Below are 53,320 nucleotides of genomic sequence, written 5' to 3'. Positions count from 1 at the left end.
GAATGCAGCTTGGGCCTTCGGCCTCGTGACGTACGCCGCCGACAACTCTGTTCTGGACGTGTGGTTCCCCGCGCCGCAGCTGGGCGACAAGCCCGCCGACGCGACCGCGCCGGCCGAGCTGACCGCGCTCGAGGGCACCGACGAGGTGCGTCAGGTGACCACGAAGGTCACGCTCGTCGAGGTCAAGGACCTCGACACCGCGCCCGTGACCACCGAGGACGTCTGGCTGCGACTCCACCTCCTCTCCCACCGCCTCGTGCAGCCGCACGGGCAGAACCTCGACGGCATCTTCGGCCTGCTCACCAACGTGGTGTGGACCAGCGCCGGCCCGTGCGCCGTCGAGGGCTTCGAGCTCACCCGCGCCCGGCTGCGCGCAGCGGGCCAGCACGTCACCGTCTACGGCGTGGACAAGTTCCCGCGGATGGTCGACTACGTCGTGCCTTCGGGGATCCGCATCGGCGACGCCGACCGCGTCCGCCTCGGCGCCCACCTGGCCGCCGGCACCACCGTGATGCACGAGGGCTTCGTCAACTTCAACGCCGGCACCCTCGGCGCCTCGATGGTCGAGGGCCGGATCTCCGGCGGTGTCGTCGTCGGCGACGGCTCCGACGTCGGTGGCGGCGCCTCGATCATGGGCACCCTCTCCGGCGGCGGCAAGGCCGTCATCTCCATCGGCCAGCGCTGCCTGCTCGGTGCCAACTCGGGCATCGGCATCTCCCTGGGTGACGACGCGGTCGTCGAGGCAGGGTGCTACGTCACCTTCGGGACCAAGGTGACGCTCCCCGACGGCACCGTGACGAAGGCCGGCGAGCTCTCCGGCGCCTCCAACATCCTCTTCCGTCGCAACTCGGTCAGCGGCGCCATCGAGGCCGTTCCGTGGAAGGGCGAGGGCATCGAGCTCAACGCCGCCCTCCACGCGAACTGACTCTCGCCGAAGAGCAGAGTGCCGAGTTGAAGAAGCTTCTCACCGCCCTGGTGGTGCTCAGCGTGGTCGCCGGCGGCATCTACTGGGTCGTCCAGGCCGCGACGGACAAGCTGGACTCGATCCTGCCCGACCTCCAGCAGTGCACGGCGGTCGCGGGCGAGTACGAGGCGCGCTTCGACCCCGAGCAGATGGGCAACGCCGCCGTGATCACGGCGCTCGGGCTCAAGCGCGGCCTGCCCGCACGGGCGGCCACGATCGCGATCGCGACCGCGATCCAGGAGTCGAAGCTCTACAACATCAGCCACGGTGACCGGGACTCGCTCGGCCTCTTCCAGCAGCGTCCATCGATGGGCTGGGGCACCGAGGAGCAGGTCCAGGACCCCGTCTACGCCACCAACAAGTTCTACGACGCGCTCGTGAAGATCGAGGGCTACGAGGACATGGTGGTCACCGAGGCGGCGCAGGAGGTGCAGCGCTCGGCCTACCCCGAGGCGTACGCCGACCACGAGGGCGAGGGCCGCGCGATCGCCTCCGCGATCAGCGGCTACTCCCCCGCCGCGCTGACCTGCCGGATCGACGAGCCCGAGGCCGGCTCCGGCAAGCCGCAGGCGACCAAGACCGAGGTCAACCAGCTGCTCGGCCAGATGGTCGGCCGCGCCCGGGTCGACGGCAGCACCGTGGTCATCCCCGTCGACGCCGGCGAGACCGGCCAGCGCAACGGCTGGGCAGTCGCCCACTACGTACTCGCCCGGGCCAGCGAGTTCGGCGCCTCCGCCATCGCCTACGACGGCCGCACCTGGTCCGCAGGCAAGGACGAGGAGTGGGCCGACACCCCCGACGCCTCCGGCGACCAGATCCTCGTCACCCTCGCCTGAGACCCCCTGTCGAGGCGTCACCTACGTCGGCCGAGGCGTCACGCACGTCGGCCGAGTTGGCAACCATGTGCCAACTCGGCCGACGTAAGTGACGCCTCGCCATGCTTACCGAGCCGTCGCTCGCACCGATCGAGGCGTCAGGTACGTCGTGCGAGATGGCAATCGATTGCTGACTCGGCCGACGTACCTGACGTCTCGGCCGACCTGCCTGACGTCTCGGCTTAGTCGGCTACGTCGACGTGGACGTGGTCGCGGTGCTCGAGGATGGCCTGGTCGCCGCCGCGGGGTGGGACGTCGTAGTCGCGCCAGCCGGCGGCGGAGCGGCGCTTGGTCCAGATGCGGTCGTCGAAAATGACGGTCTCGATGTCGAGACGGTCGGCGTTGGCGACGAGGTACTGCGCCAGGGACCAGCCCCTGATGTTGTTGCGGGCGTTGATGGGTCGGAAGAAGTAGTCGACGGCGCGGCCCTCGTAGTGGGCAGAGCCGACCATGTGGCCGGTGGTCACCCCGCCGGGCTGGAAACCGCCGTCGGGAACGTCCCCGAAAGCCGTGCGTACGTCACCACGCACCGTCTCCGCACGCGAGGTGAGCCCGGCCGCACTGAGCTGGTCCGAGACCTCGTCGGCACCGCCCTTGACCACGCACGAGAACGCCTCGGGGGTGTTCCCGGTCAGCGCCGAGGCGAGGGCCCGTGCCTCGGGCTCGGCGTCGCGGTAGCCGTCGCGCGAGCCGTCGCTGATCTGCTGGGCGACGCCGGGTACGGACTGCTGGCGGTAGTCGGGGACCCCGGAGAGCCGGTCGTAGAGGCCGGCCGCCTTCGCCGCATCCCGCTCGAGCGAGTGGTCGGCGATCTCGACAGCGAGCACGACCGAGGCGGCGCGGGCCGGGAGCCCGCGGCGTACGGCGATGGCGGCGATCGCCGAGGCCTGCTCGGCCTCGTCGATGGAGAGGTCGTAGGTCGTGTCCTCGGCCGTGACGGTGCAGGCCTCACGGGAGAGGACCGGGATGCCGCTGACCCCGACACCGAGGAGCCGGAGGCCGGCGAAGACCAGGGCGACGGCGATGACGACACCGAGGACGATGAGGTGCTTGCGCACCGGACGCAGCTGCTTGCGGGCCTCCCGTGCCGACTTCCGCAGTGCCTCACGCGCCGGCTCCGGGAGCCTCGGCCCCGGAGGTCCCGGAGGACTCGGAGGCGGGATGGTCGGCGGGCCCGTCGGGGTCCCCGGCTGTGCGCTCACTCCACCAATCTTCACGTATAGGGCAAACCCCGGCCGGCTACGCCGTGAGGCGGGCGACGGCCGCGTCGACGCGCTCGTCGGTGGCGGTGAAGGCGATGCGTACGTGCTGGCTGCCGGCGCGGCCGTAGAAGGCGCCGGGAGCGGCCAGGATGCCGCGCTCGGCGAGCCACTCGACGGTGGCCCAGCAGTCCTCGTCACGAGTGGACCACAGATACAACGAAGCCTCGGAGTGGTCGATGCGGAAGCCGGCCGACTCCAGCGCCGCCTTGAGCTTGGCGCGCCGAGCGGCGTAGCGGGAGTGCTGCTCCTTGGCGTGCTGGTCGTCGGCGAGCGCCGTCACCATGGCGACCTGCTGCGGGCCGGGCATCATCAGGCCGAGGTTCTTGCGGACCGCGAGGAGCTCGGCGAGGACCGAGGCGTCACCGGCGACGAAGGCCTCGCGGTAGCCCGCGAGGTTGGAGCGCTTCGAGAGCGAGTGGACGGCGAGGATGCCGTCGTAGGAGCCGTCACAGACGTCAGGGTGCAGGATCGAGACCGGCGAGGCCTCCCAGGCGCACTCGATGTAGCACTCGTCGGAGATCAGCAGCGTGCCGCGCTCGCGCGCCCACTCCACCGTCTTGCGCAGGTGCTCCACCGGAAGCACGCGACCCGAGGGGTTGGAGGGCGAATTGATCCACAGGATCTTCGGCGCCTTCGGCCCCAGCGCGACCAGCGAGTCGGTGGCGACGGTGTCGGCGCCGACGAGCGCCGCGGAGACCTCGTAGGTCGGGTAGGCGAGCTCCGGGTAGGCGATCAGGTCACCCTGGCCGATGCCCAGGTGCAGCGGCAGCGAGCCGATCAGCTCCTTGGAGCCGATCACGGGCAGCACGTTGTCCAAGCCCAGACCCGAGACCCCGTGGTTGCGCGCGAGCCAGTCGATCGCGGCCTGACGCACCGCCGGCGTACCGATCGTGGTCGGGTATCCGGGTGAGTCGGCCGCCTCGGCGAGCGCCTTCTGGATCACCGCCGGCGTCGGGTCGACCGGGGTGCCGATCGAGAGGTCGACCAGACCGCCGGCGTGCGCGGACGCCTTCTCCTTGAACGGGGCGAGCTTGTCCCAGGGGAAGTCAGGCAGCCTCTGCGAGACCGGGATCGAGGCGGGCATCGGGGCCGGCATCAGTCCTGGTTCTGCGGGGGCAGCGCGGCGACGAACGGGTGGTCCTTGTCGATCTCACCCATGCGGGCGGCACCACCGGGCGAACCGAGGTCGTCGAAGAACTTGACGTTGGCGTCGTAGTACTCCTTCCACTCCTCCGGGGTGTCGTCCTCGTAGAAGATCGCCTCGGGCGGGCACACCGGCTCGCAGGCGCCGCAGTCGACACACTCGTCGGGGTGGATGTAGAGCATCCGCTTGCCCTCGTAGATGCAGTCCACCGGACATTCGTCGACGCAAGCCTTGTCCTTCACGTCAACACAGGGCTGGGCGATGACGTACGTCATTCGGGGCTCCTCCAAGCGGGGTATCACTAAAGTCAGAGGGGCACTGCTGGCCCTTCAGGGGACAGCCTAGTATCCCCACGTGCCTGCTCATCTCCTGGGACCACATGTCGTCGGCCAGCGGATCGTCATCCGCCGCCTCGTCCCCGGTGAGACCGGCCCCACCGGCGGCCCGGCCTTCACCGACATCCTCGGAGTCTGTACGTCCTGGGCCGGCGGAACCGCGGTCATCGAGCGTGAGTCCGGGGAGCGGGTCAGCGTGCCCGTCGCCGAGATCGTCTCCGGCAAACCGGTGCCGCCGCGGCCCAACGTACGCCTGCGTATCGGGGTACGCGAGGCCGAGCTGCTCAGCGCCGCGATCTTCCCCGGCACCACCTCGGAGCCGTTGGGCGAGTGGGTGCTCTTCGACCACGAGGTCTCGATGCGGCGCCGGCCCAACTCGGCGCTGGCGATCGGCGACCCGGGGGTCGGGCTCGAGGAGGCGATCGACAAGGTCGAGAGCTACTACCGGAGCCGCCACAAGCGCCCGCGGGTGAAGATCGAGGTCGGCTCCGCGGCCGAGGAGGCCGTGGTCGCGCGCGGCTGGTTCGAGGACGTGACCGTCGGGTTCCAGCTCGCCGGGCTCGCCACCACCCGCCGCATCCTGCCTCCGCCCGTCGAGGACGCCCGCGTCGAGGTCCAGACGAACACGGCACAGGTGCTGATCACCCTCGGCGACACCGCCCGGATCATGGGCACGATGGAACGCGACTGGCTGGCCATCCACGACCTCGAGGTCGCCGAGTCACACCGCCGCCAGGGGCTCGCCACCAAGGCACTCGCCACCCTGCTCGAGTGGGGCGCCGAGCGCGGCGCCCGCGCCGCCTGGCTGCACGTCGAGACCACCAACGGCCCCGGCCTCGCCCTCTACGAGGGCCTCGGCTTCACCGAGCACCACCGCTGCCGCTACTACGCCTCGCCCACGCCGTAGAGAATCAGTCCGCCAGCAGGTCCCACAGGTTGCCGAACGGGTCCCTGAAGACCTGGAGGGTGCCGTAGGGCTCCTCGCGCACCGGCCCGACGAGCTCGATCCCCGCACAGACCAGCCTCTCGTACGCCGCCGCGAAGTCGTCCACCCGCAGGAAGAACGTGACTCGGCCGCCGGTCTGGTCGCCCACCCTCGCGGCCTGTGCCGGGCCGTCGGCCCGGGCGAGCAGGAAGCCGGTGCCACCGCCGGGCGGACGTACGACCACCCAGCGCTTCGGGCGGCCGTCGTTCGTGGTCGACGGGGAATCCTCGGCGACCTCGAAGCCGAGGACGTCGCGGAAGAACCCCACCGCCTCGTCGTAGTCGGGAACGACGATCGTGACCAGGTCCAGGTGCATGGGTGAACGGTAGTCGGGCCCCCAGGGCGGTCAGCAGGTCTTCAGACCCGGGGAGGCGGGGCCTTCGTGGGTGAGCGCGTCGAGGGTGAGAGCGATGGCGGAGGCGCTCATCGGGATGAGCAGGTGCTCGGAGAGGTCGAGGGCGCAGGCGTCCTGGATGCGTACGTTGGTGGTGTTCGGGCCTTCGGCGAGGAAGCCCGAGGTGGAAGGGACGACGACCTCGTCGGTGGCAGAGATGATCTGGGTGTAGGAGACGTCGCCCGGGGTCTCGTCACCGGCGTTCAGGTCGGCGAGGAACTGTGAGCCGGCGGCCTGCTGGGCACAGGACATGCAGAGTCCGGTGGCCTCGGTGGCGCCCTCGTCCGGGATGATCGAGGTGCCGTGGTTGGACGGGGCGAGGCCGACGAGGTCCTCGACGTAGGCGGCGCCTCCGAGGTTCTTGATGTAGTAGCGCGGCATCATGCCGCCCTGGGAGTGACCGACGAGAGACACCTTGTCGGCGTCGGTGACCTCGCGTACGCGCTCGATGAACTCACCCAGGTGGGCCGCCGAGTCCCGGATGTCGCCGGTCGCGCGGTTGCCGTAGTCGAGCGAGTAGACGCAGAAGCCGGCTCGCTTCATGGCAAGCGAGATCGGGTCCAGCAGCGAGCGGCGGTCGCCGAAGGTGCCGTGCACCAGGATCACCGGCGTCGGGCGCGCTGCCGACGGCGCGCACGCCCAGTCGTTGGACCCGGCGGGGTCACCGTAGGGCGACCCCGGCAGCGGGATCCCGGTCCGGCCCTCCCCTGCCGCGGCGGGGGCGGAGATCGGGGCGAGGACGAGTGCGACAGCAGCGAGAAGACTCAGCAGGAACGGGCGCATGCCCGCTTCAACGAACGGTTGTGATCCACGTCACGGCCATATCGCCGAGTCGGCGCGTCGTGACGCGCCGACTCGGCGAAGGATGGTGTCAGAACCGGCCGACTCGGCTCAGTTGGGGTCGGCGGGCGGCGGCGGCTTCTCCGACTCGTCGGTGCACTCGACCTCGTCCTGCGGGATGTAGGTGGTCTTGAAGGTCTCGGTGTCGACCTTCGAGCCCGATCCGGCGTTGTAGAAGTCGCGCCAGACGTTGATCGAGAAGCCCTGGGCGCCGACGGTGTTCTCACAGTTGCCGTCGGTGATCTTCTGCTTGCCGGGCGACTTGAAGTCGTAGCGATCGCCGGTGCGGGCCTTGATGTCGTAGATCTTGGTGGACCACATCTCGACGGTCACCGAACCCTGGCTGCTGCCGCTGGCGGGGTTGACCCAGGAGCGGATGAGGACGCCGTACTTGGTGTTGTTCTTGAACTTCAGGTCCAGCGAGGGCCAGGCGACGGTCGCCTCCCGACCGATCGGGTAGCGGTCGATGTAGAGCGAGTGCGCCTTGTGCTCGACGTCCTGGAGACCCGCGAAGAACATCGCGTTGAACGTGGTCGTCGCCATCTGCGAGACACCGCCGCCGTAGTCCTCACGGAAGACGCCGTTCTGGATCATCCAGCCCTTGGTGAACCCGTTGGCGGCCGTACGCTCCCCGACGATGCCGTTCATCGAGAAGGTGTCCCCCGGCGCGAGCACGGTGCCGTTGACCAGCTCGGCGGCGCGGCCGATGTTGACGTTGCGGTATTCGGCGTAGGGGAAGTTGGTGGTGAAGGTGGAGACCTTCTCCTTCACACCCCAGGCCTTGGCCTCCTCGGTGGTGACCTTGGGCTTGGCGACCTTCGACTTCACCTCGACGGTGCGCTCGCCCTGCGGTGCGGTGACGACGTCGAGGAAGACCGCCTCAAGGTCCTTCTGGTTGAAGGTGACACCCGGCTTGGCGGGAATGACCTTCGGGGCGCCGTTGACCATCTTGATGGTCGCGTCGACCGGCTTGGCGGCGTCGTCGGCGAGGGCCTTCTTGAGCACCTTCTTGAGCTTGCTGGGCGCGACCGAGGCCTGCAGCTCGCCGTCCTTGGGGTCGAACCGGATCGCGTCGCCGAACTCCTTCGGGGACAGCTCCACCGGGGTCTTCTCGAACTTCAGCGTGATCGGCCCGGAGACCGCGGGGGTGGCGACCTTGTCGACCGCCTCCTGGACGTCGGCCTCGTCGACGTCGGGGGTGAGCTCCGCGAGCGGTACGTCGGCCTTGCGGTCGCCCTCGACGAGGAGCTGACCGGCGAGCGCCGTCCGGAGCGCATCGTCGCTGACGCCCTCGCCGGCGACCGGCTGGGTGGTCTTGACCTTCCCCTTCTTGATGACGACGTCGCCGTCCTTGAAGGGGGTGCCGGCGCGCTTGTTGACCTTGGCCGCGACCTTGGCGATCAGCTTGTCGTCGGCCTTGACGACGGGCTCGATCTCGCCACCGCCGGTGAAGTGCTTCCACAGCTTGACCGGGCTCCAGCTGCGTACGGCATTCGCCTTCTCGATCGTCGCCTCGGCGTCGAAGCTCAGGCCGGCGTCGGCCGGGTTGACCTCGGTCGTGCTGTCTCCGGCGGTCACGTTGATCGGCTGGCTGTGGGCGGGAGCGAACTTCTGGTCCAGCAGCGGCGTCGCCTCGGCGGCCGTCATGCCGCCGATGTCCACGCCCGCGACCGTGGTGCCCTCGGGGATCTTCTCCCCGGCGACGGCGTACGCCGCAGCCCAGCCGACGAAGGCCAGGACGGCGACCCCGCCGGCGACCGCGACCGCGACCTTGGCGCCGGTGCCGAGCGGCTTGCGCTCAGCCGCGACCGGCTGGGCGTAGTCGGGCTGCTCGAACGCGGTCTCGAAGGGAGACGGCTCGGTTGTGGCCTGCTCGTTCACGACGAACGGCCCGACGCCCATGACGGTCGCCTCGAGAGGCTCGTCGTCGAAGTCAGGGACGTCTTGGACCTGACGGTCGAAGGCGACCTCGGTCGCCGCGTCGTCAGCCAGGTCGGGGGCGGCGTCGACCGCGTCCGGCTCCGGGGCGAACTTCCGGTTCTTCGAGACGAACAGGAAGTTGTCCTCCTCGGGCAGCTCCGCACGCTTCGGCAGCTCCGAGCGCAGCATCGTGCTGCGCATCAGGGTCTCCTCGGCCAGATCCTCGTCGAAGTCGCCGGCAGGGACCACCCGGGTCGCACCGTCGGGCTCGGCGTCGTTCGGAACCGGCTTGGCACCCGTGGACTCGGCAACACGGGCGTCGATCTCGATCTGAGGAATCATGATCGTCTCGATGGCAGCATCGTCCGCGCCAGCTTGGCTGGCGTTGGACCCGGCCGCGTGAGTTTGCTTCGCGGGCTCGGGGGCCTTGAAGGCCTCGGGCTCAGTGGACATGCGGGAGAGCCTAGGACCTATACCCCCCTAGGCCGAACCCGTAGCCCATCTTGGGACGTTCGTCACTTCCCGGGGAGGTCCTGATCAGCACGGGAAGCGACCCGCGACACGGTCGCGGTGGCCACGACGATCATCAGCACCGCCCAGAAGATCATCAGGTATCCCGCCACGTCGCCGGCGACGGCATACCCGCCCGTCGGTCTCGGCGTCGCGGCCAGCGCGATCACGATCGCCCAGGCGGCGGCGTACGCGATCCTCGAGGCTCCCCGCGGCAGCACGATCAGCATCGCCGAGGACGCGGCCACGGCGAGCAGCAGACCCCACCACCAGGGGTGGACGGCGACCGCCGCGACCCCGACGAGGAGGCCGAGGAGAAGACCGGCCCCACCACGACCCAGGCCGCTGCCGAGCAGCCTCACAACCCGGCGAAGAGATCGGTCAGGGTGGTCGCCTCGACGTCTCCCTGGGCGATCCGGAAGTGCTCGTGGGACCACGCGGTCGTGCCGAGGCTGTTGGTCATCGCGAACATGCCCTGCTCCATGTCCATCTGGGTGGGGTAGGCGCGCATCGCGGCGACCTTCTGGTCGGCGTAGGCGGTGCCGTCGATCGCGGCGGCGATGTCGACGTCGGGCGTGGCCATCGGCAGCGGGCCCTCGGGGTCCATCCCGCCGAGCGCGTCCTCGTCGCCGGCCGCGCGGGCCGCCCGGAGCCCGTCGCGGATCCAGCTCTCCGCGATCGCGGTCCAGAAGATCCGGTCGATCTCGTGGGCCTCGCCGAGCTCCTTCTTGTAGGTCGGCACGGCGGCGAGATGAGCGGCGTACGTCGCGACCCGGTGGGCCTGGATGTGGTCGGGGTGGCCGTAGTTGCCGAACTCGTCGTAGGTGACCAGCACCTGCGGGCGCACCTCACGGATGATCGTGACGAGGTGGTCGGCAGCCTCGTTGAGGTCGGCGTACCAGAAGGCGTTCTCGCGAGCGTCAGGGTCAGGCAGCGCGTGGGTGCGGTCCTCGCTCCAGGTCATCCCGGAGTCGCGGTAGTTGCCGAATCCGCCCAGCCAGCGGTGGTCGACCTCGCTGCCGTCGGGCGCCTTCAGGGCCGCCATCGCGTCCTCGATCTCGCCGCGGCGGTGCTCACCCAGGGCGTCGTCCTGGTCTGCGGCGAGGTGGGCCAGGCCGGGGACCAGGATCTCGCCCATCTCCCCTGCCGTGCAGGTCACCAGGGTGACGCGGGCGCCCTCGGCGAGATATCTCGCCATCGTCGCTCCCGTCGCGATCGTCTCGTCGTCGGGGTGGGCGTGCACGAGCAGCAGGCTCTTCTGAGAAGTCACGAACTCGATCCTAGGTCGGGGCGCTTTATCCGCTTCGGGTTGTCGGGGAGGTCGACGGGCTCGGGGGCGATCGAGTCGTCCGGTGCGTCCTCGGGGATGTCGAGCCAGCCGTCGTACTGGTCCACCAGCAGCTCCAGGACCATCTCCGGAGCGTCCGTCTCCACCGACCACGGGTGGTCCTCGTCGTCGTCCTCGCCCTGGTAGCGCTCCCGGCTGACCCGGGCCGTCCAGCCCTCGCGCTCCAGAGTCGCCGCCGCCGACCTGGCGTACTCCTCCTCGAAGAAGATGCCGCGCAGGGTCGATCCTTCAGGCACGCCGAGTACGTGGCGGAGCGCGTCGAGGAACGGACGGTCGGGCTCCAGCCAGTCGACCGAGTCGAGGTCCTCGGCGGCCAGCCAGAGGACCTGGTCGTGCTCGCGCGGCCTCGGCTCCCCCGCGACCACCCGGGCGGTCGCGGCGACCAACCTGGCCTCGTCCCCGATGGGCGACTCCCCCTGCATCCAGTCGAGCACCTCGATCAGGCAGCCGAGCTCCTCACCGATCTCCCGGACGAGCGCCGCCTCGGGCGTCTCCCCCTCCTCGACCTTGCCACCGGGGAGCTCCCAGCGTCCGGCGGCCTCGGGCGGGGACGTACGCCTCGCGGCCAGCACCTGCTTGCCGTCGGCGCTGAGGATCGCCGCGGCTACTACGGTCTTGGGGCTGTTCACGTGTGAGATTGTTCCCTAGACACCCGGAAAGTGGTGTCTCTTGGGTACGCTCCAACGCCGTGCCCCGCCGTCTTCTGCTCATCGCCTGCCTGCCCCCGTCCGGGGCCCGATCATGAGCGATCAGCAGTGGCCCCCGCGGCGCCCCGGCGAGCCTCGCCCGCCCTACCAGGGTCAGCAGCCCTTCCCCGGGCCGCGGCAGCCCCAACGACCACCGGCGCCGCCGGGACGGCCGCAGCAGCCCCACCCCGGGCAGCAGCGGCCTCATCCGGGCCAGCAACAGCCCTACCCGGGCGGGCAGCGCTACCCCGATCGGCGGCCTTATCCGGCTCAGCAGCAGCCGTACCCACCGGCGCAGCAGCCCTATCCGCCTGAGCAGCCGCCGTACGGCCAGCAGCCCTACCCGGAGCAGCCGTACCCGGACCAGCAGCCGTACCCGGAGCAGCCCTACCCCGACCAGCCCTACCCCGACCAGCCCTACCCCGACCAGCCGTACGCGGGGCAGCCGCCCCCGGCGTACCCACAGGGTTTCGGGCCCGGCCGGTTCGGGCCCGAGCCGCCGAAGAAGCGGCGGTGGCCGAAGGTGCTCGCGGGGCTGCTGGTGCTCGCGCTCGTCGGGGTCGGCGGCTACGGGGCGTACGACTTCTACGACCAGATGCAGAAGTGGGAGCAGACCACGACCGATGACCTCAACGGCGTCGGCAGCGACCTGTCGGTGGCCATCGCGTCGCTGCGCAGCGTCGGCTGGGAGGTCACCGCCGCAGACATCGGCACCTGGCTGGAGCAGCCGGGCGCCTACGGCGACGGCCTGAGGCTGCGTACGCTGCAGGCCGATCCTGCCGGCAACAGCTTCTCGGTGGCGGGCTACCGGACCTGGCAGGACACCTACGCCAAGCGCGACCACACCACGGTCGTGTGCGCGAACATCACCCTCGCGGCCGGAACCCAGAAGCCCCTGGGCGAGACGATCGCGACCTGCCCCGAGGACGTCCCGAAGACGGCACCGGACGCCGGCCAGACCGACCCCGACGCGAACGCAGGCGGGGTCACCGGTCACCTCGCCGACCTCGCCGTGGAGGCCTCCGAACAGCGCGCCGCCGGCGCCACCGAGGGCAAGCTCCTCGGGGTCGCGGCGCCGACGAAGCCGGTCGGCGACGTACGCGCCGACTCGACCGCGCTCGTCTGCTCGCCGGGGACGAAGGACCTCGGCGAGGGCGAGGGGTATGACGAGGGCAAGCTGATCCCGGTGCGGCTCTGCGCAGTCGAAGGCCTGCCCAACACCGGCACCGAGAGCACCAAGGGCGACCCCTACTACATCGACGGCTCCGACGGCCTGACCGTCGTCAACGCCCGCATCTCCGGAGCCGCGGCGGCGCTGGTCAAGAAGGCCTCGAAGCAGGGGGTCGACCTGGTCGTGGGCAGCTCGTTCCGGACGATGAAGAAGCAGAAGGCGCTGTGCCAGACGGACGTCACCGGCGGCTGCCCGGCCGGCGACTACACGCTCACCGCGCAGCCCGGCCACTCCTCCCACCAGCTCGGCATCGCGATCGACTTCGAGGAGCCGAGCGCGACCGGCGGCAAGACCTGCGCGACGCGGGCCTCGGAGCCGGCCAGCGCGGTGTGGCGGTTCCTGAACAAGACCGCGCTGAGTGTCGGCCTGAAGCAGTACTCGGCCGAGGCGTGGCACTGGGACGCGTACGGCGGGAAGGACCGCTGCGCCCCGATGTGAACATCGTGGCGCCGAGTCGGCGGATCTGACCCCGTGCCGACCCCCTCAGGCGCGCGGCAAGCGAGCAAGCTGACGCGCCTGCGCGACCAGCTTGCCCTCGGAGTCCCAGACCTCGCAGTCCTCCTCGAACATGCCGCCGGAGAGGTTGCGTGAGAAGTGGGTGACCTTGAGCCAGCCCGGCGCCGGCTTGTGGCGGATGTGGCAGGTGAGCTCGAGCGTCGGCGCCCAGCCCGGCAGCTCGAGCCCGAAGGTCACAGGCGGGAGCGCGTCGAGCACCTGCAGCAGCGAGAGCGGGTCGGGCTCGCGGTCGTGGTGTCGGAACCAGCCGGTGAAGACGGCCTCGCCGGTCGGTGCCGCGCCACCCCAGACGAACTGCTCCTTCGGCACGCAGAGCTCGTAGCGGTCCAGCATCGGCACGAACTTCTTCATCTCCTCGGGTGCCGTGGTCGAGGAGAGGCACTCATCGAGCGGCGGCAGCTCGGGCTCGGTCGCGGTGACCCGCTCGAAACCACTGCTCTTGGCGTGGAGACCATCGAGGTCCGCGTACGTCGCCGTCGTGGTGATCCGCAGCTCCTCGCCCTGCCACAGCTCGGCGGTCGCGATGGCCAGCGAGCCCTTGTCGCGCTTGGTCTCGATGCGGACCTCCGCCGGCCCCGGGGTGCTCGCGCCCGCGTAGAACGCACTCAGCACGATCGGGTCCGGGTGGTTCGGCAGGTGCGCCCGCAGGGCGTTGGCGATGACCGCGAGCAGGTAGCCGCCGTTGACGCCGCCGCCGACCACCCAGCCGGGGGCCAGGTCGGCTGCGTATGTCTTCTCATCGATCCGGCGGACCGCGATGTCGCGATCGAACTCTGCCTGTTCGCTATTACCCATGGGTAATAATCTAGATCGGCACCCGATGTGGTGGACGATGGGGGCATGACCGACCCCCGACACCCGCACTGGGTCTACGACCACGGCTCCGAGCCGGATCCCCGGTTCACGCTGGCCAACGAGCGTACGTTCCTGGCCTGGGCCCGCACCGTGCTCGGCCTGCTCGCCGGTGCGGTCGCGCTGCACTCGTTCCAGGTGCCCACCGCGGAGGGCGTACGCATCGGGGTGATCGCCCTGCTGGTGCTCACCGCGATCCTGTGCACGGTCCTCGCGATGGTCCGGTGGGCACGGGTCGAGCGTGCGATGCGGGAGCGGCGCCCGCTGCCGGCCTTCGCCACCGGGTTCATCCTCGCCGGGGCCCTGCTGCTCATCGCGGTGCTGCTCGGCGTCGCGCTGGTCTTCTGAACCACCGGCTGATCCGCTCGTCACGAGCCTGAAACATCCGTTCCATACGGTTCGGCCATGACTGCCCCCACCGTGTCGGCACTGCAGCCGGGAACCGGACCGATCAGCTCCACGACCTACCTTCCGGCCGAGGTCGACAACGTGCTGTGGGGGCGGCTGCCGTGCGCGACGGACTCCCCCGTGCTGAGCATCGCGCCGGGGACCTCGGTGACCGTGGACACGATCTCCCACGAGGGCATCCTCGAGGACCAGGGGCGGAACCCGGAGAAGTTCTTCGCCGCGCACGGGGTCGAGGAGGTCCTCTCCGACGCGGTCGCCCTGGCTGCCTCCGGCTATGAGCGGACCTTCGGCGTCGACGGCCCGCATGTCGTCTCGCGGCCGATCGAGGTCGAGGGTGCCGAGGTCGGCGATCTGCTCGCGATCACGGTGCTGGAGACGCTGCCACGGGTGCCCTACGGGGTCGTGTCGAACCGGCACGGGCGGGGCGCGCTGCCGGGCGAGTTCCCGCGCGGCGACGAGCCGGTGCACAGCGTCTTCACGCCCGTCGTCGACGGGCGCGGGGTGATCGGGCCGGCGTCGTTCGCCCTCGACCCGTTCCTCGGGATCATGGGGGTCGCGGTGCCGGGGTCCGAGCGGCCGCACTCGGTGCCGCCCGGCTCGCACGGCGGCAACATCGACATCCGGCTGCTCACGACCGGGGCGACCCTCTACCTGCCCGTCCAGGTCGCCGGCGCGTTGGCGTACGTCGGCGACCCGCACTTCGCGCAGGGTGACGGCGAGGTCTCGCTGACCGCGTTGGAGGCCTCGCTGCGGGCGACGCTCCGTTTCGACCTCGTCGCTCGCGAGGAGGCGGCCGCGCGGTTCGGCGAGCTCGCCGGGCCGTTGGCGGAGACGTCGGAATTTCTCATCCCCACCGGGCTCGACGAGTCCCTCGACGTGGCCACGCAGAACTGTGTCCGCGCCGCGATCGCCCTGCTCAGCGCGCGGTTCGGGATGACGCCGGAGGACGCCTACGCCTATCTCTCGGCGGCCACCGACTTCCGGATCTCTCAGGTGGTCGACGTCGTCAAAGGCGTACACGCCACGATCCGCAAGGCAGACTTCGCCCTATGACTGAGCTCAAGCCTGTCCCGCACGGGCTGCTGCAGGCCTTCCGGGCGTACGAGAGCGCGCTGATGTCCGACGACATCGCCGCCCTGGACGCACTCTTCGCCGACTCCCCGACGACCTTGCGTGGCGATGCCGCCGGGCTGCTGGTCGGACACGAGCAGATCGCTGCTTTCCGGGGCGCGCGCGGTGGCGCGCCGAAGCGGCGCATCGTGCAGACCCACGTACAGGTGATCGACGAGGACCACGCGCTCATCGTGGCCGTGACCGAGCTCGACCGCGGCGGGCGCGGGCTGCAGACGCAGCTGTGGGCGCGGGACCCGGTGCGGATCGAGTACGGCGGCTGGCAGGTCACCGCGGCCCACGTCTCGGTGCCGGCGCCGGCCTTCGACACCCGGATCTGGCGGGTCGTCGGCGACCCGCTGGTCTCCTCGCACACCGCCGACGGCGCCCTGTCGGGCGAGACCGTCGCGGTCAAGGACCTCTTCGCGGTCGCCGGCTTCGCGGTCGGCGCCGGGAGCCCGGCATGGCTGGAGCAGGCGCCGGTGGCAACGTCGCACGCCGCCGCCGTCGCCGCCCTGCTCGACGCCGGGGCCTCGGTGCGTGGGATCGCGCGCACCGAGGAGTTCGCCTACTCCCTCTCGGGGCTCAACGCCCACTACGGGGCACCGCCGAACCCTCGCGCACCCGGCCGGATTCCTGGGGGCTCCTCATCCGGCTCGGCGACCGCGGTCGCCCTCGGCCACGCCTCGATCGGGCTCGGCACCGACACCGGTGGCTCGATCCGGGTCCCGTCCGCCTACCAGGGCCTCTACGGGATCCGTACGTCCCACGGGGCCGTCTCGCGCGAGGGGCTGCTTCCGCTCGCCAAGGCCTTCGACACCGTCGGGTGGATGACGCGTTCGGCGTTCCTGCTGCAGGCGGTGGGTGACGTACTGCTGCCGGAGGCTCCCGGATCATCGACTGTGTCGCTGGACGAGATCCACCTGGTGCCGGCGCTGGTCGGACTCGCCTCGGAGGACGTCGCCACCGCCGTGAGCGACGCGCTGCCCGAGGCCAAGCCGCTGACCTGGGAGCCGGCCAGGCTCGACGAGTGGCGCCAAGCGTTCGTCACCGGGCAGGCCTACCAGGCGTGGCAGGCCCACGGGGCCTGGTTGGAGACCCGGCTCGACACGCTCGGGGAGGCGGTGCGCGGTCGGTTCGAGATGGCCCGGTCGGTGACCCGGGAGCAGGCCGCCGAGGCGCGTGCGGTGCTCGCGCAGGCGCGTACGGAGATCCTCGACGTCGTCGGCGACCGCGTCCTCGCCTACCCCAGCGCCTCCTCGGTGGCACCGACGGCTGCCGAGGCGGCCGCAGTGCGCGACGACACCATGCGCCTCACCTGCATCGCCGGTATCGCCGGACTCCCCGCCGTCTCGGTCCCGGTCCGCACCCCCACCAACCTCCCGGCAGGCCTCTGCCTGGTCGCCGCACCCGGCCGCGACCGCGACCTCCTCGCCCTGGCCCAGGGCTTCGCGGGGTAGCCGCCTCGGGCGTTACACAACGGCAACCTGCGTTGCGGACACCGAAACGCTCGTTTCATAGGCTGCTGTGGTGACCATGACGCTCGCCGAGTTCGATGCCCTGCCCGCCGACGAGGCGGAGAGTGTCGTCGTACCCTGTGTGGCGATCCCCTCGTGGGCGGCCGGGCTGGTCGCGCGGCGGCCCTATGCGGACGTGGGTGACCTGCTGGCAGCCGCGGAGCGGCTGGCGGCGGCCTGGACCGACGAGGAGGTCGAGGGAGCCCTGGCCGACCACCCCCGGATCGGGGAACGCCACGCCGGGGACGGGGAGAGCGCAACGCTCTCCGCCCGTGAGCAGGCCGGGGTCGACCCGGCCGACGCCGAGGTGCAGGCGCGGCTGAGGGCGGGGAACGCGGCCTACGAGAAGCGGTTCGGCCGGATCTACCTGGTGCGGGCGGCCGGACGCAGCGCCGAGGAGATGCTCGCGCTCCTCGAGGAGCGGCTGGAGAACGACCCGGCTACCGAAATCACGGTGACCAGGGGCCAGCTCGCCGAGATCGCGTTGCTCAGGCTGCGAGGCTTGATCACATGACGCAGCCTCACCCGACCACCGTCTCCACGCACGTCCTCGACGCCGCCCTCGGCCGGCCCGCCGCGGGTCTCGACCTGATCCTGGTCCTTCCCGACGACAGCGCGCGCACCGCGACCACCGATGCCGACGGGCGGGTGCGGTTCGAGGGCGAGGTGCTCCCCGGGCCGCACATCCTGACCTTCGCGACCGGGCCGTGGTTCGCCGAGCAGGATCGCGAGACGTTCTTTCCCGAGGTGAGCGTCGGGTTCACCGTCACCGCCGGTGAGCACCACCATGTCGCCCTCCTGCTCAGCCCGTTCTCCTACACGACCTATCGAGGAAGCTGATGTCGATCACTCTTGGCCCCAACCAGCACGGCAAGGCGGAGGTACGCCTGGTCAAGGTCGACCGGGACGGCGCGCGGCACACGATCCACGACCTGAACGTGTCCACCCAGCTCAGGGGCGACTTCGCGACGGCCTTCACCGAGGGTGACAACGTGCACGTGCACGCCACCGACACCCAGAAGAACGTGGTCTACGCGAAGGCCAAGGAGCTCGGCATCACCTCGCCGGAGGCGTTCCTGCTCGACCTCACCGCCTACTGGGCCGAGCAGCCGTGGGTCACCGGGTCGGTGATGAAGGCGGAGTCCTACTCCTGGGACCGGATCCCGGCGAACGAGCATTCATTCGCACGGCGCGGTCAGGAGACGCGTACGGCGGTGGTCAACCGCTTCGGCGAACGAACCTTCGTCTTGTCCGGGCTGAGCGACCTGGTGGTGCTCAAGTCGACCGGGTCGGAGTTCCACGGCTTCCCGCGCGACCGCTACACCACCCTCGCCGAGACGACCGACCGGATCCTGGCAACCGAGGTCACCGCGTGGTGGCGGTGGGAGAGCCATCCGGAGGATTGGAACGAGGCCTACGACCGGATCCGCGCGATCATGCTCGACACGTTCGCGCAGGTGCACTCGCTCGCACTGCAGCAGACCATCTACGAGATGGGCCGGGCGGTGATGGAGGCGTTCGAGGGGATCGCGGAGTTCAGGATCTCCTGCCCCAACAAGCACCACTTCCTCGTCGACCTCTCCCCCTTCGACCTGGAGAACCCGAACGAGGTCTTCTTCGCCGCCGACCGTCCCTACGGACTCATCGAGGCGACCCTGCAGCGCGACGGGTCGACCGAGCCGGACGCCTGGGCGTCAGTGCCCACATGAGCCCGGTGGACCAGCGGATCGACCGACGGATCGCCGCGACCTATCAGACCCTCTCGCCCCAGGAGCGCAAGGCGGCCGACACGCTGCTGGAGCATCTCGACGACCTGGCGACCTACCGCGCGGCCGAGCTGGCCTCGCTCGCGGAGGTGTCCAAGGCGACGATGAGCCGGCTCTTCCGGTCGCTGGGGTTCGACGGCTTCGACGAGGTACGCGACCACCTGCGGGGGCTGCGTACGGCCGGCGAGCCGCGACGGGTCGAGGGCGCCCCGGACCTGAGCGCCCACGCCGAGGGTGAGGCAGCGGCGATCGCGCGGGTCATGGAGCAGGCCGGCATCGCCGAGGCGATCGAGGCCATCGCCGGGGCGAGCGAGGTGATGGTCGCGGGCTGGCGCAACTCCTACCCGGTCGCGCTCCATCTGCGCCAGCAGCTCACCCAGACCCGCGAGCGGGTCACGCTCGCGCCCGCTCCCGGCCAGGTCATCGGCGAGGAGCTGGCCGAGCTCGGCGAGAGATCGGTGGTGGTCGCGGTCGGGCTGCGGCGCCGGCCCGCGGGCTTCGGCGGGTTCGTCGATGCCGCCGCGGCCTCAGGGAGCACGGTGATCGTGATCGCCGACCCGACCGGGACGGTTCATCTGGGCCGCGCCGACATCGCGCTGGAGTGCCCGGTCCAGGGTGCCCTCGCCTTCGACTCGCTGGCGGCACCGATGTCGCTGACGAGCGTGCTCGCCGACGGCGTACTCCACGAGCGCGGACGGGCCGGACGCGACCGCGTCTCGGCCATCAGCGCGACCTACGATCGCCTCCACGAGGTCGAGTGATGTCGGGGGCAGAATGACAGTGGAAACATCGATCCTCGGGCCTGTGCAAGGGGGAATCGGCATGACTGACACGATGTGGTTGGAGCAGGCGGTCGCGCTCGCCGTGCGCAACGTCAACAACGGCGGTGGCCCGTTCGGCGCCATCATCCTCCGCGACGGCATCCTGCTCGGAACCGGCCAGAACCGGGTCACCCGCGACCTGGACCCGAGCGCCCACGCCGAGATCGTCGCGATCCGTTCCGCGTGCAAGGAGGCCGACAGCTTCTCGCTGGCCGGGTGCACCCTCTACACCTCGTGCGAGCCCTGCCCGATGTGCCTGGCGACCGCGCTGTGGGCGCGGCTGGACCGCGTCGTCTACGCCGCCGACCGTGACGACGCGGCCAAGGGCGGATTCGACGACCTCGCCTTCTACAACCTCTTCGGCACCGGCCGCGCCAACGAGCACCACGACTGGCCGACCAAGGTCGACGAGCTGCGGATCCCGCAGGCGTACGACCCCTTCGACGCCTGGCTCGCCAAGCAGGACCGCACCGACTACTGACCCGCCGAGGCGTCACCCCCGTCGGCCGAGGCGTCACTCCCGTAGGCCGAGGCGTCACTCCCGTAGGCCGAGGCGTCACTCCCGTAGGCCGAGTGGGCATCTGATTGCCAACTCGGCCGACCTGAGTGACGCCTCGGCCGACGTACGTGACGCCTCGGCGCTAGCGGGACGTCATCCCCATCCGCTCGAGCGCGACGGACTCGAGGAGCTGGACGAGGTTGTAGAGGACCAGGGTGACCACGGTGATGATCGCGACGGCGGCCCACAGGTCGTCGAAGCGGGCGGCGGCGGGGAACTTCTGGATGTTGCCGCCGATGCCCTTGCCGGTCGAGAGCCACTCGGCCAGCAGCGCTCCGGTCACCGCACCGGGGACCGAGACCCGGGCAGCGGCGAAGATCGACGGGAGCGCGCCGGGCAGCGAGACCTTCCGGATCGCGGTGAGCCGCGACCCGCCGTAGACGGCGACCAGGTCCAGCGACTGCGGCGAGGCCTGGGAGAGTCCGAACAGGACCGCGGCCAGTGCCGGGAAGAGCACCACGATGATCCCGAGCACCACGACCGACGCGGTCGAGGCACGTCCGGTGATCAGCATGACCACCGGAGCGATCGCGACCAGCGGGATCGAGCGCAGCAGCAGGGCCAGCGGCATCACGCCGGCCTCGACCGTACGCGACAGGTTGAACAGCACCGCCGCCACCACCGCGATCGCCATCCCGGCAAGGAAACCGAGCGCGGCATCCCTCAGGGTCACCCACGTCAGCGGGAGCAGCTCCGCGCGATGGGCGGCGGCGTCCGGCCCGGTGAAGAGATGGTCGACGACATCCAGCGGGCCCTTCGCGACGAACTCCGAGACGCTGGAGAACGACACGAACCCCTGCCAGAGCACGACCACGATCGCCAGCGCGGCGACGGTGTGCAGCACCGGTCCCAGGACCGCCCGCGACAGACCCTTCGCACCCGACCTCATCCGGACCTCCCGGCGACCCACGGCGTCACCAGACGCGAGACCAGCCCCAGGAGCAGATAGCCGGCCAGGGCGACCAGGGCACAGACCAGGAAGACGGCCCAGAGCCGCTCCGGGTCGGGCTTGCCCTGCAGGACGATCAGCGTGCGCCCGACGCCGCGGTCGGTGGAGCCGAGATACTCGCCGAGCACGGCACCGAGGATCGCGGTCGGCACCGCGATCTGCAGCGCGTTGAGGATCGCCGGCACGGCCGCGACGAGGCGTACCTTCACCAGCTGCGTCCACACCGACCCGCCGTAGACCCGCACCACGTCGAGCGAGGCGCGGTCGGCCGACTTGAACCCGAGCACGGCCCCCACGACGGTCGTGAAGAAGACCATCAGCGCGGCCAGGAAGATGGACGTGCGAGACGGGTCACCGGGCTGCTCGGCGCCGCCGAGGACCACGATCGAGATGCCGCCCACGGCGACCACGGGCAGGCAGTACGTCGTCACCGCGATCTGCATGATCATCGGCTCCAGCCACGGCACCAGCAGCACCAGGGAGGCCAGCAGCAGCGCGATCAGGTTGCCCCACAGGAACCCGATCGACGCCTCCATCAGCGTCTCCCGGAGCACGCCGTCCCAGAACGCCGACGGGCCTGCGGCGGCCATCTCGGAGAGGACCGTCCACGGCGGCGGCACCGGTGTGAACCCGGTGCCGGGGTCGGGCGGGAACGCGGCCACGGCCACGACCGCCCACAGCACGAAGAGGGTGACCACGCCGATCAGACCGGCCACCCAGCCACCCAGCTGTTGACTCAGTCGCATCAGGCTTCCGCCTCGGCGCGCCCGTCGTCACCGAAGAGCAGCTCGGAGGCCCGGTCGGCCAGCGCGTGGAACTCAGGGGTACGCATCATGTCGGGCGTGCGCGGCCGGGGCAGGTCGACCTCGATGATCTCCTTGATCCGGCCCGGACGCGGCGACATCACCGCGACCCGGTCGGAGAGGAAGATCGCCTCGTTCACACCATGGGTGACCAGCAGGGTGGTAGCCGGCTTCTCGGTCCAGATCCGCAACAGCTCCAGGTTGAGGTTCTGCCGGGTCATGTCGTCCAGCGCGCCGAACGGCTCGTCGAGCAGGAGCACCGACGGCTTCAGCGCCAGCGCCCGGGCGATCGAGACCCGCTGCCGCATCCCGCCGGAGAGCTGCGCGGGGCGGGACTTCTCGAAGCCCTCCAGCCCCACGAGCTTGATCAGCTCGTGGATGTAGGACATGTCAGGACGCCGCCCGGCGACCTCGAAGACGAGCTTGATGTTGCCGACCACCGAGCGCCACGGCAGCAGCGCGTGGTCCTGGAACGCGATCCCCAGCTCGGAGTCACGTCGCAGCTCGGCGGGAGCCTTGCCGTCGACGTACGCTTCTCCGCTCGTCGGCGCCTCCAGGCCCGCGAGGATCCGCAGGATCGTCGACTTGCCGCAGCCGGAGGGGCCCAGCAGGGCCAGGAACGAGCCCTGGTCGGTGTGGAGCTCGGTGTCCTTGAGCGCGGTGACGGCCTTCGAGCCGGAGCCGAAGACCTTGCTGATTCCGGAGATGTGGATGCCGGTGCCGCCACCGGTCTCCGCCGCGGGAGCACCGGCATCCATGAGCTTGTTCTCGGCCATGACTACTTCTGGTAGGCCTTCAGCTCGGGGTTCTCCTCGTAGATCTCGTCGATGATCGAGGTGTCGAACAGGTCCTCGGTAGAGACCTCCCAGCCGGCGGCCGCGAGCGAGTCGACGGTCTGCTGCTGGAGCTCCTCGGAGATGGTGAAGAGGCCGTTCTTCTCGGTCTCCGGCGTCGAGATCAGCGCCTGCGACTCCTCCAGGCCACGCTTGGTCTTGACCGGGTCGAGCTCGCCGAAGCTGGCCTCGAGACCGTCGGAGTCGCTGGCCGCCTCGTTGTAGTGCTTCGTGACGACCTTCACCACCTCGTCGGACGGGTTCTTGAAGGTCTCGGTCCAGCCCTTGATCTCGGCGGTCAGCAGCGCCTTGAGGAGGTCGCGGTTCTCGGCGAGGTACTGGTCGGTGACGGTGTAGGTCTCGGCGACGTACGGCACGCCGTTCTCGGCGTAGGGCAGGTTGGTCACCTCGTGGCCGGCGAGCTCGACGGTGATCGACTCGTTGGTCAGGTAGGCCATGAAGCCGTCGACCTGACCCTCCATCAGCGGCGTCGGGTCGAACTCGACCGGGACGACGGTGATGTCGTCCTTCTTCTCCTCCAGGCCGTTGGCGGCGAGGATCGCCTTGAAGACGTTGACGTTGGAGTCCTGGACGCCGATCTTCTTGCCCTTGAGGTCGGCCGGCGTCGCGATGTTGCCGCCGTCCTTGAGGGAGAGGATCGTGAACGGGTTCTTCTGGAAGGTCGCGCCGATGATCTTCAGCGGCGCCTCCTGCTCGGCGATCGCGGAGCCGACCGAGGCGGCGTCGTTGATGGCGACCTGGACCTTGCCGGAGAGCAGCTTGGCGACGCCGGTGTCGGGGCCGGAGATGCCGTTGACCGCGTCGAAGCCGGCTTCCTCGTAGTAGCCCTTGTCCTCGGCGTAGAACTCGCCGGCGAACTCTTCGTTCTTGATCCAGGAGTACTGCATCGAGATGGTGCCGAAGCCCTCCTCGCTGCTGCCTTCTTCGGAGTCGGAGCCGCAGGCGGCCAGGGTGGTGGCGGCGACCACGGACAGGAGGGCCGCGGCGGCCCGGCGTTGAACTGACGTACGTCGCGAGGTCCGAGAGGCGGGGGTAGACATCGAAACGAGTTCCCTTCGAGGAGTGTCACGCATAGGTTTCGGGGACCGTAGCGAGCGGAGGTTTCAGGGGCTGACACCGGCGTTTCGGCGTTGTAACGACCCTTTCAAGACGAACCTCTCGAACAGGGCGTACGGTCCCGAGACACGGCGTCCGCTGGACAACAATGCCGTGGCTGTTGTCTAGTTGCGCAACACGCCTCGGCCACGTCGCATGTGCCGTCGGCCACACCGGATTCGCCGTTATCGGTTCGTGATCAGCCCGAGACCATTCGGTGATCAACCTCAGGTCGTGCGGCGCAGCAGCGGCGGATGCAGGTGCTCGGCGGAGCCTCGGCGGAAGAGCTGAGCCGGCCGGCCGCCGTCCCGGGTCGTCGTGGTGCCAGTGGGCTCGAGGAAGGCCTCGGTCTTGGTGACCTTGCGATGGAAGTTGCGGGGGTCCAGGCGCTCGCCCCAGACGATCTCGTAGACCCGGCGCAGCTCGGCGACGGTGAACTCCTCGGCGCAGAACGCCGCGCCGAGCGGCGAGTACTCCAGCTTGGAGCGGGCGCGCTCGACGCCGTCACGCAGGATCGCGGCGTGGTCGAAGGCGAGGCCGCCGCCGGCCAGGAGCGAGTCGACCGGCCACCACTGCGCCTCCGCCGCGTCCGACCCCGCCGCGGGCACCGGCAGGTCGGGCGCGAGCGCGAGATAGGCGACGGTCACGACCCGCGCCCGCGGGTCCCGCCCCGGGGAGCCGTACGTCGCCAGCTGCTCGACATGCACGCTGCCCGGCCGGATCCCGGTCTCCTCGGCGAGCTCGCGCGCCGCTGCCTCCTCGAGGCCCTCGTCGTCGAGGACGAACCCGCCCGGAAGCGCCCAGGCACCGACGAACGGCTCGATGCCGCGGCGTACGACCAGGGCGCAGAGCGCCTCGTCACGGACGGTGAGCACGACGAGGTCGACGCTGACCGCGAACTTGGGGCACTCCACGTGGCAGACCCTAGAGGATCCGGGCCTAGATGATCGCGCGGTGCACCCGGGCGTGCCAGGCACCGACGGCCGTGGCGGCTCCGATGATGATGCCGGCGAGCAGCAGGCCGCCGCCGGTGTGCCACAGCAGCATCCCGGCACCGGCGGAGGCACCGAGCAGGATCAGCAGGACGGCGATCGCACGGCGCGCGGTGCCGCCGCCACGGAAGGACGCCTTGCCGGAACCGATCGGCGAGTCGGCCGCGAGGCCCGTGATCGTGCTGGTGACCACGACGGTGGTCACGTCCTTGACCGCGATGTGACGAGCGGCCGCCGCCTGGGTGCCCATCGCGACCGCGGCCAGGGTGGTGGTCGTGATCATCACCGCGCTCGAGGGCTCGTCCCCGGCGACGAAGAGCAGCCCGGCCAGCGCCAGCATGACCACGGCGACCAGGGAGAACAGCAGGGTCGTGCGCCCACTCCAGGCCTGCTTGTCGGCCTTCAGCACCCGCCCACCGAGCGCGGCGCCGGCCATGAACCCGACCAGCGCCAGCGCCGGCCCGAGGACCGGCAGGTCGGTGTCGCCGACCAGCGCCATGCCGAGGATGACCACGTTGCCGGTCATGTTGCCGGTGAACACCTTGTCCAGGCCGAGGTAGCCGACGGCATCGTTGATGCCGGTGGTGAAGGTGAGCACGAGCATGAGCCACAGGTGCATGCGATCGGCGGGGATGGTCTTCAGCAGCGAGTTCACCCGCGCATTGTGTCGGACCCGGCTCACGCCGCGGCGATCGCTCCCGCGGCCACGGCGAGATCGGCCACGCCGGCGGCGAGCTCGTCAGGCCGGTCGGTGGCCAGGTCCAGGTGGAAGCCGAACAGCGAGGAGTCGACGAGCGTGACGATCCGGCCGGCACGCTCGGGCGGCGCGCCACAGGCGGTGACATAGTCGCGCAGCGCGGCGTACCACAGCTCGTTGGTCTCCCGGACGACCGAGCGATAGGGCTCCATCCCGATCAGCCCGGTCGCGGCTGCCTGCAGATAGACCTGCAGGCAGCTGTGCAGGGGCTCGGTGCGGTAGGCCCGCCACAGTGCCTCCACCCCGGCGCGTACGTCCTCGGCCGGCTCGAGCGCCGCGACCGCCGCGACGGAGAGCTCGTTGGTGCGCGCCACCACCGCGGCGACGAGCTCGTCGCGGCCGCCGAAGTGGTAGATCAGCATCCGGTCGCTGGTGCCGATCGCGGCCGCCAGCGGACGCAGGGTCAGCCCGATCAACCCGTGCTCGAGCACGTGGTCGACCACCTGCCCGAGGAGCTCTTCCTTGCGGTCCATGAAAGCATTATGCCCAACATGTAGCGACTGCTACATTTGGCGGGATGTAGCAGTCGCTACACGCGCCTCAGGAGGACACGGAAGATGTACGCCGCCATTCTGCTCGTCGCCGCGATCGCGATCGAGGTCGTCAGCACCGCCCTCCTCCCCCGCACCGAAGGCTTCCGCAACGTGCCTTGGTCGGTTGCGGTCGTCGCCGGCTACGGCGCCTCGATCTGGCTTCTGTCGATCGTCGTGGAGCGGATGCCCGTCTCCGTCGCGTACGCCATCTGGTCAGGCCTCGGCACCGCCCTGGTCGCGGGCATCGGCGTGATGTTCCTCGGTGAGCACCTCACCGCCGCCAAGGCCGGCTTCCTGGCGATGATCGTCATCGGCGTGGTCGGGCTGAACCTCTCCGGCGCCCACTGACCACGCCGATGCGGCGTCAGATCGCCGCGGCCGCGGCCCTGCCCGCCGTACGTCCGGAGAACAGGCAGCCGCCGAGGAACGTGCCCTCGAGCGCGTTGTAGCCCATCATCCCGCCTCCGCCGAAGCCGGCGACCTCGCCGGCCGCGTAGAGCCCGGGAAGCGGGGTGCCGGCGGCGGTCAGGCAGCGGCCTGACAGGTCCGTCTCGAGCCCGCCCAGCGTCTTGCGGGAGAGGATGTGCAGCTTGACGGCGATCAGCGGGCCGGCCTCGGGGTCGAGGATCCGGTGGGGCTTGGCGGTGCGCTGCAGCTTGTCGCCGCGGTAGTGGCGGGCGGCGTACAGCGCGGTGATCTGGGCGTCCTTGGTGAAGTTGTTGGCGATCTCGCGGTCGCGGGCCTCGATGATGCGGCGCAGCTCGCTCTCCTTGATCTGCGGGCCGGTCGGGTCCTTGTCGGCGAGGCCGTTCATGCCGTGGACCAGCGCGGTGAGGTTCTCGGCGACCACGAAGTCCTCGCCGTGCTCCATGAAGCTCTTCACCGGGCCGGGGCCCTTGCGTGCGCGCTCGGCGAGCAGCTTGATGTCCTTGCCGGTCAGGTCGGGGTTCTGCTCCGAGCCGGAGAGCGCGAACTCCTTCTTGATGATCTTCTCGGTCAGCACGAACCACGAGTAGTCGTAGCCGGTCTGGCGCAGGTGCTTGAGCGTGCCGAGGGTGTCGAAGCCGGGGAAGAACGGCGCCGGGAGGCGCTTGCCGGTCGCGTCCAGCCAAAGGCTCGAGGGGCCGGGGAGGATCCGGATGCCGTGGTTGGCCCAGATCGAGTCCCAGTTGCGGATGCCCTCGACGTAGTGCCACATCCGGTCGTCGTTGATGATCTTGGCGCCGGTCGCTCCGGTGATGGCGAGCATCCGGCCGTCCACGTGGGCCGGGACGCCGGAGACCATCGACTTCGGCGGGGTGCCGAGCCGCTCCGGCCAGTGCTTGCGAACCAGGTCGTGGTCACCGCCGATGCCGCCGGAGGTGACGATCACGGCCTGGCCGCTGAGCTCGAAGTCCTCGACCTCCGTACGCGAGGAGGCATGGCCACGCTCGATGTCGCTGGGCTCGAGCAGCTTGCCGCGTACGCCGACGACGGCACCGTCCTCGACCACGAGATGGTCCACGCGGTGCCGGAAGGCGAAGGTGATCCGCCCGCTGTCGGCGTGGGCACGCACCCGTCGCTCGAACGGCTCGACCACGCCCGGCCCGGTCCCCCAGGTGATGTGGAAGCGCGGCACCGAGTTGCCGTGGCCGTCGGCGCGGCCGTCGCCACGCTCGGCCCAGCCGACGACCGGGAAGATCCGGTGGCCCATCTGGTGCAGCCAGGACCGCTTCTCCCCGGCCGCGAAGTCGAGGTACGCCTCGGCCCAGCGCCGCGGCCACAGGTCCTCGTCCCGGTCGAACTGAGCGGACCCCATCCAGTCCTGGAGCGCCAGCTCGGGCGAGTCCTTGATCCCCATCCGGCGCTGCTCCGGGCTGTCGACGAGGAAGAGCCCGCCGAGGCTCCAGAAGGCCTGGCCGCCCAGCGACTGCTCCGGCTCCTGGTCGACCAGGAGGACGCTCTTTCCCGCGTCCGCGACCTCGGCCGCTGCTGCCAGGCCGGCGAGGCCGGCTCCCACCACGATCACGTCGGCGTGCCGTTGAATCTCCGCAGTCATGTCGGCAGATCCTGCCACCATTACTACCCGCGAGTACATGGAACCTGTCGCCCGACCGTTCCGTCAGGTGGACAGTTGTCGGACTCGCGCCCCGAAGCGACCGCCGATCGGTGTCCGAGCGGATAGATTTTTTGATCGTGATCGACCCCAAGGTGATGGCCAAGAGGCAGCAGAAGTGGGTCCAACGCGGCATCGACCGCACCGAGACCTGGCTGGGCCGTAGCGGCAGCAGACTCGGTCCGCTGATCCCGCACATCGCCACCGCCGGGGTGCTCACCGGGGACGAGGACCACGGCTGGATCCCGCAGGGCCTGGCGTACTCCCCCGAGACCGAGCTGCTCCTGCAGGGCTATCACGGCGACAAGCTCGGCTCCGCCCTCGCTCTGGTCGACAGGCCGTCGGGCGAGCTCATCAACGCCGTCTACCTCGGCGGGCCGAAGGGCAGCGTCAGCGGCCCGGTCAACGCCGGCGGCGTCGCGGTCATCGGCGACGAGGTCTACGTGTGCCGCGAGGGCAACCCGCCCCGGCTCTACCGCTACTCACTGACCCAGATCGTCCACGCCGAACCGATCTCGACGGTCTCGACCGTCGCCCCGCTGGTCGCACTCGCCGCCGGCTCCTACCTCGCCGCCGCGAAGGACCTGCTCTACGTGGGGTCGCACGCGAACAACCGCCTCTACAAGTACATCCGCAAGGACGACACCTGGCAGATCAAGACCCCGATCGGCGTACGCACCCCTGTCGGCACCCAGGGCGTCGTGGTCCGCGAGGAGGAGTACGTCTTCAGCGTCAACCGCGGCCCGACCCGACGCAGCCAGCTGGTCGTGCAGGACCGGGTCACGATTCGGTCGCGTGCCGTGCAGTCGCTCCCCAACCTGGCCGAGGGTGTCGCCGAGGTCGGCGACGAGTTCTTCGTGACCTACCAGTCGGGTGCCAGGCCCTACTCCCGCGGCTCCACCCGAGGCCAGACCTGGCCCTCGGCCCATATGACCCGCACTCCCCTGGCCAAGCTCGGTCTGGAGCCGCGGAAGTCGGCAGACTCCCTCTGACTCTCGAGATCAGGCCGGCCAGTCGGTGATGTCGGCGTACTCCTCGCCGTGCCGCTTCAGCCACCCCGCGACGTACGGGCAATGCGGGATGATCCGCTTCCCCTTCGCCCTCACGTCGGCCAGCGCGAACGCCACCAGCTTCGAGGCGAGCCCCTGCCCGTTGTAGGCCTCCTTGACCTCCGTGTGCACGAAGTCCACATGCTCGTCGTCGGGCAGCCGGTAGGCCGCCAGCCCCGCGACGGTCTCGCCGTCACGGATCTCGTAGCGGTGCCTGGCCGGGTTGTCTACGTACTCGATCTCGCTCACGCGCCTATTCTGCGCATATTCGGCCAAACCCTCGCCAGGAGCATCTAACCCAGGGTGCTGTTATTCCGGGGACCGGATCATGGGCGTCTGGTGAATCGGATCGTGCCATCCGGTAGCCGCTCATGAACGTACGCCGCGTTGTGGGCCAGCCGGTGATGATGGGGGCACAACAACGCCCCATCTTTCAGATCGGTCTTGCCGCCTGCCGCCCACGGGTCGAGGTGGTGGGCATCGCACCACTCCGGTGGCATGTCGCAGCCCTCGGCTTGGCAGCACTTCTGCTGCAACCGGAGCGCTTTGCGCTGGATCGGCTGGAAGAACCTGCTCGCGCGGCCGGCGTCGAGGACCTCCCCGTCACCGCCCAGCACCCAGGGAATGATGGTCGCGTTGCACGCCAACTTGCGTGCCTCCGCCGCTGAGATCGTCGCACCGTTGGTCTCGTCATAGCCCAGGGTCGCGATCCCGAGGTCCTTGCGGAGCTCCTCGAGGGAGATCACCACGTTGATCGTGGTCGCGTCACCGCCATGCCGGGGCAGGGCTGCCGGGTCGACGGTCTCCAACAGCCGCGAGAACCCCTGGCCCATGAGCCGTTCCCACGGCGGTAGCGGGGCACCCTTGGCGACGAGTTGTTGTTTGCGGGGTTGGGCGTAGGCCTCCACCAGCCGCTTGAACCTCATCCCGATCGAGACCGGCAACACCCCGTCGAAGCCGATGGTGCCGTCGTGGTTGTCCCAGACCCGCAACGCGGTCTTTTGCTGGCCGCGTTCTTCTTCGGCGAGGAGGGCTTTGGCTTCGGCGTCCTCGAACCGGGCGGGGTCGATCTCGACCAGGATGCGTTTCCCGACGATGCGGAGTTCGTTCGCGGTCAACCGGCCGGCGTAGTCGACCAGGAGCTTCTCGGCCAAGGCCATGTCGTCGCTGTTGGCGACCGGGTTGGCCTCGATCTTGTCGAGCGCCTTGGTGATCACCCGGGCCTTGTCCTGGGATACGGCACCGTCGGCGAGGCCGGCGGCCGAAGGCCGTCCTTGACTCCGGGGTTCGTCGAGAAGACCCTCAAAACAGGGTCGGCGGCCCACACCAACCCCGAAGAAGATCAGCCGACAAAAGATAGAGGAGATGCGCCCCGCAGGATCCGCATAACCACGCAGAGGCTCATCAGGATCGTCAGACCGATCAACCCGGAGAGAAGCCCCCAACCCGAGCACACGAGCATGCTCAGCGTCGACCTGCAACAGAACGTACGACGGTGAGATGCATGTGCCTGACCGCCCCAGGAGCGGGCCAAAACAGACGGTGCCGTCTCGGACTCGCCGACTCCGCTGAACGCCTGGAGGAGCTCAGCCCCGCGAGGCACCCCACGGCGGGCCGAGCCAGCGAGGCGTAGCGCTCAGGTAGGAGTCGTACGCCTCCCCGAAGCTCCACGACAGCGCGTGCTCCTCCGCGGGGATCTGGGTGCGGTCGATGACGGCGACGAAAGCGGCGACGGGGACGAGCGGAAGCCAGCCACCGCGAAGGACGGCGTGGGCGGTGAGGAGGCCGGCCATGCCGACGTACATCGGGTTCCGGGTGTAGCGGAACGGCCCGTCGGTCACGACCGCGGTCGCGCCCTCGGGCTCGAGCGGGTTGAACGTGGTGTCCTTGTGCATGAACGCCCGGGCAGCAGCACCGGTGACATAGACCGAGCCGGCCGCGAGGAGTCCGGCCGCGACGGACCGGACGACGGTCGGCCGGCGGCTCGGAGCGAGCAGATGCTGGGCTGCCAGCCCCGCGGCGACGTAGACGGGCGGCGGCACCTTCGGCATGCCCTCCACCGTAGCCCGACCCACGGAGGCCCACGCCCTCTTTCTGGGGTAAAGAAGGAGGTCAGTGCAGCAGCGCGCGCACCAGACGCTCGGCGACGTCCGGAGCGGGCTCGGTGCGCTCGAGGGAGTGGAGCACGAATCCACCGACCAGAGCGCGTACGAACTCCGTGACCGGCAGGTCGGCGGGCAGCTGGCCGGCCTCGACGGCTGCCTCGATACGGGTGGAGACGGTGGCGGTGATGCCGAGCGCGTCGTTGAGGCGGGTGCCAATGTCGGGGTTCTCGCACGCGGCCGCGACGAGCGAGCGGACGAGGCCGTCGTTGCCGGGCTGGGCGACGAGGTCGATGAGGCTCTGCATCCAGGCGATCAGGTCGGCGCGGATGTCTCCGGTGTCCGGTACGACCGGGTGGTCCGGCAGCAGCAGGTCCTCGATCAGGGCGTCGGCGACGACCGCGCTCTTCGAGGACCACCAGCGGTAGATCGTCTGCTTGGAGACACCTGCTTCGGCCGCGATGCCCTCGATGGTGAGATGGTCATAGCCCTGGGTGGCGAAGAGCCGCCCGGTCGCGTCGAGGATCGCCATGCGAGCCTCTTCGCTGCGTACGGCACCCCTGCGGCGCACTCCTGCTGACGCTGGCATGAACGGCATCCTAAGAGCCCGTGGCATCTCATGGCCACGGCACAGGTGTGACACATCACTCGCTCAGCAACCCTTGTCCGCAGACGTACAGGTGATTAACTGGACGGACCGTTGCGAATTACCGGAGGGATGCCGCCATGGCGGAGCTGTTGTACCGATTGGGCAAGTCGGCCGCGCGCCGCGCCTGGCTCGTGATCCTCGCCTGGGTGCTGGCACTGTCCGGCGCCGCCGGGGCGTACGTCGCCTGGTCAGGCGAGCTCACCACCAGCTTCGACATCCCGGGACTGCCCTCGTCCGAGGTGGTCGACGAGCTCCAGCAGGGGCTGCCCGACCTCGCCGGCGGCTCCGGCACGATCGCCTTCCAGACCGAGGACGGCACCCCGCTCAGCGCGACCCAGAAGCGGGAGATCCGGGCGCTGATCACCAGCGCCGAAGACCTCCCTGACGTCGCCGCGGTCACCGACCCGTTCCAGACCGAGGCCCAGCGCACGGCGCAGGCCGAGAAGGTCACCGAGGGCCAGGCCCGGCTCGAGGCCGGCCGCAGCCAGCTCGACGGCGCCCAGGCCAAGCTCGACAAGGCGCAGGCCGACATCGACAAGGCCCGTGCCCAGCTGCAGGCCGCCGGGATGCCGACCACCCAGGTCGACGCCCAGCAGGCCGCCCTCGACAAGCAGCAGTCCAAGCTCGACGACAGCGCCGCCGACCTCGAGGCCAACACCGCCAAGGCCGAGAACGGCGCCGAGCTGCTCGAGCTCGCAGACGGGATCCGGATGGTCTCGGAGGACGGCTCGGCCGCCCTCGTCAACGTCGCCTACTCGGTCGGTCGTCTGGAGATGTCCGAGGAGACCAAGAAGGCGACCGTCGACCACTTCACCGACAGCCCGATCGACGGGGTCGAGATCGGCGTCTCCTCCGACATCTCCCAGGAGGCGCCCAACCCGATGGGACCGGGTGAGATCGTCGGCGTCGGCGTCGCCGCGATCGTCCTCCTGGTCATGCTCGGCACGATCATCGGCGCCGGCGTCCCGCTGGTCACCGCGCTGACCGGAGTCGGCATCGGTGCGCTCGGCGCGCTCTCCCTCTCCGGGGTCGTGCAGATGGCCTCGATGACCCCGATCCTGGGTCTGATGCTCGGCCTGGCCGTCGGCATCGACTACTCCCTCTTCATCCTCAACCGGCACCGCAAGCAGCTGCTCCACGGCTCCGACGTGAAGGAGTCGATCGCGCTCGCCAACGGCACGGCCGGCACGGCGGTCGTCTTCGCCGGCTCGACCGTGATCGTCGCGCTGGTGGCCCTCAACATGACCGGGATCCCGTTCCTCGGCCTGATGGGCTCGGTCGGAGCGGCCTGCGTCGCGATCGCCGTCCTGGTCGCGATCACCCTGACCCCGGCGATCCTCGGCCTCGTCGGTGGCCGCATCGTCTCCAAGCGCGCCCGGAAGAAGGTCGCCAAGCAGGACGCCGCCGAGGCCCACGCCAAGCCGATGCCGACCTGGCGCGCGCTGGTCACCGTCGTCGCCTCCGTGGTCGCCCTGCTCGCCCTCGCGGTCCCGGCTCTCGACATGCGCCTCGGCCTCCCCGACGGCGGCTCCGAGCCCGAGGGCTCGCTGGCCAAGACCGCCTACACGATCACCGAGGATAGCTTCGGTGCCGGCGCCAACGGCCCGCTCCTGGTCGCCGCCGAGCTGCCCGACGGCCTCAATGAAGCCGGCATCCAGCGGGCCCAGCTGACGGTCGCCAAGGCGCTGGCGGACCTCGATGACGTACGCGCCGTGGCTCCGGCCGCCGTCTCCGAGGACGGTCGCACGGCGGCCTTCCAGGTCGTCCCCGAGGAAGGCCCCAACAGCGTCTCGACCAACGAGCTGGTCAACGCGATCCGGGACATGCCGGCGGTCAACGGCGACATCACGCTCGGCGTCGCCGGCGCCACCGCGGTCGCGATCGACGTGTCGCAGGGGCTCAACGACGTACTCCTCCCCTACCTCGCCGTCGTGGTCGGCCTCTCGCTGCTGATCCTGATCCTGGTCTTCCGCTCGATCCTGGTCCCGCTCATCGCGACCGGTGGCTTCGTGCTCTCACTGCTGGCGACGTACGGGGTCGTGGTCGCGGTCTTCCAGAAGGGCATCGGCGCCGAGTGGATCGGGATCGACAGCACCGGGCCCATCCTGAGCTTCCTGCCGATCCTGCTGGTCGGGATCCTCTTCGGCCTGGCGATGGACTACCAGCTGTTCCTGGCCTCCGGCATGCGGGAGGCGTACGTCCACGGCGACCCGGCCCGCGTCGCCGTCGCCCGCGGGTTCCGTGCCGGGCGCTCGGTCGTCATCGCGGCCGGCCTGATCATGGTCTCCGTCTTCGGCGGGTTCATCTTCGCCGAGTCGGTGATGATCCGCTCGATGGGCTTCGGGCTCGCGCTCGGGGTGCTGCTGGACGCGTTCATCGTCCGGATGCTGCTGATGCCGGCGCTGATGCACCTGCTCGGCCGCTCCGCGTGGTGGCTGCCGAAGTGGCTCGACCGCATCCTGCCGAACGTGGACGTCGAGGGTGCCGGGCTCGAGCGCGCCCACGGCCCCGCCGCCGCTGACGGGGCCACGGTCAAGCGGGAGAAGATCTCGGTCTGAGGAGATTGTGAAGCCGAGAGTGACCTATGGACCACTCTCAGCTTCACAACTCCGGATCGTCGGTGGCGGCCGATAGGGTCACACCCGTGAGTGAGACGACCCCGGAGCTGGATGTACTGCGCCGCGTCTTCGGCTACGACGAGTTCCGCGGCGAGCAGGCGGAGATCATCGCGCACGTCGCCGGCGGCGGCGATGCGCTGGTCCTGATGCCGACCGGCGGCGGGAAGTCGCTGTGCTACCAGATCCCGTCCCTGGTGAGAGCCGGGACCGGGGTGGTCGTCTCGCCGCTGATCGCGCTGATGCAGGACCAGGTCGACGCGCTCTCCGCGCTCGGCGTGCGCGCGGGCTTCCTCAACTCCACCCAGATGCCCCACGAGCGGCAGCAGGTGGAGAAGGCGCTGCTCGCCGGTGAGCTCGACATGCTCTACCTGGCTCCGGAGCGGCTGCGGGTGCCCGAGACCGGCCGGCTGCTCGACCAGGCCAAGATCTCGCTCTTCGCGATCGACGAGGCCCACTGTGTCTCCCAGTGGGGTCACGACTTCCGGCCCGACTACCTGCAGCTCTCCCACCTGCACGAGCGCTGGCCGGAGGTGCCGCGGATCGCGCTGACCGCGACCGCTACCGCCGAGACCCGGCGCGAGATCGCCTCCCGGCTCGACCTCGAGGACGCCCGCCACTTCGTGGCCTCCTTCGACCGGCCCAACATCCAGTACCGGATCGCCCCGAAGGACAAACCGGCCAAGCAGCTCCTCGACCTGATCCGCACCGAGCACCCCGGCGAGGCCGGCATCGTCTACTGCCTCTCCCGCAACTCGGTCGAGCGCACCGCCGCGACCCTGGTCGGCGCCGGGATCGACGCGCTCCCCTATCACGCGGGTCTGGACGCCAGGACCCGTGCGCAGAACCAGTCCCGCTTCCTGCGCGAGGACGGCATCGTCATGGTCGCCACGATCGCCTTCGGGATGGGGATCGACAAGCCGGACGTACGCTTCGTGGCCCATCTCGACCTGCCCAAGTCGGTCGAGGGCTACTACCAGGAGACCGGCCGCGCCGGGCGTGACGGCCAGCCGTCGACCGCGTGGCTGGCCTACGGCCTGGCCGACGTCGTCCAGCAGCGGCAGATGATCGAGACCTCCGAGGGCGACCGGGCCCACAAGCACCGGCTCGGCCAACACCTCAACGCGATGCTGGCGCTCTGCGAGACCGTCGACTGCCGGCGGGTGCAGCTGCTGCGCTACTTCGGCCAGACCGCCGAGCCGTGCGGCAACTGCGACACCTGCCTGGCCACGCCGGAGTCCTGGGACGGCACCGTTCCCGCCCAGAAGGTGCTCTCCACCGTCATCCGGCTCGACCGCGAGCGCAACGGGCAGCGCTTCGGGGCCGGGCAGATCGTCGACATCCTGCGGGGCAAGGAGACCGAGAAGGTCCGCCAGTTCCGCCACCACGAGCTCTCGGTCTTCGGGATCGGCACCGACATCGCCGAGAGCGACTGGCACTCCGTCATCCGGCAGCTGCTGGCCCGCGAGATGCTCGCCGTCGACACCCGCTACGGCGTCTTCTCGGTCGCCGACGCCGCCGGGCCGGTGCTGCGCTCTGAGCAGCAGCTGATGCTCCGCAAGGAGCCGCCGCGACAGGCTCGCCGCAGTGGCTCCGGGGAGCGGAAGCCGAAGGTGGCCGCCGCGGATCTCTCGCCGGAGGCCAGCGAGGTCTTCGAGCGGCTGCGGGCGTGGCGCGGCGAGGTCGCCAAGGAGCAGGGCGTGCCTGCCTACGTCGTCTTCCACGACGCCACGCTCCGCGAGATCGCCACCCGGTTGCCGGCAAGCCGCGACGAGCTCGGAACGATCAGCGGGATCGGCGAGGCGAAGCTGGAGAAGTACGCCGAGGGAGTGCTCGCCGTCCTCTAGGCAGCGAGCTTCTCGGTCCGCACCCTCGGTAGGCTGCGCCGCGATGAGCTCCGAGGTCTGGTACGTCAGCTATGGGTCCAACATGTGCCGCGACCGTCTCGGCGCCTACCTCCTCGGTGGCCGGCCCGACGGCGCGCGCCGGTCGTACGTCGGGGCCCGTACGCCGGTCATGCCGATCGAGGACGTCGCCGTCGACCTCCCCGGGGCGGCTCTACTTCGCGGGTGAGTCGACGACGTGGACCGGAGGGATGGCGTTCTACGACCACGACGCGACCGGGTCGTGGACTGCGGCCCGGGCCTTCCGGATGACCGCCGAACAGTTCGCCGACGTCGCCGCCCAGGAGATGGACCGGCTGCCCAGCCCGGGCGACCCGATCGAGAAGGTCGTCATCGACGGGCTCGAGGCGGGCCGCCACGAGGCAGGCCCGGGGCACTACGAGACCCTGATCGAGGTCGGGCGCCGCGACGGTCTGCCGATGCTCACCTTCACCGCGCCGCACGGCTTCGACGCGGTCCCGCACACCCGTCCCTCGGCCGCGTACGTCTCGATGCTCGTTCGCGGGCTCCACGAGGCGCGCGGCTGGGATCGGCGGCGGGCCGACGCGTACGTCAGGGAGCGCTGCTGAGCGCCTCGTGCAGCAGGCCCACGGCCTTGGGCCCGACGCCGTGGAGCCTCAGCAGCGCGTCCAGGTCGTCCGGCAGGTCCGGCAGTGTGCGATAGCCCGCAGCGAGCAGGGCACCGGTCGCGGGCCGTCCGATCTTCACGCCATCGAAGACCGGCCCCGCGTCGTTCGTCGTCGACATGGCGGACAGGCTACGGCCCAGGCACCGTGCACCGGCGGACATCCGATGAGGCCGTGTCTCCCAAAGACACGGCGGCCGCAGCGGGCGTGGATTTGGGAGACACGGCCTAACCTGCCCGCATGAAGATCGGACAGGCGGACGAGCGCGGGCTTCTCGAAGGAATGGTCGACATCCAGCGCGACGAGATCACCGGCATCCTCGAGGACGTCGACGAGGAGGAGGCGCGGCTGAGGCTGGTCCCGTCGCTGACCACGCCGTTGGCGCTGGTCAAGCATGCGACCTTCGTGGAGAAGGTGTGGTTCCACGCCCGGGTCGCCGGTGTGCCGCGCAAGGAGATCGGGCTGCCCGACACCGTCGAGGAGAGCTTCCTGCTGTACCCCGAGGACACGGTCGAGTCCGTCCGTGCGGCCCACCGCGCGGCCTGCGAGCGTTCCCGCGAGGTGGCCGCCGGACATGAGCTCGACGAGCAGTTCGACTGGCACGGGAATCGGGTGAGCCTGCGGTTCGTCTACGTCCACATGATCCAGGAGCTCGCCCGCCACGCCGGGCACGGCGACATCCTCGTCGAGCAGATCCGGGCTGCCCGCGTCGGCTAGCCGCGAGCCCTAGCCCGGCTCGGCACCGGGTTGCCTGATGGGCACGCGGCGGGCGAAGAACAGGGCGACGAGAGAGATCAGCGCGAGGACCGACAGGGCGGCCCGCAGCCCGTCGAGGCGGGAAGCCGTGTTCTCCTCGATGATCGCGGCCGACGTACTCTCGGGCACGCCGGCGTCGGCCAAGGCGTCCTCCAGCGCGTCGTCAGGGACGAAGGGGATTCCTCCGGCGAGCTCGACCGCAGCCGTCGAGGAGAGGCTGTCGGGGACGTCGGGGTTGTTCTGGATCCCGGTCAGGAACGATGAGGTCAGGGCAGAGATCAGCACGGCGCCCGCAAGGGCCGTGCCGATCGACGCGCCCAGGTTGGTGACCGTGTTCTGCAACCCGCCGACTTCCGGGCTCTGCTCGTCGGGGACCGCTGAGACGGTGACACTGCCCAGCTGCGAGGCCAGCGCGCCCACGCCGAGTCCGGCCAGCAACATCGGCCAGGTGACGACTTCGGGCCCTACGCCCACCTCGAGCGAGACCAGCAGAGAGACATTGCCGGCGAAGAGGGCGGCGAACCCGACCCTGACCACCCTGCGGGGCGAGGCATTCGGAAAGAGCTTCGGGATGCCGACCGCGGCGAGCAGCAGGGTGAGCGACAGCGGAAGGATGCGCACCCCGGTCTCGACCGCGGACAGTCCGAGGGCCACCGACAGGAACAGCGGCACCGAGAAGAACAGGCCGGCCTGCAGGAGATACTGGAAGAAGAAGGACGTCAGGCCGCCACGTAGCACTCCGTTGTCGAGGATCGCCGGGTCGATCAGCGCCGGCATCCCCTCCCGTTGGCGCCGTCGCTCCCATCCCAGGAACGCCCGCAGCACGAGTCCACCGGCGATCACGAGCCAGAGGACAGGTGAGACGCCGAGCCATGACGGCGCCCCCTCCTTCGGAATCAGGAAGCCCCAGGCCCCCGCGCGCAGGATCCCGAACACGACCAGGCCGAGCCCGAGCGCCGACATCGCGGTGCCCACCAGGTCCAGGCGTGCGCTCGGATCAGCCGGCGCGTCCGTCATCCTCCTGGTGAGGAGCAGGATGCCCAACACGATCAGGACCTCTCCGGCGAACACCCACCGCCATGAGGCGTACGTGGTGAGCAATCCGCCGATCAGCGGCCCGGCGGCCACTGCGATCGCGCCCGCTGCCGCCACCAGTCCATAGGCGCGAGGTCGTTCGGCCCGAGCGAAGTTCGTGGCCACGAGCGAGACGATCGCCGGCATGATCAGCGCGGCGCCGACACCCTCCAGGAACGACCATCCGATGAGGAGCACGGTCAGGTTGGGGGCCAGTGCCGTCGTCATCGAGCCGACACCGTAGATGACGCAGCCGATCGCGAAGGCCCGCTTCGTGCTCAGCAGCTGGCCCACCTTTCCGCCTGTGATCATGAGGCTGGCCATCACCAGCGTGTACATGGTGATGGCCGTCTGGATCCCCGTGACCGTCGTGTCGAGATCCTCGGCCACCGTTGCGATGGAGACGTTCATGACCGAGCTGTCCAGGGTCATCAGGAACTGCGCCGAGGCGAGCGTGAACAGAACGGCGCCTGATCCGGCGGTCACCGCTGCCCCCGTCACGTTGCTCATGACAGCCATTGGAGACGACCTGCGGGGCTTGCGAATCACCCACAGCGCGTGATCCCGACCGGGACCGTGCGCCCGAACCTCGTCTCACCCGCCAGAAATGGTTCGTACCTGTGGCCTGCCGTGCCGGAGAATCAGACTCGTGCCGTCCCTGAGCCAGTTCGCCGCCTTCGCGCTCGCGTCCGTCATCTTCATCCTGATCCCCGGACCGAGCGTGCTCTTCGCCCTCGGCCGAGCCCTGACCGCGGGCCGCCGCGAGGCGGTGCTCGCCGTCGGCGGCAATGCACTGGGCCAGTTCGGCCAGGTCCTGGCGGTGGCCGTCGGGCTCGGCGCGCTGGTGGCGGCCTCGGCGACCGCCTTCACCGTCGTGAAGCTGATCGGCGCTGCGTACGTCGTCTACCTGGGCATCCAGGCGATCCGCCACCGTGCCGACGCGCGGGCCGCACTCGACGGCGAGGACGTCGCGCGGACGACCGCGTGGGGCGCGATCCGCACCGGGATGATCGTCGGCGCAACCAACCCGAAGACGATCGTCTTCCACCTGGCGTTCCTGCCCCAGTTCATCGACACCTCCGCCCCGGCGGTGCCCCAGATCCTGCTGCTCGGGGCGATCTTCTCGGCGATGGCCTTCGCCTGTGACTCGGGCTGGGTCCTGGCCGCCAGCCGCGCCAAGGCCTGGTTCGCCCGCAAGCCCAAGCGCCTCGACGGCCTCGGCGCGGGCGGCGGCGTCATCATGATCGGCCTCGGCGCGACCATGGCCACCGTCTCCCACGGCGCCTGACGAATTTCGAAGACAGGAGCGCCGCGGTCGCAGAGACTGGGACCCATGCGGACTCCACTCTCGGGCCTCGTCGCGGCCGCGATCGCCTCACTTGCCATCACCTCGGGGGCCTTGGCGACTCCCGCCCACGCCGAGGAGGAGGCGCGGCCTGACCCGCTCCTGGCCTTCAACCACGCCTGGGCGATGGTCGACCGGGAGACGGCTGACGCGATCGAGCACTCCGAGTACCTGGGCGAGTTCGCCGACCGACGGATCAACACCGGCAACGACGGGACCTCCACCTGGACGGGGCGCTACCTGCTCGGCAAGGAGACCTATCTGGAGTTCTTCGGGCCGGGCGACGCCCCCGACGCGGTCGCCGGGGACACCGGGCTTGCGGTCTCGGCCGACAACGACGGCGACCTGGCCGTCGCGACCGACAACCTGCGCAAGCTCGTCGTCGACCCGGTCGAGTTCACCCAGGTGACCGACCTCGGCGACGGCAACCCGATCCCCTGGTTCGACGTCACCTACACGACGGCCACCTACGACACCTTCTTCTCCTGGGCGATGGAGTATCGCGACGAGTTCCTCAACGACCCGCGGCTCACCTTCCCGCCGCCCGCCTACGAGGGCGACGTCAGCCGCGACCGCTACAACCGCGACCGCTACCTCGACCACCAGATGCGCGACGTCATCGGCATCCAGATCGCCACGACCGCGGAGGACATCGACAAGATGGTGCCCCTGTGGCGCGCCGCCGGGATCACGATCCGCACCCTGAAGGACGGCGGCATCCTCGCCTTCGACGGCATGACCACGATCCGCCTGCTCCCGGTCCCGGCAGAGGAGGCAGGCGTACGCCACATCATCCTCGCCCTCAACGAGGCAGCCGAGGAGCCCCACACCGAGACGATCGGCAACTCGACGCTGCACGTCGGCCCGGGGGCGTACGCGCTGTGGACCTTCGACCCGATCGAGCCCGAAGCGACCGCCCGGTCCCAGGGAAAGGGCAAGCCGCTCCACCCGGCCTTCGGGGGCTGAGCCCGGCGGTCGGCGTCGCGACCGAAATACGTTGCCCGCGACGCCGGCCTTTGCCAATCTCGACCCGTGACGACGACCACGCAGGCCACCCGAACCACGACGTCCGCACGTGTTGCCCTCGCCCTGGTCGTCTGGCTGGCGGGATCGATGGTCGCCGCGATCGCGCTGCTCGCACTCCAGCCGAGGACCGGTCCGGACCTCGAGGTGCTCTCGCTGGTGATGCTGGCGCCGGCGATCGGTGCGGCGGTCGCCTGGCCGCTGATCCGCGGCCGTGAGCCCTGGGCGACCCGCCCGGTCTCATCCCCCGTCCTGGCCAGGTCGATCGTGCTGGCCCTGGCGGTGGTCGCCGCGTACTTCGTGGTGATCTCCGTGGCCTGTGGGAGCGCGCCGACCGTGCCGGCGCAGGTCGGCGGGGTCCCGGTCGTGCTCTTCGTGCTCCTGCAGGCGCTCGGCGCGCTCACCGAGGAGATCGGGTTCCGCGGGGTGCTGCTCCACGGCCTGCAGAGCTGGCTGCCCCGACCCCTGGCGGCGGTGGTCACCGGCGTGCTGTTCGGCCTGTGGCACGTCCAGTACTACGCCCTGCCGCCGCTCCAGCTCGCCGCGTTCATGGTCGGCACGACCGCGCTGACGCTCACCATGGCGTACGTCATGACCGGCTCGTTCTGGCAGCGGATGGCCTCCTGCACGCTCATCCACCTCGGCGCCAATCTCGCCCTGGCGTTCGTCGGTGACGACGCGGTCCCGATGACCACGTTCGCGGCCGCGATCGTGGTGGGCGGCCTGGTCGCAGCGCTCCTCGCGTACGTCCGTCGCCCTTAGGACAGGCCGCCCTCGCCGAGCGCCGGGTGGAGGTGCTCGGTCTCGATCGCGATGCGCGCCTGTTCGGCGGCGGCCCGCAGGGCGACGTCGACCGGGGCGGCGCGCAGCCACGCCGCCAGGAAGCCCGCCATGAACGCGTCGCCGGCGCCGTTCGTGTCGACGACGGCGGCCGGAACCGCGGCGACCTCATGCCGGGTCCCGTCCGCCTCGAGTGCGATCGCGCCCTTCGCACCGAGGGTGCAGACCGCGAGACGCGGGCCGCGATCGAGGCAGGAGGCCATCAGCTTCCAGGGGTCGTCGGTGCCGTCGTCGTTCATGAACACGCCTGCGGCGGCACGTAGGAAGGGCTCGTGGAACCCGGTCGCCCCGTCGTAGTCGTGCAGGTCCATCCACAGCGGCGGGCGCTGCTCCGGCAGCCCTTCGAGCACCAGCCGGCCGAGCTCGCTCAGGTCGATCACCGCGAGGTCCGCCGCGGCCACGGCTGACCGGGCGGCCTCGACCGCGTCGGCGGACGGGGCCGAGGGAGTCGAGACGTACAACGAGACCCGGCCCCCGCCCTCGGCCATCAGGTTGACGTGTCGCTCGGTCTGCTCGCTGGTGATCGCCTCCACGACCACGCCTGCCTCGCCGAGCCGCTTCCGCAGCAGCGCGCCGTCCTCGTCGTCGCCGACGGGCGCCCACAGACGTACGTCGACACCGAGCCCGGCCAGATGCAGCGCCTTCCCCGCCGACGTGCCGCCGATCGTGTGCCACGAGCGGCGCGCGAACTGCATGTGCGGCACCGGCTCGGGCAGCCGGTCGAGCTCGATCAGGTGGTTCCAGGACGCGGGGCCGCAGACGATGACGCGGGGAGCAGACGACATTGCCCTATTCCAGCACCATCGCGGTCAGTAGGTGATGACGTCGACCGAGACGGACGACGCATCCCGCAGCGGCGCCATGCGCTCCGCCTCTGTGGTCAGGGCCTCCTGATGACGTCGGCCCAGTGCCTCGAACGCCTTGAGCTCGACTCGCAGCCTCCGCCCGCTCTTGCGTGCGCGCCAGGTGCCGACGATCTCGCCGTCGGCGAGCATCGTTCCGGGGTCGCCGACGGTCCTCCAGACGTCCCGGTGATGGACCTTGTCCACGATGGTGTCTCGGTCGCGCAGCTGGGTGTAGGCATCCCGGGGCGGAAGAAGCCGCACGCCCGTGGGCATCCTCGCCGCTCGGAGTGCGTCGAGGTCGGCGGCGAGGGCCCAGGTCGTGCCCCCGAAGTCCGTCTCGACCAGCTCGTCCTCGAGGCCGCTCCACCACGGGTCGACATCTCCTGTTCGCACACCGAGCCACGTCGCGAAGTCGCTTCGTGTCGACGGGCCGTAGCAGCGCAGGTAGCGCCGAAGCAGCTCACGGCGGCAGGCCTTGGGATCCGCCTCCGCAACGGGGCGTCCGAGCCACTCCTCGGCCAGGACGAACGGAGCCCTGTTCCCGGTGCGCGGCGCGAAGCAGACGGTCCGTTGCAGCGCGAGCAGGCGGACGCAGAAGTGCACCACCGCCTCCCCGATGGGCTGGCCTTCGGCGTAGGGCCCTTCCTCGTTCCAGACCGCTCGCTGCTGGGCCGTCAGCTCGGGCGCGATGCGCACGGCCACCTCGGCTCCGAGCTCGTCGATCGCGAGCTGCCGTCCCGGCAGGACGTCGCGCGTGGCCCCCGTGACCATCTCGACCACCGTCGCGAGACTCAGCCCGAGTCGGTCGACGGCCTGCTCGACACCCAGCACGAAGTGCCGCCGCGCCCCCTCGGTCTCCGGGAGCACCCCGGTCGTGTAGATCTCGGCCTCGGCGGTGGGGACGTAGTACGGGGCGCCCCGCATGCTCCACGTCAGCAGCATGCTCCTGTCCTCCACCGCCCCGGCGACCACATCGGCCGAGACGCCCTCCACACGGGCGTTGAACGCCAGCAGCGCCGAGCCCGGTGGAGTGTTCTGGATGCCGCACTGCCCGGCGGCAGTCAGCAGATCCCGTTCACCGAGCCGGACATCGAGATGGTGCGACGCCAGCCGGAACGCCACCACGTTCGCCCGCTCGATACGCTCGGCCACCGGTCCAGCGTACGGCCCGGGCTCACTGGCCGAGACTCACGGTGACGTGCGGGCGAAGGCGATCGCGGCGAGGGCAGCGGCCTGGTCGCCCAGCAGGGCGTCATCGAAGACCACGCGCGGGGAGTGGTTCCACTCCACGGTGGCGAGATCGGTGTCCGCGGGCGAGGTGAGCAGGCCGATGAAGGTGCCGGGGACCTCGTCGAGGACGAAGGAGAAGTCCTCCGAGCCCATCATCGGCGTCGGCATGATCATCACGCGCTGCTCGCCGAAGACACCGCGGAGCACGTCGACCGTGTCGGCCGTCTCGGCATCGGCGTTGACGGTGACGGGATACATCACCTCGAACCGCACCTCGGCCGTCAGCCCGTGAGCAGAAGCGACCCCCTCGATCACCCGCGGGAGACCCTCCTGAAGGATCGCGAGCGAGGCGGGTGACATGTTGCGTACGGTCGCGGCGAGCTCGACCGTCTCGGGGATGACGTTGATCGCGCCGTCGCCCGTGGACAGGCGCGTCACCGAGAGCACGACCGGGTCGAACGCATCGAAACGCCTGGTCACGAAGCTCTGCAGGGCGAGCACCATCTCGGCGGCCGCGGGCACCGGGTCGAGGGTCTGGTGCGGCTGGGAGCCGTGGCCCCCGCGCCCCTTGACGGTGACGGAGAGGTGGTTCGAGCCGGCCGCCATCGCGCCGGGCCGGGTGGCGAAGAGACCGCGCGGACCGGGGCCGACGTGGATCGCGTACGCAGCGACCGGCCGCTCCCCCGCGACATCGAGCAGGCCCTCCTCGAGCATGACCTGGGCCCCGCCGTGGCCCTCCTCGCCGGGCTGGAACATGAAGATCACCGAGCCGTGCAGCTCGTCCTGACGGGCCGCGAGGAGCTTGGCCGCGCCGACGAGGCCGGCCGTGTGCAGGTCGTGACCGCACGCGTGCATGGCCCCGTTGGTCGAGGCGAAGTCGAGCCCGGTCGCCTCCTCGATGGGCAGCGCGTCCATGTCGCCTCGCAGCAGCACCGCGGGCCCGGGGCGTGCCCCGCGCAGCACCGCCACGACCGAGGTCGTCGCGGTGCCCGTGGTGATCTCGAGCGGCAGGCCCGCCAGGGCGGCGAGCACCTTCTGCTGCGTACGCGGCACGTCGAGGCCCAGCTCCGGGTCGGCGTGGATCGCCCGGCGGAGGGCGACGAGGTCGGGCAGGATGGCTTCGGCGTCGGCGGCGAAGTCGGGGATGGTCATGGATCAGCCTTCCGGAGTGACGGCGGTGGGGGCAGGAGTGACGACAGGGTCGGCGGCGGTCTCGCGCGGCATCCGCATGAAAGCGAGCGCGAGGGCGGAGAGGACGAAGGCGGCGGCGCAGACGCCCCAGACCGAGACGTACCCACCGATCGAGGAGCTCAGCGAGCCCGCTGCGGTGAACGCGGCGAGCACGACGGCGAACACGGCCCCGGCGGCCGATCCGCCGAGCGTGCGCAGCGAGTTGTAGACGCCGGCCGCGATGCCGGTCTGGTCGCTCGGCGCGAGCTCGGCGACCAGGGCGGGAAGGGCTCCGAGGAGCAGCCCCATCCCGACGCCGTTGATCGCGGAGACGAGGAAGATCTGCCACAGCTCGGAGTGGAACGCGATCTGAACGAGGAACCCGCAGGCCGGCAGCACAGCCCCGGCGACCAGGACCGCGCGGATGCCGACGCGGCGGGCGATCGGCGCGAAGACGGCCGCGCCGACCGTGGCCAGGATCGTCACCACGGCGGTGACCGCGGATGCCGTGCCCGCCGTGGCGGCGAACCCGTAGCCGGCCTCGGCCGGGTCGGCGGTCAGAAACGTCGTCGACGGCGACTGCGCACCGAACATGACCATGCCGAAGAGGAACGCGGTGAGGTAGACCGGCCCCATCCGCCCGGACACGACGAGGCGTACGTCGATCGCCGGCGCCTCCGTGCGCAGCTCCCACGCGACCCAGAGCGCGAAGATCACCAGGGCCACGGCGATGGTGCCGATGGTCGCGACGGAGGTGAAACCCTCGCTGGAGGCCAGTCGCAGCCCGAAGAGCAGGACGACCATGGCGAGCCCGATGCCGACGAACCCGAGCACGTCGATCCTGGTCCGGGTGCGGGTCGTGGACTCGGGCACCTTGACGAAGACCGCGTACACGCTGACCAGCACGAACAGCACCGGCACCAGCAGCGTCAGGGTGAGGCTCGGCAGCAGCGCGGAGAAGACGCCGGCCGAGATCGTGCCGAGGATCGCGCCGCCGGTGAGACATGAGACGAGCAGGCCGATCGAGGTGCGCGCGGTGTCGCCCTTGATCCGGTTGTGGACCAGCGCGATCTCCAACGGCAGCCAGACGGCGAGCGGCCCGACGAGGATGCGCGCGGCCAGCACGAGCGGATAGCTGGGCAGGAACGCCGTGACGACCGTGCCGATGAGCACGGAGACGACGCCGATGCGCAGCATCCGGCGATGCCCGAAGATGTCGCCGAGCTTCGAGAGCAGAGGTACGCAGACGGCAGCGGCGAGCGTCTGCACGGTGAGGAACCAGGTGATGTCCGAGTCCGAGACCCGAAGGTGGCCGGCGATCTCGCCGAGCAGCGGGGCGTAGAAGCCCTGGACGAAGCCGCTGGCGAGCTCGCAGAAGACGAGGAAGCCGACGATCGCGCGAGCGTTGATCTTCGGCGGGGACTGGGTGGGGGCGTCAATGGTCATGGTTGGCCTGTTTCGTCGGAGCCGTCGAGGCGGCGCGGCGGTCGGGTGACGAGAGCGTCGATGATGTCGACGTAGTGGCGCTCGTCGATGTGGATGCGCTTGACCGACTGCCGATAGAGGGTGAGTCCGGCGATCGTGTCGAGAATGATGTCGTGGTGGACATCGGCAGGGAGCTCACCTCGGGCGATGGCCCGGTCGATGATCTCGATCCCCTGCTCGCGGCGGTGCTTGAAGAACCCCTCCCACAGGGCGGGGAAGACATCGGGCTCGAACATCGCCCGCATGCCGTGCACCCGTTCGGGAGAGAGCTCCTGGTTGCGCTGGTTCTGACGAGCGTGCTCGAGAAGGTCGGCGCGTACGTCGCCACTGTCAGGTGTCGCCCCGAGCTCCACCCGTGACCGAAGCACAGCTGCGACCAACGCGCCCTTGTCGGCATGGCGCCGGTAGATCGCGGCCTTGCCGCAACCGACGGCCTTGGCGACCTTCTCCACGCTCAGACCGGCGTATCCCTTCTCGCCGAGCAGACGTCCCGCCGCCTCCAGGATGCGACGCGTGAGGTCCTCATCCGTGGGCCGGCCGAGCTTCTCGTCAGATGCCATGCCCAAAACAATACGATACGACCTGTTTCGTATGTGTAAAAAGCGTCGAGGCCGACGCCGACTGGGCTACTTCCGATCGAGCCCCGCGATCAGCACCAGCGCGGCGAACCCGTCCTCAGTGCCCGGCCACTGGGCTCGAACCGCGTCGATCCCGGCTCGGCGGACGACGCCGCGCAGGACGGCGGCGACGATGATCGCGTCGTCGGCGTAGCCCAGCACCGGGATGAAGTCGGGCACCAGATCGATCGGCAGCGCGAGATAGACCATCAGCAGCCCGAGCCTGATCCGTACGCCGCGGGGCATCGAGCTGTCAGCCGCGAGCCGGCGCAGCAGCCGCACCACGTCGGGCAGGATCCGCAGCGCCTCGCGTAGCAGGTCGCCCCGCGGACGGACGACCAGCAGCGCGACGACGAGGCAGAGCCAGGTGAGCAGCAGCGCCGCCGCAACACCGATGGCCAGGTCCCACCAGAACGAACCGGTCATTCTCACCCTCCGAGCGCCGCCGCGCTCCGTGGTGGCGCCGCACACCTGAATTCCATCACGGCGCCACACCGGGCCGGACGGTCAGGCCGCGACGACCGCCACGCCCGTACGTCCGCCGTCGACGTCCAGCACGGTGCCGTGGACGAACTCGGCCTCATCGGAGGCCAGGTACGCAACGGCCGCGGCGATCGCGTCCGGACCGCCCGAGCCACCCGCCGGCGTGCCGGCCATGAAGCCTTCGGCAGGGCTGGGGCCGCCCAGCGCCGGGTCGCGGATGACGCCGGGCGAGACCGCGTTGACCCTGATCCCGCTGTCGGCGAACTCGGCGGACCAGGCGCGCGCGAGGGTCTCCATGGCTGCCTTCGTCGAGGCGTACAGGGCTCCGAGGGGGAGGCTCAGCCGCGCGACCCAGCTTCCGAGATTGACGATGACACCTCCCCCGGCCGCCTGCATCTGCGGCGCGAGCGCCTGGGTCAGGAAGAACGGCGCCTTCACGTTGACGCCGTACACCTGGTCGAACATGATGCCGTCGGCCGTGAGGGTGGTGGCCGCCGGGAAGATCCCGGCGTTGTTGACGAGGATGTCGAGCCGGCCGCCGAGCGCGGACAGGGCCTGGTCGGCGAGCGCCAGGCTCGCCTCGGGGCTGCCGTCGAGGTCCGCGGCGACGAAGTCGGCGCGGCCGCCGGCCGCACGGATCGCCTCGACGACCGCCGCTCCACGCTGTTCGTTGCGGCCCGACACGATCACGTGCGCGCCCTCGGCGGCGAGACGCTGAGCGATCGAGCGCCCGATGTTGCTTGTCGAGCCGGTGACGAGAGCCGTCTTTCCAGAGAATCTGTGTGTCATGTCGGCGACGGTAGAGAGGGCAAATTGGACTCACAAGTCCAATTTTTCGATTGAGCAGTACGCTCGACCAGACGACGAGCGGACCTCGACGCCGTCATGGTTCACGGAGGAACCGATGCCACTCACCAGAGTCCACAATCTCTCGATCTCGCTCGACGGCTTCGCGACCGGGGAGCCACAGTCGGCCGAGGCGCCGTTCGGGCACGCCGGCGAGCGTCTGCACGAGTGGATGTTCGCCACCCGCTACTGGGACGCCTCCGGGGCCGCGGGCGCGGACGACGCCTTCGCCCAGCGACACAGCCAGGGCATCGGCGCCGAGATCATGGGCGCGAACAAGTTCGGCCCTCCGGGCTGGCAGGACGACCCCGAATGGAAGGGCTGGTGGGGTTCCAACCCACCGTTCCACTCACCGACCTTCGTCCTCACCCATCGGCCGCGGTCGCCGCTGGAGATGGAGGGCGGCACCACCTTCCACTTCCTGGACGCACCTCCGGCCGAGGCGCTCGCGGCCGCGCTCGAGGCGGCAGACGGTCAGGACGTACGCATCGGGGGCGGCGCCACCGTGGTGCGCGACTTCGTCGCCGCCGGGCTCGTCGACCTGATGCACCTGGTCCAGGTCCCGATCGTCCTCGGCCGCGGCGTACGCATCTGGGACGGCCTCGAGGGCGCCGAGAACGACTACGACATCGAGGCCGTCTCGACACCGAGCGGCGTCACCCACCTGACCTTCACCCGCAAGCCTGCCGACTCCTGACGCGGGCGAACGGTCCGTCGAGAGCGGCCCACTGCAGGAGCATGACCGTCTTGCCGTCGATGATGCGGCCGTCCCGGGTCATCGCGAGCGCCTCGGCGAAGTCGAGCTCGAGCACCTCGATGTCCTCGCCCTCCTCGGCGACCCCTCCCCCGTCTCCGACGCGGCTCGCCGGCGTGTAGGCCGCCGCGAAGAAGTGGAGCCGCTCGGTCACCGACCCAGGACTCATGTAGGCGTCGAAGACCTGGTGGACGTCGGCGAGGCTGATGCCGAGCTCCTCGGCGCTCTCCCGGCGGATGGCGGTGGCCGGGTCGTCGGCGTCCAGCAGCCCTGCGGCCGCCTCGATGAGGAGCCCGTCGGGATGACCGTTGACGTAGGCCGGGTATCTGAACTGCCGGGTCAGCAGGATCGTGCCGCGCTCCACGTCATAGGGAAGGAGCACGGCCCCGTTCCCCCGGTCGTACGTCTCGCGCTGCTGCGTCTCCCAGCGCCCGTCGCGTCGGCGGTAGTCGAACGTGGTGCGCCTGAGCACGTGCCACCCCTGCGAGGTCAGCTCGACGTCCCGGACCACGACGTCGGGGTTGCGGGTCAGGTCCCGCCCGGCGCGGTCGAGACCGGTGCGGCCACGATGGTCGGGGACGTCGATCCCTGGACGTCGGCTCACGCGGTCTCTGCCTCGACCGCTGGGATCTCCGCGATGTCGTAGTAGACCGGAAGCCCGCGGCTCTCGGCGATCGCCACATCCTGGTCGGCTCCGGCCGACTCCCCGGGAAGCCGAAGGACGGCGTCACAGCGCTGGAGCAGCCGCTCCGCGGTCGGGTAGAGGACCTCCTCCGCCAGCGGGTCGGTGGGCCCGGCACCGGCCGAGCTCAGCACGGGCAGCGCGACCCATTCACCGATCATCGGAGTGTGGCCGGCGGCGAAGATCGGCCAGGCGGCCGTCTCGAGCCGCTCGAGGTTGGCGGCCATCGCCTCGGGGTCACCGTCGGTGCCGGAGCGATAAGGGCCGGCAATGAGGATGAGCATGGACTTGGTTGTCGTCATGGCGGCAGCGTACATGCAATACTGTGCAGAAACAGAAAGGAATGTGCATGCTCGTCGGGCAACGCCGCGCTCATCTTTTGCGTCTTCTGGATGAAACAGGCAAGATCGTGGCAAAGGACGCAGCCGCGGATCTGGGCATCTCCGAGGACAGCATCCGCCGCGATCTGCGCGATCTGGCCGGTGAAGGTCTGTGCCAGCGCGTCTACGGTGGTGCGCTCCCCGTCTCCCCGGCGGTCGTCGATTACACCACCCGTCGCAGCGTCGAGCCCGGCGGAAAGCGTTCGGTGGCGGCCACGGCTGCGGCCCTCGTACGCCCCGGAAGCACGCTCATCCTGGACGGAGGCACCACCGCCCTCGCCGTCGCGGAGGCGCTTCCCAGCGACCTGGAGTGCACCGTCATCACCAACAGCCCGACCGTCGCCTCGGCCCTCCTGCAGCACCCGAGCGCCGACCTGTTCCTCCTCGGCGGACGGATCTTCAAGCACTCCGCGGTCGCCTGCGGAGCCGCGGCAGTCGAGGCAGCCCAGAACGTCTCCGCCGACCTCTGCCTCATCGGCGTGACCGGCGTCCATCCCGACGCGGGTCTCACCACCGGCGACGCCGAGGACGCCGCGATGAAACGCGCCCTGGCCGCGCGTGCGGCCGAGACGTACGTCCTCGCCTCCTCGGAGAAGATCGGCACCGCCTCCCCCTACCGGGTGCTCCCCTGGGGTCAGGTCACCGGCATCATCACCGACGCCGCCCCGACCGATGACGTCATCAAGCAGCTGTCAGCACTCGACGTCGAGATCCTGCACGCCGGCGTTCTCTAGGAACCGTTCGACGTCCCGCCTCGAGCGAAGCCGCACGAACCGCAGGTGAGAGTGACGCGGATCGGCCATCGCGGCCTCGTAGCGCTTCACCTGCGGAGCATAGGAGTCCCACGCCCAGCGGATCACCGAGTCGCTCGGATCCCAGAGACGAAGACCGCCCCAGCCCTCGCGGTTGCCGTTCCAGAGCTCCTCACGCCCCGCGGCTCTCCGCAACGTACGCAGGGTGACCTGCACCATCACCCGCCACCGCGGCGGATTCACCCACACGACGAGTTCCGCTGGCTCCCACACCAGGGTGCCGACCTTGCTCTGATAGTTCCCGTCGATGACCCAGGCATCACCGCGGGTCGCCTCGCGGACCTGGTCCGCGAACACGTCCGGATCTTCCTCGACCCATCCCGGCCGCCAATGGATCGCGTCGAGCTCGACGTACCGGACCCCAAGAGTCTCCGCCAGCCTCCGAGCGACCGTCGACTTACCCGAACCCGAGGATCCGACCACCGAGACCCGCATCAGAGCGTCTTCCTCATGAACACGCGGCGGTATCCACTCTCGACGACGTACGCCGCGCCGCGGGCCATCGCGCGGGCCTCGACGTGAGCGATCAGCGCTCGCCCGATCCCCCGCTCCTGGTGACCAGGTGCCACCGCGAGGTTCTCCAACAGCACACCGTCGCCCACTGGATGCCTCGTGACCGCGTACCCGGCGACATCGCCATCAACGATCCCCACCCAGACCTCCGCGGACTCGATCGCCTCCTCGTAGTCCGCCCCCATCGGCGCGGGCTCGAGCCCGATCCGCTCGACGTACCTCGCGTACGCCGCCCGCGCGATCTCCCTCAGCCGCGGCGCATCCGCCGGCTCCGCCTGTCTGATGCCCGCAGGGCTCGGCCCGATCGGGGTGGCGCTCATGGTGGCAACCGTACGTCGCAGGCGCTCTTGGCTCGGCCAAGTTAGACCGCGGTCTACGTTCGTCGGGTGAAGCGGACATCGCCGCTGGGCAAGCGCTCGTGGAGGTAGGTGGTGTCGTGGGCGCGGTGGTGGTGATGGGAACAGAGCAGGGCGGCGTTGTCGAGATCAGTCGCCCCGCCTTGGGCCCATTCGATCCAGTGGTGGGCCTCGGCCCAGGTGCCGGGGATGTCGCAGCCCTCGGCCTCACAGGTCGCTGACCTGAGCAGCAGGGCTCGGCGTTGGGCGGCGGTGAAGAAGCGTTCCTTACGCCCCAGGTCGAGGACCTCGGAGTCGCTGCCGAGGACGGCGGGGAGGATGCCTGCGGTGCAGACCAGACGCCTGGCTTCGGCGGCGATGATCGGGCTGCCGCCAACGATCTGGGCGATGCCGGCCTCTTGGCGGAGCTGATCCAGGTCGATGGTCACGATCACCGTGGTCGCATCGCCGCCGTGGATCGGCAGGCGGGCCGGGTCGAGGGTTTCGAGCAGCTGGCACAGCGCGCGTCCCAGGCGGCGGTCGTAGGGCAGGTACTCGCCGGTCTCGGTGCGGGTCCCGTCATCGCGCCGCGGTGAGGCGAACGCTTCCAGGTTGGTCGCCAGCCGGTCGGCGGCCGCATCCGGGACCACCGCCGCGATCCGGGTGGTGCCGTCCCCCAGCCGCCGCATGCTCAGGCGGGTCTTGTTGTGGGCGTGGGCTTCCTCGGCCGCCAGCCGTCGGGCTTCTTCGGCCTCGGCGATCTCGGGGGCGATGACGTCGAGGATCCGGCGTCCGAGGCGGCGGAGCTGGGTGGGGTCGAACCGGGTCGCGTAGGCGACCAGCGCTTCTTCGGCCTTGGTCTTGATCTCCGGGTCGAGGTCGGTCGGCAGGTCGTCGAGAGCGTGCACGATGACGTGGGCCTGGGCCGGGTTGCAGTCCCCGGCCCGCATCGCGGCCGCCACCAGCGCATAGGAGCGGTCGAGCGCTTCGGCGAGCCGGAGGTCGGCACGCAGGGTTTCGGGGCGCTGGTGGGTGTGGTGATGCAACCAGGCCGCGACATCCCG

At 70.2% G+C, this 53,320-nt stretch carries 60 protein-coding genes (1 of these 60 cut by a window edge); 24 read left to right on the top strand and 36 right to left on the bottom strand.

What is annotated here, in order from left to right; genetic code table 11:
- A protein-coding gene (gene dapD / locus BLT25_RS18575) for a 2,3,4,5-tetrahydropyridine-2,6-dicarboxylate N-succinyltransferase (RefSeq protein ID WP_091049002.1) crosses the window boundary here: on the top strand, positions 1 to 925 show its 3' portion. It extends 5 nt beyond the left edge of the window; the window shows 925 of its 930 coding nt (coding positions 6-930); the start codon falls outside the window, past its left edge; the stop codon is at positions 923 to 925.
- Between the two features lie 26 nt (positions 926 to 951).
- Positions 952 to 1,800 carry a hypothetical protein gene (locus tag BLT25_RS18570; RefSeq protein WP_091049000.1) on the top strand — a complete coding sequence of 283 codons (849 nt, stop codon included), beginning with the start codon at positions 952 to 954 and terminating at the stop codon, positions 1,798 to 1,800.
- 221 nt (positions 1,801 to 2,021) lie between these two features.
- On the opposite strand, the gene BLT25_RS18565 is transcribed toward BLT25_RS18570, so the two are convergent.
- Genes BLT25_RS18565 through fdxA form a run of 3 tightly spaced genes read right to left on the bottom strand, consistent with a single transcriptional unit; the run spans position 2,022 to position 4,520 of the window.
- Complete coding sequence (locus tag BLT25_RS18565) at positions 2,022 to 3,041, bottom strand: VldE C-terminal domain-containing protein (RefSeq protein WP_256328671.1); 1,020 nt, start codon at positions 3,039 to 3,041, stop codon at positions 2,022 to 2,024.
- 37 nt (positions 3,042 to 3,078) lie between these two features.
- On the bottom strand, positions 3,079 to 4,197 hold the full coding sequence (gene dapC / locus BLT25_RS18560) for a succinyldiaminopimelate transaminase (protein ID WP_305367624.1): 1,119 nt from the start codon (positions 4,195 to 4,197) through the stop codon (positions 3,079 to 3,081).
- Complete coding sequence (gene fdxA / locus BLT25_RS18555) at positions 4,197 to 4,520, bottom strand: ferredoxin (RefSeq protein ID WP_008358813.1); 324 nt, start codon at positions 4,518 to 4,520, stop codon at positions 4,197 to 4,199. The genes dapC and fdxA overlap by 1 nt, the downstream gene beginning before the upstream one ends.
- 79 nt (positions 4,521 to 4,599) lie before the next feature.
- On the opposite strand from fdxA, the gene BLT25_RS18550 reads away from it, so the two are divergent.
- Positions 4,600 to 5,487 carry a GNAT family N-acetyltransferase gene (locus BLT25_RS18550; RefSeq protein ID WP_091048995.1) on the top strand — a complete coding sequence of 296 codons (888 nt, stop codon included), beginning with the start codon at positions 4,600 to 4,602 and terminating at the stop codon, positions 5,485 to 5,487.
- A gap of 4 nt (positions 5,488 to 5,491) precedes the next feature.
- Here BLT25_RS18550 and BLT25_RS18545 read toward each other — a convergent pair whose 3' ends face one another.
- The 6 genes from BLT25_RS18545 to BLT25_RS18520 form a co-directional block, all read right to left on the bottom strand.
- A complete protein-coding gene (locus tag BLT25_RS18545) occupies positions 5,492 to 5,881 on the bottom strand; it encodes a VOC family protein (RefSeq protein WP_091048994.1) in 390 nt (129 codons plus the stop codon).
- 30 nt (positions 5,882 to 5,911) lie between these two features.
- A complete protein-coding gene (locus BLT25_RS18540; protein ID WP_091048993.1) occupies positions 5,912 to 6,742 on the bottom strand; it encodes an esterase/lipase family protein in 831 nt (276 codons plus the stop codon).
- Positions 6,743 to 6,850: 108 nt separating this feature from the next.
- Positions 6,851 to 9,172 (bottom strand): VanW family protein, encoded by a 2,322-nt coding sequence (locus BLT25_RS18535; protein WP_091048990.1) that lies wholly within the window; start codon positions 9,170 to 9,172, stop codon positions 6,851 to 6,853.
- A 62-nt stretch (positions 9,173 to 9,234) separates the two neighbouring features.
- Complete coding sequence (locus tag BLT25_RS18530) at positions 9,235 to 9,591, bottom strand: hypothetical protein (RefSeq protein ID WP_091048988.1); 357 nt, start codon at positions 9,589 to 9,591, stop codon at positions 9,235 to 9,237.
- Positions 9,588 to 10,499, bottom strand: a complete 912-nt coding sequence (gene mshB / locus BLT25_RS18525; protein ID WP_091048986.1) for an N-acetyl-1-D-myo-inositol-2-amino-2-deoxy-alpha-D-glucopyranoside deacetylase — start codon at positions 10,497 to 10,499, stop codon at positions 9,588 to 9,590. The genes BLT25_RS18530 and mshB overlap by 4 nt, the downstream gene beginning before the upstream one ends.
- On the bottom strand, positions 10,496 to 11,206 hold the full coding sequence (locus tag BLT25_RS18520; RefSeq protein ID WP_091048984.1) for a (deoxy)nucleoside triphosphate pyrophosphohydrolase: 711 nt from the start codon (positions 11,204 to 11,206) through the stop codon (positions 10,496 to 10,498). Before BLT25_RS18520 ends, mshB begins: the two co-directional genes overlap by 4 nt.
- Before the next feature lie 112 nt (positions 11,207 to 11,318).
- On the opposite strand from BLT25_RS18520, the gene BLT25_RS18515 reads away from it, so the two are divergent.
- Positions 11,319 to 12,932 (top strand): D-alanyl-D-alanine carboxypeptidase family protein, encoded by a 1,614-nt coding sequence (locus tag BLT25_RS18515; RefSeq protein WP_143033789.1) that lies wholly within the window; start codon positions 11,319 to 11,321, stop codon positions 12,930 to 12,932.
- 45 nt (positions 12,933 to 12,977) lie between these two features.
- On the opposite strand, the gene BLT25_RS18510 is transcribed toward BLT25_RS18515, so the two are convergent.
- Positions 12,978 to 13,805, bottom strand: a complete 828-nt coding sequence (locus tag BLT25_RS18510) for a thioesterase family protein (RefSeq protein WP_091048977.1) — start codon at positions 13,803 to 13,805, stop codon at positions 12,978 to 12,980.
- 45 nt (positions 13,806 to 13,850) lie between these two features.
- Here BLT25_RS18510 and BLT25_RS18505 point away from each other — a divergent pair, with 45 nt between their 5' ends.
- From BLT25_RS18505 to BLT25_RS18470, 8 genes are all read left to right on the top strand, one after another.
- Entirely contained in the window at positions 13,851 to 14,210 is a 360-nt protein-coding gene (locus BLT25_RS18505; RefSeq protein WP_091048976.1) for a YidH family protein, read from the top strand.
- A 57-nt stretch (positions 14,211 to 14,267) separates the two neighbouring features.
- Positions 14,268 to 15,323: an acetamidase/formamidase family protein gene (locus tag BLT25_RS18500; protein ID WP_091048973.1), complete on the top strand. Its 1,056-nt coding sequence runs from the start codon at positions 14,268 to 14,270 to the stop codon at positions 15,321 to 15,323.
- Complete coding sequence (locus BLT25_RS18495; RefSeq protein WP_091048972.1) at positions 15,320 to 16,840, top strand: AtzH-like domain-containing protein; 1,521 nt, start codon at positions 15,320 to 15,322, stop codon at positions 16,838 to 16,840. The genes BLT25_RS18500 and BLT25_RS18495 overlap by 4 nt, the downstream gene beginning before the upstream one ends.
- A gap of 76 nt (positions 16,841 to 16,916) precedes the next feature.
- The gene (uraD, locus tag BLT25_RS18490) at positions 16,917 to 17,411 is read left to right on the top strand and encodes a 2-oxo-4-hydroxy-4-carboxy-5-ureidoimidazoline decarboxylase (RefSeq protein WP_091050035.1); all 495 of its coding nucleotides are present in this window, start codon (positions 16,917 to 16,919) and stop codon (positions 17,409 to 17,411) included.
- Complete coding sequence (uraH, locus tag BLT25_RS18485) at positions 17,408 to 17,737, top strand: hydroxyisourate hydrolase (protein WP_091048969.1); 330 nt, start codon at positions 17,408 to 17,410, stop codon at positions 17,735 to 17,737. Before uraD ends, uraH begins: the two co-directional genes overlap by 4 nt.
- Positions 17,737 to 18,606: a factor-independent urate hydroxylase gene (gene pucL, locus BLT25_RS18480; RefSeq protein ID WP_091048966.1), complete on the top strand. Its 870-nt coding sequence runs from the start codon at positions 17,737 to 17,739 to the stop codon at positions 18,604 to 18,606. Before uraH ends, pucL begins: the two co-directional genes overlap by 1 nt.
- Complete coding sequence (locus BLT25_RS18475; protein WP_091048964.1) at positions 18,603 to 19,424, top strand: MurR/RpiR family transcriptional regulator; 822 nt, start codon at positions 18,603 to 18,605, stop codon at positions 19,422 to 19,424. Before pucL ends, BLT25_RS18475 begins: the two co-directional genes overlap by 4 nt.
- Before the next feature lie 61 nt (positions 19,425 to 19,485).
- Positions 19,486 to 19,965: a nucleoside deaminase gene (locus BLT25_RS18470; protein ID WP_091048963.1), complete on the top strand. Its 480-nt coding sequence runs from the start codon at positions 19,486 to 19,488 to the stop codon at positions 19,963 to 19,965.
- Between the two features lie 160 nt (positions 19,966 to 20,125).
- Here BLT25_RS18470 and BLT25_RS18465 read toward each other — a convergent pair whose 3' ends face one another.
- The 7 genes from BLT25_RS18465 to BLT25_RS18435 form a co-directional block, all read right to left on the bottom strand.
- Positions 20,126 to 20,932 (bottom strand): ABC transporter permease, encoded by an 807-nt coding sequence (locus BLT25_RS18465; RefSeq protein WP_091050033.1) that lies wholly within the window; start codon positions 20,930 to 20,932, stop codon positions 20,126 to 20,128.
- The gene (locus tag BLT25_RS18460; protein ID WP_091048961.1) at positions 20,929 to 21,738 is read right to left on the bottom strand and encodes an ABC transporter permease; all 810 of its coding nucleotides are present in this window, start codon (positions 21,736 to 21,738) and stop codon (positions 20,929 to 20,931) included. The genes BLT25_RS18465 and BLT25_RS18460 overlap by 4 nt, the downstream gene beginning before the upstream one ends.
- Positions 21,738 to 22,571, bottom strand: a complete 834-nt coding sequence (locus tag BLT25_RS18455; protein ID WP_218131413.1) for an ABC transporter ATP-binding protein — start codon at positions 22,569 to 22,571, stop codon at positions 21,738 to 21,740. Before BLT25_RS18455 ends, BLT25_RS18460 begins: the two co-directional genes overlap by 1 nt.
- A gap of 2 nt (positions 22,572 to 22,573) precedes the next feature.
- The gene (locus BLT25_RS18450) at positions 22,574 to 23,689 is read right to left on the bottom strand and encodes an ABC transporter substrate-binding protein (RefSeq protein ID WP_256328669.1); all 1,116 of its coding nucleotides are present in this window, start codon (positions 23,687 to 23,689) and stop codon (positions 22,574 to 22,576) included.
- A gap of 282 nt (positions 23,690 to 23,971) precedes the next feature.
- The gene (locus BLT25_RS18445) at positions 23,972 to 24,658 is read right to left on the bottom strand and encodes an NUDIX hydrolase (protein ID WP_091048958.1); all 687 of its coding nucleotides are present in this window, start codon (positions 24,656 to 24,658) and stop codon (positions 23,972 to 23,974) included.
- A gap of 25 nt (positions 24,659 to 24,683) precedes the next feature.
- Positions 24,684 to 25,391 carry a YoaK family protein gene (locus BLT25_RS18440; protein ID WP_256328668.1) on the bottom strand — a complete coding sequence of 236 codons (708 nt, stop codon included), beginning with the start codon at positions 25,389 to 25,391 and terminating at the stop codon, positions 24,684 to 24,686.
- A gap of 23 nt (positions 25,392 to 25,414) precedes the next feature.
- Positions 25,415 to 25,966: a TetR/AcrR family transcriptional regulator gene (locus tag BLT25_RS18435; protein ID WP_091048956.1), complete on the bottom strand. Its 552-nt coding sequence runs from the start codon at positions 25,964 to 25,966 to the stop codon at positions 25,415 to 25,417.
- An 84-nt stretch (positions 25,967 to 26,050) separates the two neighbouring features.
- Here BLT25_RS18435 and BLT25_RS18430 point away from each other — a divergent pair, with 84 nt between their 5' ends.
- Entirely contained in the window at positions 26,051 to 26,374 is a 324-nt protein-coding gene (locus tag BLT25_RS18430) for a DMT family transporter (RefSeq protein WP_091048953.1), read from the top strand.
- A 16-nt stretch (positions 26,375 to 26,390) separates the two neighbouring features.
- Here BLT25_RS18430 and BLT25_RS18425 read toward each other — a convergent pair whose 3' ends face one another.
- Positions 26,391 to 28,064, bottom strand: coding sequence for an FAD-binding dehydrogenase (locus BLT25_RS18425; protein ID WP_091048951.1), 1,674 nt, complete (start codon positions 28,062 to 28,064; stop codon positions 26,391 to 26,393).
- Between the two features lie 137 nt (positions 28,065 to 28,201).
- Here BLT25_RS18425 and BLT25_RS18420 point away from each other — a divergent pair, with 137 nt between their 5' ends.
- Positions 28,202 to 29,113, top strand: a complete 912-nt coding sequence (locus BLT25_RS18420) for a hypothetical protein (protein ID WP_143033788.1) — start codon at positions 28,202 to 28,204, stop codon at positions 29,111 to 29,113.
- Between the two features lie 9 nt (positions 29,114 to 29,122).
- Here the strand turns inward: BLT25_RS18420 and BLT25_RS18415 are convergent, their stop codons facing one another.
- The 4 genes from BLT25_RS18415 to BLT25_RS18400 all read right to left on the bottom strand — a co-directional run bounded on the left by BLT25_RS18415 (position 29,123) and on the right by BLT25_RS18400 (position 31,861).
- Positions 29,123 to 29,419: a GNAT family N-acetyltransferase gene (locus BLT25_RS18415; RefSeq protein WP_091048948.1), complete on the bottom strand. Its 297-nt coding sequence runs from the start codon at positions 29,417 to 29,419 to the stop codon at positions 29,123 to 29,125.
- 77 nt (positions 29,420 to 29,496) lie between these two features.
- Positions 29,497 to 30,495 (bottom strand): HNH endonuclease signature motif containing protein, encoded by a 999-nt coding sequence (locus tag BLT25_RS18410; protein ID WP_256328667.1) that lies wholly within the window; start codon positions 30,493 to 30,495, stop codon positions 29,497 to 29,499.
- A 261-nt stretch (positions 30,496 to 30,756) separates the two neighbouring features.
- Positions 30,757 to 31,221, bottom strand: coding sequence for a methyltransferase family protein (locus BLT25_RS18405; RefSeq protein WP_091048945.1), 465 nt, complete (start codon positions 31,219 to 31,221; stop codon positions 30,757 to 30,759).
- Between the two features lie 61 nt (positions 31,222 to 31,282).
- Positions 31,283 to 31,861, bottom strand: coding sequence for a TetR/AcrR family transcriptional regulator (locus tag BLT25_RS18400; RefSeq protein ID WP_091050025.1), 579 nt, complete (start codon positions 31,859 to 31,861; stop codon positions 31,283 to 31,285).
- Between the two features lie 137 nt (positions 31,862 to 31,998).
- Between BLT25_RS18400 and BLT25_RS18395 the strand changes: the two genes are divergently transcribed.
- Genes BLT25_RS18395 through BLT25_RS30225 form a run of 4 tightly spaced genes read left to right on the top strand, consistent with a single transcriptional unit; the run spans position 31,999 to position 37,009 of the window.
- Positions 31,999 to 34,479, top strand: a complete 2,481-nt coding sequence (locus tag BLT25_RS18395) for an MMPL family transporter (RefSeq protein ID WP_091048943.1) — start codon at positions 31,999 to 32,001, stop codon at positions 34,477 to 34,479.
- Positions 34,480 to 34,505: 26 nt separating this feature from the next.
- Complete coding sequence (recQ, locus tag BLT25_RS18390; RefSeq protein ID WP_371113346.1) at positions 34,506 to 36,383, top strand: DNA helicase RecQ; 1,878 nt, start codon at positions 34,506 to 34,508, stop codon at positions 36,381 to 36,383.
- A gap of 43 nt (positions 36,384 to 36,426) precedes the next feature.
- Entirely contained in the window at positions 36,427 to 36,609 is a 183-nt protein-coding gene (locus BLT25_RS30230) for a hypothetical protein (protein WP_218131411.1), read from the top strand.
- Between the two features lie 22 nt (positions 36,610 to 36,631).
- The gene (locus BLT25_RS30225; RefSeq protein WP_218131410.1) at positions 36,632 to 37,009 is read left to right on the top strand and encodes a hypothetical protein; all 378 of its coding nucleotides are present in this window, start codon (positions 36,632 to 36,634) and stop codon (positions 37,007 to 37,009) included.
- Here BLT25_RS30225 and BLT25_RS18380 read toward each other — a convergent pair.
- Positions 36,993 to 37,187, bottom strand: coding sequence for a hypothetical protein (locus BLT25_RS18380; protein WP_091048941.1), 195 nt, complete (start codon positions 37,185 to 37,187; stop codon positions 36,993 to 36,995). The genes BLT25_RS30225 and BLT25_RS18380 overlap by 17 nt on opposite strands.
- A gap of 119 nt (positions 37,188 to 37,306) precedes the next feature.
- Here BLT25_RS18380 and BLT25_RS18375 point away from each other — a divergent pair, with 119 nt between their 5' ends.
- Positions 37,307 to 37,783 (top strand): DinB family protein, encoded by a 477-nt coding sequence (locus BLT25_RS18375; protein ID WP_091048939.1) that lies wholly within the window; start codon positions 37,307 to 37,309, stop codon positions 37,781 to 37,783.
- Between the two features lie 9 nt (positions 37,784 to 37,792).
- Here BLT25_RS18375 and BLT25_RS18370 read toward each other — a convergent pair whose 3' ends face one another.
- Positions 37,793 to 39,406, bottom strand: coding sequence for an MFS transporter (locus BLT25_RS18370; RefSeq protein ID WP_091050021.1), 1,614 nt, complete (start codon positions 39,404 to 39,406; stop codon positions 37,793 to 37,795).
- 139 nt (positions 39,407 to 39,545) lie between these two features.
- On the opposite strand from BLT25_RS18370, the gene BLT25_RS18365 reads away from it, so the two are divergent.
- The 3 genes from BLT25_RS18365 (at position 39,546) to BLT25_RS18355 (ending at position 42,026) form a co-directional block, all read left to right on the top strand.
- Positions 39,546 to 40,184 (top strand): LysE family translocator, encoded by a 639-nt coding sequence (locus BLT25_RS18365; protein ID WP_091048937.1) that lies wholly within the window; start codon positions 39,546 to 39,548, stop codon positions 40,182 to 40,184.
- A 45-nt stretch (positions 40,185 to 40,229) separates the two neighbouring features.
- Positions 40,230 to 41,207: a DUF5829 family protein gene (locus BLT25_RS18360; protein WP_091048935.1), complete on the top strand. Its 978-nt coding sequence runs from the start codon at positions 40,230 to 40,232 to the stop codon at positions 41,205 to 41,207.
- Positions 41,208 to 41,273: 66 nt separating this feature from the next.
- Complete coding sequence (locus tag BLT25_RS18355; RefSeq protein ID WP_218131408.1) at positions 41,274 to 42,026, top strand: CPBP family intramembrane glutamic endopeptidase; 753 nt, start codon at positions 41,274 to 41,276, stop codon at positions 42,024 to 42,026.
- On the opposite strand, the gene BLT25_RS18350 is transcribed toward BLT25_RS18355, so the two are convergent.
- The 7 genes from BLT25_RS18350 to BLT25_RS18320 all read right to left on the bottom strand — a co-directional run bounded on the left by BLT25_RS18350 (position 42,023) and on the right by BLT25_RS18320 (position 48,723).
- Complete coding sequence (locus BLT25_RS18350; RefSeq protein WP_091048932.1) at positions 42,023 to 42,889, bottom strand: carbohydrate kinase family protein; 867 nt, start codon at positions 42,887 to 42,889, stop codon at positions 42,023 to 42,025. The genes BLT25_RS18355 and BLT25_RS18350 overlap by 4 nt on opposite strands.
- 24 nt (positions 42,890 to 42,913) lie before the next feature.
- Positions 42,914 to 44,101 carry a DNA glycosylase AlkZ-like family protein gene (locus tag BLT25_RS18345; protein WP_091048928.1) on the bottom strand — a complete coding sequence of 396 codons (1,188 nt, stop codon included), beginning with the start codon at positions 44,099 to 44,101 and terminating at the stop codon, positions 42,914 to 42,916.
- Between the two features lie 36 nt (positions 44,102 to 44,137).
- A complete protein-coding gene (locus BLT25_RS18340) occupies positions 44,138 to 45,331 on the bottom strand; it encodes a M20 metallopeptidase family protein (RefSeq protein ID WP_091048926.1) in 1,194 nt (397 codons plus the stop codon).
- 3 nt (positions 45,332 to 45,334) lie between these two features.
- Positions 45,335 to 46,795, bottom strand: a complete 1,461-nt coding sequence (locus tag BLT25_RS18335; protein ID WP_091048924.1) for an MFS transporter — start codon at positions 46,793 to 46,795, stop codon at positions 45,335 to 45,337.
- Positions 46,792 to 47,394 carry a TetR/AcrR family transcriptional regulator gene (locus tag BLT25_RS18330; protein ID WP_091048921.1) on the bottom strand — a complete coding sequence of 201 codons (603 nt, stop codon included), beginning with the start codon at positions 47,392 to 47,394 and terminating at the stop codon, positions 46,792 to 46,794. Before BLT25_RS18330 ends, BLT25_RS18335 begins: the two co-directional genes overlap by 4 nt.
- 66 nt (positions 47,395 to 47,460) lie before the next feature.
- Entirely contained in the window at positions 47,461 to 47,877 is a 417-nt protein-coding gene (locus BLT25_RS18325; protein WP_091048920.1) for a YkvA family protein, read from the bottom strand.
- Between the two features lie 81 nt (positions 47,878 to 47,958).
- Complete coding sequence (locus tag BLT25_RS18320; RefSeq protein ID WP_091048917.1) at positions 47,959 to 48,723, bottom strand: SDR family NAD(P)-dependent oxidoreductase; 765 nt, start codon at positions 48,721 to 48,723, stop codon at positions 47,959 to 47,961.
- Positions 48,724 to 48,838: 115 nt separating this feature from the next.
- On the opposite strand from BLT25_RS18320, the gene BLT25_RS18315 reads away from it, so the two are divergent.
- Complete coding sequence (locus BLT25_RS18315; protein WP_091048914.1) at positions 48,839 to 49,477, top strand: dihydrofolate reductase family protein; 639 nt, start codon at positions 48,839 to 48,841, stop codon at positions 49,475 to 49,477.
- On the opposite strand, the gene BLT25_RS18310 is transcribed toward BLT25_RS18315, so the two are convergent.
- Positions 49,452 to 50,138: an NUDIX domain-containing protein gene (locus BLT25_RS18310; protein ID WP_091048913.1), complete on the bottom strand. Its 687-nt coding sequence runs from the start codon at positions 50,136 to 50,138 to the stop codon at positions 49,452 to 49,454. The genes BLT25_RS18315 and BLT25_RS18310 overlap by 26 nt on opposite strands.
- Positions 50,135 to 50,518 (bottom strand): TIR domain-containing protein, encoded by a 384-nt coding sequence (locus BLT25_RS18305; protein WP_176884033.1) that lies wholly within the window; start codon positions 50,516 to 50,518, stop codon positions 50,135 to 50,137. Before BLT25_RS18305 ends, BLT25_RS18310 begins: the two co-directional genes overlap by 4 nt.
- A gap of 41 nt (positions 50,519 to 50,559) precedes the next feature.
- Between BLT25_RS18305 and BLT25_RS18300 the strand changes: the two genes are divergently transcribed.
- Positions 50,560 to 51,330, top strand: a complete 771-nt coding sequence (locus BLT25_RS18300) for a DeoR/GlpR family DNA-binding transcription regulator (protein WP_371113345.1) — start codon at positions 50,560 to 50,562, stop codon at positions 51,328 to 51,330.
- On the opposite strand, the gene BLT25_RS18295 is transcribed toward BLT25_RS18300, so the two are convergent.
- The 3 genes from BLT25_RS18295 to BLT25_RS18285 form a co-directional block, all read right to left on the bottom strand.
- Positions 51,289 to 51,843 carry an AAA family ATPase gene (locus BLT25_RS18295; protein ID WP_218131407.1) on the bottom strand — a complete coding sequence of 185 codons (555 nt, stop codon included), beginning with the start codon at positions 51,841 to 51,843 and terminating at the stop codon, positions 51,289 to 51,291. The two genes, BLT25_RS18300 and BLT25_RS18295, sit on opposite strands and share 42 nt — an antisense overlap.
- Positions 51,843 to 52,241 carry a GNAT family N-acetyltransferase gene (locus BLT25_RS18290; RefSeq protein WP_091048903.1) on the bottom strand — a complete coding sequence of 133 codons (399 nt, stop codon included), beginning with the start codon at positions 52,239 to 52,241 and terminating at the stop codon, positions 51,843 to 51,845. The genes BLT25_RS18295 and BLT25_RS18290 overlap by 1 nt, the downstream gene beginning before the upstream one ends.
- Positions 52,242 to 52,294: 53 nt before the next feature.
- On the bottom strand, positions 52,295 to 53,320 hold a 1,026-nt coding region (locus tag BLT25_RS18285; protein ID WP_091048900.1), incomplete at its 5' end, for an HNH endonuclease signature motif containing protein.

The organism is Nocardioides sp. YR527, assembly GCF_900101045.1.
Taxonomy (GTDB): domain Bacteria; phylum Actinomycetota; class Actinomycetes; order Propionibacteriales; family Nocardioidaceae; genus Nocardioides.
This window is presented reverse-complemented; position numbering and strand designations above follow the sequence as displayed.

What these genes read in the sequence shown, in the direction of transcription:
- BLT25_RS18460 (WP_091048961.1), bottom strand. Translation starts at nt 21,738, where the DNA reads ATGCGACTGAGTCAACAGCTGGGTGGCTGGGTGGCCGGTCTGATCGGC.
- BLT25_RS18300 (WP_371113345.1), top strand. Translation starts at nt 50,560, where the DNA reads ATGTGCATGCTCGTCGGGCAACGCCGCGCTCATCTTTTGCGTCTTCTG.
- BLT25_RS18335 (WP_091048924.1), bottom strand. Translation starts at nt 46,795, where the DNA reads ATGACCATTGACGCCCCCACCCAGTCCCCGCCGAAGATCAACGCTCGC.
- BLT25_RS18305 (WP_176884033.1), bottom strand. Translation starts at nt 50,518, where the DNA reads ATGACGACAACCAAGTCCATGCTCATCCTCATTGCCGGCCCTTATCGC.
- BLT25_RS18380 (WP_091048941.1), bottom strand. Translation starts at nt 37,187, where the DNA reads ATGTCGACGACGAACGACGCGGGGCCGGTCTTCGATGGCGTGAAGATC.
- BLT25_RS18505 (WP_091048976.1), top strand. Translation starts at nt 13,851, where the DNA reads ATGACCGACCCCCGACACCCGCACTGGGTCTACGACCACGGCTCCGAG.
- BLT25_RS18425 (WP_091048951.1), bottom strand. Translation starts at nt 28,064, where the DNA reads ATGACTGCGGAGATTCAACGGCACGCCGACGTGATCGTGGTGGGAGCC.
- BLT25_RS30230 (WP_218131411.1), top strand. Translation starts at nt 36,427, where the DNA reads ATGAGCTCCGAGGTCTGGTACGTCAGCTATGGGTCCAACATGTGCCGC.
- BLT25_RS18395 (WP_091048943.1), top strand. Translation starts at nt 31,999, where the DNA reads ATGGCGGAGCTGTTGTACCGATTGGGCAAGTCGGCCGCGCGCCGCGCC.
- BLT25_RS18375 (WP_091048939.1), top strand. Translation starts at nt 37,307, where the DNA reads ATGAAGATCGGACAGGCGGACGAGCGCGGGCTTCTCGAAGGAATGGTC.
- BLT25_RS18540 (WP_091048993.1), bottom strand. Translation starts at nt 6,742, where the DNA reads ATGCGCCCGTTCCTGCTGAGTCTTCTCGCTGCTGTCGCACTCGTCCTC.
- BLT25_RS18450 (WP_256328669.1), bottom strand. Translation starts at nt 23,689, where the DNA reads ATGTCTACCCCCGCCTCTCGGACCTCGCGACGTACGTCAGTTCAACGC.
- uraD (WP_091050035.1), top strand. Translation starts at nt 16,917, where the DNA reads ATGACGCTCGCCGAGTTCGATGCCCTGCCCGCCGACGAGGCGGAGAGT.
- BLT25_RS18470 (WP_091048963.1), top strand. Translation starts at nt 19,486, where the DNA reads ATGACTGACACGATGTGGTTGGAGCAGGCGGTCGCGCTCGCCGTGCGC.
- BLT25_RS18320 (WP_091048917.1), bottom strand. Translation starts at nt 48,723, where the DNA reads ATGACACACAGATTCTCTGGAAAGACGGCTCTCGTCACCGGCTCGACA.
- BLT25_RS18510 (WP_091048977.1), bottom strand. Translation starts at nt 13,805, where the DNA reads ATGGGTAATAGCGAACAGGCAGAGTTCGATCGCGACATCGCGGTCCGC.
- BLT25_RS18400 (WP_091050025.1), bottom strand. Translation starts at nt 31,861, where the DNA reads ATGCCAGCGTCAGCAGGAGTGCGCCGCAGGGGTGCCGTACGCAGCGAA.
- BLT25_RS18360 (WP_091048935.1), top strand. Translation starts at nt 40,230, where the DNA reads ATGCGGACTCCACTCTCGGGCCTCGTCGCGGCCGCGATCGCCTCACTT.
- BLT25_RS18350 (WP_091048932.1), bottom strand. Translation starts at nt 42,889, where the DNA reads ATGTCGTCTGCTCCCCGCGTCATCGTCTGCGGCCCCGCGTCCTGGAAC.
- dapC (WP_305367624.1), bottom strand. Translation starts at nt 4,197, where the DNA reads ATGCCGGCCCCGATGCCCGCCTCGATCCCGGTCTCGCAGAGGCTGCCT.
- BLT25_RS18315 (WP_091048914.1), top strand. Translation starts at nt 48,839, where the DNA reads ATGCCACTCACCAGAGTCCACAATCTCTCGATCTCGCTCGACGGCTTC.
- BLT25_RS18330 (WP_091048921.1), bottom strand. Translation starts at nt 47,394, where the DNA reads ATGGCATCTGACGAGAAGCTCGGCCGGCCCACGGATGAGGACCTCACG.
- BLT25_RS18455 (WP_218131413.1), bottom strand. Translation starts at nt 22,571, where the DNA reads ATGGCCGAGAACAAGCTCATGGATGCCGGTGCTCCCGCGGCGGAGACC.
- BLT25_RS18500 (WP_091048973.1), top strand. Translation starts at nt 14,268, where the DNA reads ATGACTGCCCCCACCGTGTCGGCACTGCAGCCGGGAACCGGACCGATC.
- BLT25_RS18515 (WP_143033789.1), top strand. Translation starts at nt 11,319, where the DNA reads ATGAGCGATCAGCAGTGGCCCCCGCGGCGCCCCGGCGAGCCTCGCCCG.
- BLT25_RS18325 (WP_091048920.1), bottom strand. Translation starts at nt 47,877, where the DNA reads ATGACCGGTTCGTTCTGGTGGGACCTGGCCATCGGTGTTGCGGCGGCG.
- BLT25_RS30225 (WP_218131410.1), top strand. Translation starts at nt 36,632, where the DNA reads ATGGCGTTCTACGACCACGACGCGACCGGGTCGTGGACTGCGGCCCGG.
- BLT25_RS18370 (WP_091050021.1), bottom strand. Translation starts at nt 39,406, where the DNA reads ATGAGCAACGTGACGGGGGCAGCGGTGACCGCCGGATCAGGCGCCGTT.
- BLT25_RS18295 (WP_218131407.1), bottom strand. Translation starts at nt 51,843, where the DNA reads ATGCGGGTCTCGGTGGTCGGATCCTCGGGTTCGGGTAAGTCGACGGTC.
- BLT25_RS18430 (WP_091048953.1), top strand. Translation starts at nt 26,051, where the DNA reads ATGTACGCCGCCATTCTGCTCGTCGCCGCGATCGCGATCGAGGTCGTC.
- recQ (WP_371113346.1), top strand. Translation starts at nt 34,506, where the DNA reads ATGGACCACTCTCAGCTTCACAACTCCGGATCGTCGGTGGCGGCCGAT.
- BLT25_RS18465 (WP_091050033.1), bottom strand. Translation starts at nt 20,932, where the DNA reads ATGAGGTCGGGTGCGAAGGGTCTGTCGCGGGCGGTCCTGGGACCGGTG.
- BLT25_RS18405 (WP_091048945.1), bottom strand. Translation starts at nt 31,221, where the DNA reads ATGCCGAAGGTGCCGCCGCCCGTCTACGTCGCCGCGGGGCTGGCAGCC.
- fdxA (WP_008358813.1), bottom strand. Translation starts at nt 4,520, where the DNA reads ATGACGTACGTCATCGCCCAGCCCTGTGTTGACGTGAAGGACAAGGCT.
- BLT25_RS18290 (WP_091048903.1), bottom strand. Translation starts at nt 52,241, where the DNA reads ATGAGCGCCACCCCGATCGGGCCGAGCCCTGCGGGCATCAGACAGGCG.
- BLT25_RS18535 (WP_091048990.1), bottom strand. Translation starts at nt 9,172, where the DNA reads ATGTCCACTGAGCCCGAGGCCTTCAAGGCCCCCGAGCCCGCGAAGCAA.
- BLT25_RS18475 (WP_091048964.1), top strand. Translation starts at nt 18,603, where the DNA reads ATGAGCCCGGTGGACCAGCGGATCGACCGACGGATCGCCGCGACCTAT.
- uraH (WP_091048969.1), top strand. Translation starts at nt 17,408, where the DNA reads ATGACGCAGCCTCACCCGACCACCGTCTCCACGCACGTCCTCGACGCC.
- BLT25_RS18340 (WP_091048926.1), bottom strand. Translation starts at nt 45,331, where the DNA reads ATGACCATCCCCGACTTCGCCGCCGACGCCGAAGCCATCCTGCCCGAC.
- pucL (WP_091048966.1), top strand. Translation starts at nt 17,737, where the DNA reads ATGTCGATCACTCTTGGCCCCAACCAGCACGGCAAGGCGGAGGTACGC.
- BLT25_RS18545 (WP_091048994.1), bottom strand. Translation starts at nt 5,881, where the DNA reads ATGCACCTGGACCTGGTCACGATCGTCGTTCCCGACTACGACGAGGCG.
- BLT25_RS18495 (WP_091048972.1), top strand. Translation starts at nt 15,320, where the DNA reads ATGACTGAGCTCAAGCCTGTCCCGCACGGGCTGCTGCAGGCCTTCCGG.
- BLT25_RS18435 (WP_091048956.1), bottom strand. Translation starts at nt 25,966, where the DNA reads ATGGACCGCAAGGAAGAGCTCCTCGGGCAGGTGGTCGACCACGTGCTC.